57 protein-coding genes and 1 pseudogene are annotated in these 41,337 nt (G+C 40.2%); 42 read left to right on the top strand and 16 right to left on the bottom strand.

All coding sequences use genetic code 11. The features are described 5' to 3' along the window. Nucleotides 1-116: 116 nt before the first annotated feature. The 12 genes from ACT4_RS03295 to ACT4_RS03350 form a co-directional block, all read right to left on the bottom strand. A complete protein-coding gene (locus ACT4_RS03295) occupies nucleotides 117-383 on the bottom strand; it encodes a hypothetical protein (protein WP_007479819.1) in 267 nt (88 codons plus the stop codon). Nucleotides 384-385: 2 nt separating this feature from the next. After that, nucleotides 386-616 (bottom strand): hypothetical protein, encoded by a 231-nt coding sequence (locus tag ACT4_RS03300; RefSeq protein WP_007479821.1) that lies wholly within the window; start codon nucleotides 614-616, stop codon nucleotides 386-388. Beyond that, nucleotides 609-950: a hypothetical protein gene (locus ACT4_RS03305; RefSeq protein ID WP_007479823.1), complete on the bottom strand. Its 342-nt coding sequence runs from the start codon at nucleotides 948-950 to the stop codon at nucleotides 609-611. Before ACT4_RS03305 ends, ACT4_RS03300 begins: the two co-directional genes overlap by 8 nt. Nucleotides 951-952: 2 nt before the next feature. Further along, on the bottom strand, nucleotides 953-1,393 hold the full coding sequence (locus ACT4_RS03310; protein ID WP_007479825.1) for a hypothetical protein: 441 nt from the start codon (nucleotides 1,391-1,393) through the stop codon (nucleotides 953-955). Beyond that, nucleotides 1,386-1,661, bottom strand: coding sequence for a hypothetical protein (locus ACT4_RS03315; RefSeq protein ID WP_007479826.1), 276 nt, complete (start codon nucleotides 1,659-1,661; stop codon nucleotides 1,386-1,388). The genes ACT4_RS03310 and ACT4_RS03315 overlap by 8 nt, the downstream gene beginning before the upstream one ends. Beyond that, nucleotides 1,662-2,084, bottom strand: coding sequence for a helix-turn-helix domain-containing protein (locus tag ACT4_RS03320; RefSeq protein WP_007479827.1), 423 nt, complete (start codon nucleotides 2,082-2,084; stop codon nucleotides 1,662-1,664). A 139-nt stretch (nucleotides 2,085-2,223) separates the two neighbouring features. Then, nucleotides 2,224-3,345 carry a hypothetical protein gene (locus ACT4_RS03325; RefSeq protein ID WP_007479829.1) on the bottom strand — a complete coding sequence of 374 codons (1,122 nt, stop codon included), beginning with the start codon at nucleotides 3,343-3,345 and terminating at the stop codon, nucleotides 2,224-2,226. Nucleotides 3,346-3,349: 4 nt separating this feature from the next. Continuing rightward, on the bottom strand, nucleotides 3,350-4,024 hold the full coding sequence (locus ACT4_RS03330; protein ID WP_007479830.1) for a putative quorum-sensing-regulated virulence factor: 675 nt from the start codon (nucleotides 4,022-4,024) through the stop codon (nucleotides 3,350-3,352). Then, nucleotides 4,021-4,227: a hypothetical protein gene (locus tag ACT4_RS03335; protein WP_007479831.1), complete on the bottom strand. Its 207-nt coding sequence runs from the start codon at nucleotides 4,225-4,227 to the stop codon at nucleotides 4,021-4,023. The genes ACT4_RS03330 and ACT4_RS03335 overlap by 4 nt, the downstream gene beginning before the upstream one ends. 9 nt (nucleotides 4,228-4,236) lie before the next feature. Next, a complete protein-coding gene (locus tag ACT4_RS03340) occupies nucleotides 4,237-4,992 on the bottom strand; it encodes a hypothetical protein (protein ID WP_007479832.1) in 756 nt (251 codons plus the stop codon). Nucleotides 4,993-5,003: 11 nt separating this feature from the next. After that, entirely contained in the window at nucleotides 5,004-5,324 is a 321-nt protein-coding gene (locus ACT4_RS03345; protein ID WP_007479833.1) for a hypothetical protein, read from the bottom strand. Continuing rightward, nucleotides 5,324-5,785 (bottom strand): hypothetical protein, encoded by a 462-nt coding sequence (locus tag ACT4_RS03350; RefSeq protein ID WP_007479834.1) that lies wholly within the window; start codon nucleotides 5,783-5,785, stop codon nucleotides 5,324-5,326. Before ACT4_RS03350 ends, ACT4_RS03345 begins: the two co-directional genes overlap by 1 nt. 207 nt (nucleotides 5,786-5,992) lie before the next feature. On the opposite strand from ACT4_RS03350, the gene ACT4_RS17095 reads away from it, so the two are divergent. Further along, nucleotides 5,993-6,499 carry a hypothetical protein gene (locus tag ACT4_RS17095; protein ID WP_007479836.1) on the top strand — a complete coding sequence of 169 codons (507 nt, stop codon included), beginning with the start codon at nucleotides 5,993-5,995 and terminating at the stop codon, nucleotides 6,497-6,499. Here the strand turns inward: ACT4_RS17095 and ACT4_RS03360 are convergent, their stop codons facing one another. Both ACT4_RS03360 and ACT4_RS03365 read right to left on the bottom strand, forming a co-directional pair. Next, entirely contained in the window at nucleotides 6,500-6,757 is a 258-nt protein-coding gene (locus ACT4_RS03360; RefSeq protein ID WP_007479837.1) for a hypothetical protein, read from the bottom strand. It abuts the gene before it with no gap. Between the two features lie 53 nt (nucleotides 6,758-6,810). Beyond that, nucleotides 6,811-7,536 carry a helix-turn-helix domain-containing protein gene (locus ACT4_RS03365; protein WP_007479838.1) on the bottom strand — a complete coding sequence of 242 codons (726 nt, stop codon included), beginning with the start codon at nucleotides 7,534-7,536 and terminating at the stop codon, nucleotides 6,811-6,813. A gap of 100 nt (nucleotides 7,537-7,636) precedes the next feature. Between ACT4_RS03365 and ACT4_RS03370 the strand changes: the two genes are divergently transcribed. The 41 genes and pseudogenes from ACT4_RS03370 (at nucleotide 7,637) to ACT4_RS03575 (ending at nucleotide 39,529) form a co-directional block, all read left to right on the top strand. Continuing rightward, the gene (locus tag ACT4_RS03370) at nucleotides 7,637-7,822 is read left to right on the top strand and encodes a Cro/CI family transcriptional regulator (protein WP_007479839.1); all 186 of its coding nucleotides are present in this window, start codon (nucleotides 7,637-7,639) and stop codon (nucleotides 7,820-7,822) included. A gap of 15 nt (nucleotides 7,823-7,837) precedes the next feature. Continuing rightward, nucleotides 7,838-8,143 (top strand): hypothetical protein, encoded by a 306-nt coding sequence (locus ACT4_RS03375; protein ID WP_007479840.1) that lies wholly within the window; start codon nucleotides 7,838-7,840, stop codon nucleotides 8,141-8,143. Nucleotides 8,144-8,161: 18 nt separating this feature from the next. Further along, nucleotides 8,162-8,581: a hypothetical protein gene (locus tag ACT4_RS03380; protein ID WP_007479841.1), complete on the top strand. Its 420-nt coding sequence runs from the start codon at nucleotides 8,162-8,164 to the stop codon at nucleotides 8,579-8,581. Beyond that, nucleotides 8,578-8,874 carry a hypothetical protein gene (locus ACT4_RS03385; protein WP_004639736.1) on the top strand — a complete coding sequence of 99 codons (297 nt, stop codon included), beginning with the start codon at nucleotides 8,578-8,580 and terminating at the stop codon, nucleotides 8,872-8,874. Before ACT4_RS03380 ends, ACT4_RS03385 begins: the two co-directional genes overlap by 4 nt. Further along, nucleotides 8,871-9,227, top strand: a complete 357-nt coding sequence (locus ACT4_RS03390) for a hypothetical protein (protein WP_007479842.1) — start codon at nucleotides 8,871-8,873, stop codon at nucleotides 9,225-9,227. Before ACT4_RS03385 ends, ACT4_RS03390 begins: the two co-directional genes overlap by 4 nt. After that, a pseudogene (locus tag ACT4_RS17430) lies at nucleotides 9,228-10,087 on the top strand (YdaU family protein). It abuts the gene before it with no gap. Further along, nucleotides 10,084-10,854, top strand: coding sequence for an ATP-binding protein (locus ACT4_RS03405; RefSeq protein WP_007479845.1), 771 nt, complete (start codon nucleotides 10,084-10,086; stop codon nucleotides 10,852-10,854). Before ACT4_RS17430 ends, ACT4_RS03405 begins: the two are co-directional and overlap by 4 nt. Continuing rightward, on the top strand, nucleotides 10,847-11,242 hold the full coding sequence (locus ACT4_RS17435; RefSeq protein ID WP_007479846.1) for a hypothetical protein: 396 nt from the start codon (nucleotides 10,847-10,849) through the stop codon (nucleotides 11,240-11,242). The genes ACT4_RS03405 and ACT4_RS17435 overlap by 8 nt, the downstream gene beginning before the upstream one ends. Beyond that, nucleotides 11,242-11,451: a hypothetical protein gene (locus ACT4_RS03420; protein ID WP_007479847.1), complete on the top strand. Its 210-nt coding sequence runs from the start codon at nucleotides 11,242-11,244 to the stop codon at nucleotides 11,449-11,451. Before ACT4_RS17435 ends, ACT4_RS03420 begins: the two co-directional genes overlap by 1 nt. Continuing rightward, the gene (locus ACT4_RS03425; protein WP_007479848.1) at nucleotides 11,448-11,861 is read left to right on the top strand and encodes a DUF1064 domain-containing protein; all 414 of its coding nucleotides are present in this window, start codon (nucleotides 11,448-11,450) and stop codon (nucleotides 11,859-11,861) included. Before ACT4_RS03420 ends, ACT4_RS03425 begins: the two co-directional genes overlap by 4 nt. Nucleotides 11,862-11,864: 3 nt before the next feature. After that, entirely contained in the window at nucleotides 11,865-12,281 is a 417-nt protein-coding gene (locus ACT4_RS03430; protein WP_007479849.1) for an antiterminator Q family protein, read from the top strand. 277 nt (nucleotides 12,282-12,558) lie between these two features. Continuing rightward, nucleotides 12,559-13,347, top strand: a complete 789-nt coding sequence (locus ACT4_RS03435; RefSeq protein WP_007479850.1) for a Bro-N domain-containing protein — start codon at nucleotides 12,559-12,561, stop codon at nucleotides 13,345-13,347. Between the two features lie 404 nt (nucleotides 13,348-13,751). Next, the gene (locus ACT4_RS03440; protein WP_007479851.1) at nucleotides 13,752-13,925 is read left to right on the top strand and encodes a hypothetical protein; all 174 of its coding nucleotides are present in this window, start codon (nucleotides 13,752-13,754) and stop codon (nucleotides 13,923-13,925) included. Between the two features lie 2 nt (nucleotides 13,926-13,927). After that, nucleotides 13,928-14,575, top strand: a complete 648-nt coding sequence (locus tag ACT4_RS03445; protein WP_007479852.1) for a putative metallopeptidase — start codon at nucleotides 13,928-13,930, stop codon at nucleotides 14,573-14,575. A gap of 46 nt (nucleotides 14,576-14,621) precedes the next feature. Continuing rightward, on the top strand, nucleotides 14,622-15,089 hold the full coding sequence (locus tag ACT4_RS03450) for a DUF2280 domain-containing protein (protein ID WP_034604570.1): 468 nt from the start codon (nucleotides 14,622-14,624) through the stop codon (nucleotides 15,087-15,089). Continuing rightward, on the top strand, nucleotides 15,079-16,485 hold the full coding sequence (gene terL / locus ACT4_RS03455; RefSeq protein WP_007479854.1) for a phage terminase large subunit: 1,407 nt from the start codon (nucleotides 15,079-15,081) through the stop codon (nucleotides 16,483-16,485). Before ACT4_RS03450 ends, terL begins: the two co-directional genes overlap by 11 nt. 13 nt (nucleotides 16,486-16,498) lie before the next feature. Further along, on the top strand, nucleotides 16,499-17,953 hold the full coding sequence (locus tag ACT4_RS03460; protein WP_007479855.1) for a DUF935 family protein: 1,455 nt from the start codon (nucleotides 16,499-16,501) through the stop codon (nucleotides 17,951-17,953). Beyond that, on the top strand, nucleotides 17,954-19,228 hold the full coding sequence (locus ACT4_RS03465; protein ID WP_007479856.1) for a phage minor head protein: 1,275 nt from the start codon (nucleotides 17,954-17,956) through the stop codon (nucleotides 19,226-19,228). Between the two features lie 51 nt (nucleotides 19,229-19,279). Next, the gene (locus tag ACT4_RS03470) at nucleotides 19,280-20,185 is read left to right on the top strand and encodes a hypothetical protein (protein ID WP_007479857.1); all 906 of its coding nucleotides are present in this window, start codon (nucleotides 19,280-19,282) and stop codon (nucleotides 20,183-20,185) included. A 12-nt stretch (nucleotides 20,186-20,197) separates the two neighbouring features. After that, nucleotides 20,198-20,578 carry a head decoration protein gene (locus tag ACT4_RS03475; RefSeq protein ID WP_007479859.1) on the top strand — a complete coding sequence of 127 codons (381 nt, stop codon included), beginning with the start codon at nucleotides 20,198-20,200 and terminating at the stop codon, nucleotides 20,576-20,578. A 12-nt stretch (nucleotides 20,579-20,590) separates the two neighbouring features. Further along, entirely contained in the window at nucleotides 20,591-21,577 is a 987-nt protein-coding gene (locus ACT4_RS03480) for a major capsid protein (protein ID WP_007479861.1), read from the top strand. Between the two features lie 11 nt (nucleotides 21,578-21,588). Continuing rightward, nucleotides 21,589-22,026 (top strand): gp436 family protein, encoded by a 438-nt coding sequence (locus ACT4_RS03485; RefSeq protein ID WP_007479863.1) that lies wholly within the window; start codon nucleotides 21,589-21,591, stop codon nucleotides 22,024-22,026. Nucleotides 22,027-22,033: 7 nt separating this feature from the next. After that, the gene (locus ACT4_RS03490) at nucleotides 22,034-22,537 is read left to right on the top strand and encodes a phage virion morphogenesis protein (RefSeq protein WP_007479866.1); all 504 of its coding nucleotides are present in this window, start codon (nucleotides 22,034-22,036) and stop codon (nucleotides 22,535-22,537) included. After that, nucleotides 22,527-22,967: a hypothetical protein gene (locus ACT4_RS03495; RefSeq protein ID WP_007479868.1), complete on the top strand. Its 441-nt coding sequence runs from the start codon at nucleotides 22,527-22,529 to the stop codon at nucleotides 22,965-22,967. Before ACT4_RS03490 ends, ACT4_RS03495 begins: the two co-directional genes overlap by 11 nt. 7 nt (nucleotides 22,968-22,974) lie before the next feature. Beyond that, entirely contained in the window at nucleotides 22,975-23,139 is a 165-nt protein-coding gene (locus ACT4_RS17250) for a hypothetical protein (RefSeq protein ID WP_007479869.1), read from the top strand. Then, nucleotides 23,132-23,884, top strand: coding sequence for a hypothetical protein (locus tag ACT4_RS03500; RefSeq protein WP_007479870.1), 753 nt, complete (start codon nucleotides 23,132-23,134; stop codon nucleotides 23,882-23,884). Before ACT4_RS17250 ends, ACT4_RS03500 begins: the two co-directional genes overlap by 8 nt. Before the next feature lie 85 nt (nucleotides 23,885-23,969). Then, nucleotides 23,970-24,539, top strand: coding sequence for a hypothetical protein (locus ACT4_RS03505; protein WP_007479871.1), 570 nt, complete (start codon nucleotides 23,970-23,972; stop codon nucleotides 24,537-24,539). Between the two features lie 75 nt (nucleotides 24,540-24,614). After that, complete coding sequence (locus tag ACT4_RS03510) at nucleotides 24,615-25,925, top strand: DNA recombination protein RmuC (protein WP_007479873.1); 1,311 nt, start codon at nucleotides 24,615-24,617, stop codon at nucleotides 25,923-25,925. 10 nt (nucleotides 25,926-25,935) lie between these two features. Next, entirely contained in the window at nucleotides 25,936-26,466 is a 531-nt protein-coding gene (locus tag ACT4_RS03515; protein WP_007479875.1) for a hypothetical protein, read from the top strand. A 111-nt stretch (nucleotides 26,467-26,577) separates the two neighbouring features. After that, nucleotides 26,578-29,913, top strand: coding sequence for a tape measure protein (locus ACT4_RS03520; RefSeq protein WP_007479876.1), 3,336 nt, complete (start codon nucleotides 26,578-26,580; stop codon nucleotides 29,911-29,913). Continuing rightward, the gene (locus tag ACT4_RS03525) at nucleotides 29,913-30,332 is read left to right on the top strand and encodes a hypothetical protein (protein ID WP_007479877.1); all 420 of its coding nucleotides are present in this window, start codon (nucleotides 29,913-29,915) and stop codon (nucleotides 30,330-30,332) included. Before ACT4_RS03520 ends, ACT4_RS03525 begins: the two co-directional genes overlap by 1 nt. Further along, on the top strand, nucleotides 30,322-32,295 hold the full coding sequence (locus ACT4_RS03530) for a hypothetical protein (protein WP_007479878.1): 1,974 nt from the start codon (nucleotides 30,322-30,324) through the stop codon (nucleotides 32,293-32,295). Before ACT4_RS03525 ends, ACT4_RS03530 begins: the two co-directional genes overlap by 11 nt. A 2-nt stretch (nucleotides 32,296-32,297) precedes the next feature. Beyond that, on the top strand, nucleotides 32,298-33,911 hold the full coding sequence (locus ACT4_RS03535) for a hypothetical protein (protein WP_007479880.1): 1,614 nt from the start codon (nucleotides 32,298-32,300) through the stop codon (nucleotides 33,909-33,911). A gap of 51 nt (nucleotides 33,912-33,962) precedes the next feature. Beyond that, nucleotides 33,963-35,222, top strand: coding sequence for a hypothetical protein (locus ACT4_RS03540; protein ID WP_007479881.1), 1,260 nt, complete (start codon nucleotides 33,963-33,965; stop codon nucleotides 35,220-35,222). Then, on the top strand, nucleotides 35,219-35,506 hold the full coding sequence (locus ACT4_RS03545; protein ID WP_007479883.1) for a hypothetical protein: 288 nt from the start codon (nucleotides 35,219-35,221) through the stop codon (nucleotides 35,504-35,506). Before ACT4_RS03540 ends, ACT4_RS03545 begins: the two co-directional genes overlap by 4 nt. Continuing rightward, entirely contained in the window at nucleotides 35,503-35,889 is a 387-nt protein-coding gene (locus ACT4_RS03550; RefSeq protein WP_007479884.1) for a hypothetical protein, read from the top strand. The genes ACT4_RS03545 and ACT4_RS03550 overlap by 4 nt, the downstream gene beginning before the upstream one ends. A gap of 14 nt (nucleotides 35,890-35,903) precedes the next feature. Further along, a complete protein-coding gene (locus ACT4_RS03555; protein WP_007479887.1) occupies nucleotides 35,904-37,988 on the top strand; it encodes a hypothetical protein in 2,085 nt (694 codons plus the stop codon). Continuing rightward, the gene (locus ACT4_RS03560) at nucleotides 37,981-38,211 is read left to right on the top strand and encodes a hypothetical protein (RefSeq protein ID WP_007479889.1); all 231 of its coding nucleotides are present in this window, start codon (nucleotides 37,981-37,983) and stop codon (nucleotides 38,209-38,211) included. The genes ACT4_RS03555 and ACT4_RS03560 overlap by 8 nt, the downstream gene beginning before the upstream one ends. 55 nt (nucleotides 38,212-38,266) lie before the next feature. Further along, nucleotides 38,267-38,542, top strand: a complete 276-nt coding sequence (locus tag ACT4_RS03565) for a holin (RefSeq protein WP_007479891.1) — start codon at nucleotides 38,267-38,269, stop codon at nucleotides 38,540-38,542. Further along, complete coding sequence (locus ACT4_RS03570; RefSeq protein ID WP_007479893.1) at nucleotides 38,526-39,032, top strand: lysozyme; 507 nt, start codon at nucleotides 38,526-38,528, stop codon at nucleotides 39,030-39,032. Before ACT4_RS03565 ends, ACT4_RS03570 begins: the two co-directional genes overlap by 17 nt. After that, nucleotides 39,032-39,529 (top strand): hypothetical protein, encoded by a 498-nt coding sequence (locus tag ACT4_RS03575; RefSeq protein WP_007479894.1) that lies wholly within the window; start codon nucleotides 39,032-39,034, stop codon nucleotides 39,527-39,529. Before ACT4_RS03570 ends, ACT4_RS03575 begins: the two co-directional genes overlap by 1 nt. Before the next feature lie 189 nt (nucleotides 39,530-39,718). Here the strand turns inward: ACT4_RS03575 and ACT4_RS03580 are convergent, their stop codons facing one another. Continuing rightward, complete coding sequence (locus ACT4_RS03580; RefSeq protein ID WP_007479895.1) at nucleotides 39,719-39,943, bottom strand: hypothetical protein; 225 nt, start codon at nucleotides 39,941-39,943, stop codon at nucleotides 39,719-39,721. Next, entirely contained in the window at nucleotides 39,940-41,166 is a 1,227-nt protein-coding gene (locus tag ACT4_RS03585) for an integrase arm-type DNA-binding domain-containing protein (RefSeq protein ID WP_007479897.1), read from the bottom strand. The genes ACT4_RS03580 and ACT4_RS03585 overlap by 4 nt, the downstream gene beginning before the upstream one ends. Between the last annotated feature and the right edge of the window lie 171 nt (nucleotides 41,167-41,337).

Genomic DNA, 41,337 nt, shown 5'->3' on the forward strand with positions numbered 1-41,337 from the left:
TTTAGATTCAACCTATTGATTATATTGAATGTATGATTGAGTGTATTGTGGTGTTACTCACATTGTTACTCACTTTAATAAAAGTGGCTGTAATATATAAAGTAAAGCCGCTTTGATTAAGCGGCTAATGTATCAGATTTTGATTCCCTTGTGACTACCTCATTCACATATGAATTTAGGTAGTAACTAAATCGACCATCTTTGATGGGTGGAGCAATTTCACCTTGATGAATCCTGTCATAAAACTTTGTTTTCTTCCAATTCAATCTACGACAAAATTCCTCAATACAAACTCGCTCTTCATTGACTCTAGCGAGTTGCTGTTTCATCTGTTTTACTTCTAATAAAATCTCCTGAAGAAGTTCTTGTTCACTTGTTTGCATCTTCACCCCTCCGTATCCGCTTTTGGCTCTTCAACCCAAACACACTTTTCTATGTAGCCATTTGCCCATTCAGCCATGATTTCAGTTTCGAGAAATTGCTCTTTCTCAAATAGATTTAATTTATTCCATTCATCTTCGCTTATGTGGTCACTTAGAGGCTCTTCATTTTCCTGATCACCAATTAAACCAATAGATAGCCTCATTTTCACTTTAATCTTATTAAAATTACTCATTTCCACCCCTTGCTGCTTCATCAAAAATAGCAGGAACATTTTCAACCTTGCCCAGACTAATTGAATAACCCAGATACTTATTTAGCTTTTCAATTTTATTGATTTTTGCTGCATAGTTTTCTTTAAAACCAAATTGAGTCCAAGTGTTTAATTCATCTACCATGGCAAGGAGATCATTCAATTCAAGATGAATACGCTCTTTATTATTTAATGCCATATCAGGGTGCTTTTCAGTCATCCCGAATTGCGCTGTTTTGAGTGCAATCTGAGCAATTTCACTGGCTTCTTCTGCAAGTTTCATTAACAAGAACTGTTCATATGTCATTTTATTCATGATTAACTCCTTGCTGCTTCTAGCATTGCTTTACAATGTGCAGCTGCTTTTTCTGCTTCTTCTTCGGTTTTGAAAAATTCCCAAATGCCAACTTGGTCGTTTTCAGAATCCCAGACAATTGCAGCATAGAGGGTGTCACTTAAAGTGATTAAATATTCTTTATGCTCAATGGCTGTTACTTCTCCGATGTTCATATCGCATAAAGTGCTATCAATACCATCATGCTCAAACCACATGTACTCATCTGGATCTAGATACCAATCCTCAGTTTGACCCTTTGGCACCACCACGCAGCCTTCGAGATTTGTTTCTTCCTTAACTTTTGCTGCTAAAGTTTTTAAATTGCCTATGAAATCATGAATAGGATAGACACCAGCCTGTTCAAACATTTCGACTTCATAAATCAATTCATCAATTGCTCTTAACTCAATATCTTTAGTCATTTGCTTGCTCCAAAAACGTTGTGTCATGCCACCATTCTTTGTTTTCTTGAAGATACTTAGTGTGGTCTTCTTGATTTCCGTTCCATTCTTCCAAAGTGATTGCATCCGCAATGCATTGACCAACAGTCGGGAATTGTTGCAATGCTTCTTTCTTCAGCCGATAGACCAATTGCTTACCAATTTTTTGAGTAGGGACAGGATGCAAAAGCTCTGAATCAGGTTCTTCAGGAATATTTACAGCCCATAATTTTTGATTATCTTTGGCCATTTACGCCACCTTCTTCTGAATGAATCGCTTGTGTCGCTTTGAAAGGGTTCCACGATTGATTCCAATTAAATTTGAAGCTTTACAAATGTTGCCGTGACATCTTTCCAATGCTTTTTGAGCCACAACATTTTCTAAATGTTCTTTAAGCTGTTTTACACTCTCAGGGCCTGCTGAGATTGCATACTCAATATCTGATGCCCTTATAACTACGCCATCACTTTTCGCCTGTTTAGCTTTTTGCCACATACCCCAACTGGTATTTACCGCAACTAATGCACTAAGTAATTCTTCTTGGGTTAAAGTGCTGTTAAACCCAGTAGGCTCGAATTTAGAAAATTTGGGGTTGTATTCGTAAAACTTGAAATGACCACCTGAAGACAACCAAGCCGTTTTGAACTCTTCAATTTCAATATTTAAATCCATTACTTTCTCCAGGTTGCTTCTTTAAATTTTGCATTAGTTAAGAGATCTTCAAGTTCACCAATCCCGACGTTCTCAAAAATGTGAGTCATCTTGCTGCCGAATACGGTGAGTGTTCGCGTGAGGGTTGAATATTTAAATCTCATGGCAGATCCTCATCACTAATAGCTGCAACGGTTGCGCTTTTCTCAAGCTCTAATCGGCGTGTTTTCACATATCGCATCATTTCAGGCTGAATGATTGGATCTAAAGACGAAATGTCTATCTCAAGTGCGTCTAAGGTTGTTAGGTCTGGTGCATTTTGAATGCGAACCATTAAAGAGGGTTGTTCTGCAGTTTTATTTTGCTGAAGTACTTCAAGGCGTTTGTGCATGTACTTCAATAATGGTTGGCGTTGTTCAGCTGACCAAGAGTTTGTGTATTTAACAACAGCATTAACTTCCGTTGGTGTTAAAGACTCATCAACTCGTTTTTTAAGAGTGGCCAAATTTTCTTGATACTTATCTTCATCCTCCTCAACAGGTTTTCGATCTGAATTTTTTTGATTAGTTTCATTATCGATTTTTTGTGCATGTGAAACTGCAGCTGCAGCAACAGCATCAAATGAGATAGGGGGCTGAGATTCATCACAAGATTCAGTTGATAGCTCAGGTGATGTCTTTTTTTCAACATCATTTGAGGCAGGGCTTTGGGCTGAAACAGGACCAATAATGTCATCTAAAGAATTATCATCGTTAGTAGCGATATTAGATTGCTGTTTAACTTCGATAACATCATTCTGTTTTTTTGATGCTCGCTTTTTAGTTGCTTTAGTATCGGCTTCTAAATCCTGAGTAGTTTTAACTGGTGCTAACTTAATTGCATTACCGCCGAGCATCTTACAAAGTGCTTCATACTGCAATCGCGCATTGTCTAGATCGCGTTGAGCAAAACCACTATCAACCATAGTAGTGATAGCATCACCAACTCCCTGGTATGTGCATTGCAGAATAAAACCTGCAGGATTAACAACAAATACCTCAGTTCCAACCTCTAAATCATCAACAATCATTGGTTTGGTAAAAGTAATACCAGCCAATTCAATCTTTTCGACTTGAATGCAAAATTCATAATTGGGCAAAGCAAAAACTGTCGCTGGCATCTGATCCAAGGTACTGAAATCTTTATCAGCATGAAGAGTGCCATCACCAGCATAACGACATAGAACAGTTTTACCTTTTTGTAGAGCAGTGAAAGCTTCTTGAGCATTTAAAATATTCGTCATCTTCTTATCCTTTTAATGCTTTGCGTAGATATGGATCTAAGTCATCTTGTTTGAGTAACCAAACAACGTAATCTGACGGTATTTCTTTAATAGCTGTACCTTTGTATTTACCAAAGGTCAGATGCGTAGGAATACGGGCTTGTTCAGAAAACAAGTAAAGGGATTGCATGTCTTTCACACCAAGCACTTTGCAAATATTCTTTAGTAGAACTGCAGTAAGCAAAACATCCTGTTTGGCATTATGAGCATTTCGAATACTTTGGCGTGCCTTTTCAGATCCATTTGTGAACTTGTAGATCAATGCTGATAGGTTATGAGCATCATCTGGCCATACCATGCGAGATAGAGCTAGGGTGCAAATTGCTTTTGCATTTATAGATTTATCAGCAAGTTTGATAGCTTGAATATCGTAATCAACATTGTGGCCAATGATGTATTGCACACCTTCAGGCAATCTGAATGTTTCATAACTTGGCTTTCCAGCAATGTCTGATTCAAGAATGTGGTGCACAGCCATAGCGCCGTAGCTTATCGGCTCGGGGCAAGAAAAATACTCATCAAAACAAGCATCTTTATTTGCCTTTAATTCGCCATTTTCAAAGTAGACAGGAACATGGGCTATCTCGATTGGATAGCCGTTCATGTCATGAGTTTCAGTGTCTAAAATTATTGCGCTCATGCATGAAATCCTGCAGTTTCAAATCGCTCTTTGCGAGCTTGGTTTTGGTTTTTAAGCAACTTAACTTTTACAGACTCAATCATTAGATTGTTATCTTTAACAGCCAATTGAGCCTTATAACCATTTGGTGCCTCAATGCGACCTTTAATTGTTCCAACACCGTTACAGGTCGTGGCCTCATAGGACCAGATATAAGTTTTCATAATCAGATCCTAATGATGCATTTGGCTATTTTGTTGGGATGGGGTGTGCGCGGGAATATTGATGCTCCAACCCATGAGATCGGATTTAGCTCTGCAACTATTATTTATCCCAGTTCCATATTGTGTATCTTTGAATCTACTTATCGCTTTAACCAGTACATCTGGATCTTCCGTGTTATTAATAGCTTTTAAAGCATCCTGATAAAGCTGATGAATAGTGCGTTTAGGCTGACCGCTTTGTTGTGCATTATTTGGAGCATTGTTTTGAACAGTTTCATTAGAGTTTTGCTCAAGATAGGCAAAATCATAGTTATATAAATATTTGCTGCCATCGTAATTACCCAGATAAACATCAGCAGCTACGCCTACAGCTTTAAGGGCAACACCAAGTGCATCGGTCACAGCTTTTTTGTAGCCTTCATCTATGGCAACCAATTTACCTTTTTGCATTTCAACGATAGCTGAACCTCCATTACCGAAAAATTCTTCACCCCACACGCCATCAATTTTGGTTTTTACAGCTACCTCAGCAAATGCCATAACAGTTCCATCAGCTGCGACTTCTGACCACAGGCGAACATTTCTATAGGTCCAACCATGACCCACAGGACCAAATGCTTGAGTCATTGCCATTAACCGCCACTGAGGGTTGATGTCGGATTTACCTTTAAGATAGCCAAACTCAATTTTTTTCAAGAAATTAGTTGGTGTTTGTTTAACGCTATTCCAAATATGAAGATTTGGTAGTTTTTCTTTATTTGACATGTCAGATCCCCTCAATTCGACTTGGCGTTGTTATATGCAATACGCTGGTTTGCACTGTACGGTGTGCGTTGAAAACATTCCTTTGAGAACATTTCTGCACGTTCTTTTTTGCGTCTGAAATTAATTTCTTGTTGTAAGTTACGAAGTATCCAAGGCTTAGACTTTAATAAATCAGGATCTACTGGTGTGCCGCCGTTTTCATCTTCAATGCGAATATCAGTAAACTTCCAGTTTGTTGAAAAGGTCTGAGGTCCTAAGCGAACGTGATAACGACCTTGGTCATCGCGGGTAATAAACTCGCGGAATGGGGTAGTGAAGCGTTTCTTATTCATCAGATCGCCTCCGCTAATTTATTCTTTTCGATATATGCCGCTAGTTGCGCATTGATGTTGCGGTGATCGTCGTAGATCGTGAAGTCTTTATAATTGTTGCCATTGGCATCAGTGATTTGACCGATCTCAAGATTAATGATGTCTATAGCTGTGAACTCTGAACCAGGCACGCCGTAACTGTCTGGGTGCTTGTCGAAAACAAACTTTACGGGTACACGAAAGCCGTCAAGATTAATAACAGCTTCGCCTGTAATGTCAGAAGTGAGTTTTAGTGCCATAACGCCGTAGTAGCTTGGCTTTACGTTTGCTAATGTTGGCTGGCTTGAATGAGCTGCTTGGTAATCACAAGATGAAACAGCTGAAGCTATCCCAACGATTAAAAGACTTGCAGTTACCCATGTACCCAATACAACTTTTCCAAATTGAAAAGCTGAATTGCTTTGAATTGTGTTTTGTTCCATAATCAACCTCATGTTGTGGAAAGCCCTGATCGCCGTGGTAAGTGTTCGGGGCTTTTTGCTGTCTATGGAAAAATAGTAAGCTAACTTACCTTTGTGGTCAAGTGTTTTGGTAATTTAAATTACTTATGTTTAAATATAACTTACTTTTTATGTTTTAATAGACAAAAGAAAACCCACACTGGGGTGGGTTGGATGGAGTTTATTAAGATGAATAAAAAAGATTTTCGAGCAAAACTATATCAAACTTATATTGCTTCAGGCATGAGAGATCACTCACTCATACAAGAATATATTAAGGCTGCTGAATCATTCGTATTTCACAACAGCCAAATCACAGTGAGCAGACACGGTATTCTTGATGACAAGAGTGGTGCTAACAAGAACCCAACTATGGGTTCACGCGCACTAGGTAATAATGAACATCCATCAAACCATATAGTAGATTCAGGTCGAAATTGTATTGAGACCTCAGGAGATACAGCTACCAACCACCTAACTAAAATGATTGAAGATGATCGGGCTATTGCCAGGTCTTCGCTTAAACTTATTTATCAACATCAGTTTGCAACTGTGGATGAGTTAGTTCAGCACATGGCTCGGTTGGCTTATGGCGATGCATGTCTCAAAATAGATCCCTTGGAAAATCTCACCGAAGCTGGCAAGATTTTAAGAGAAAATGGGAATGACTCTAGTAGAAGCTTTTGCGAAGAATAGTTATTTCAGTTTTTTCACAAGCCCAGCCACAGCAACAACATTGTAGTCAACATTACCAATTGTTGACTCAATTTTTTTGATTCTCTTCTCTAATCCATCTAGTTTATTGCCAATATTATGATAGTCCATAACACCAACAGGAACTCCGCATGATGAGCATTGCACAAATATTAATTTAAAACTTGAATTTTTAATTCGATCTTGCTGGACCAATTCAAATGCTGAAGAGCCGCAACTACCACACTTCGATCTTGCCATAATTTTATCTCCACCCGATCTGTTGTCATGACTGTGTCGGGTTCACAGTTTTATTATGGTTTAACTAAAGCCGACTCTAAGTGACCAACAAAACTCAATTCGTTAAGCTGCTCTTTGGTAATAACTTCATCAGGGTATTTATTCTTATCAGGATTGTCACTTTGCAAGCGAACCGTCTCATTATCAATACTAATAAAAATTCGCTTCATGCGTAATAAACCACTATGAATAAACACATAGACATCGCCATTGATGATGCTTGATGTATCAACTGGGGATACATCTACGAATAAAGGGCTATCAGGCGCTACGGTTGGCCACATGCTGTATTCAGCAGAATAAATTACACGCAGGTTCTTAGGATTAGCCTTAATACCAAGCAGCTTCAAGATATTAGGATCTATATCAAGATAATCTGTAATTTCTTCCAAAAAGTTTGTGACTCCATTGCCACATGAAGCCTTAACATCCTTATGCACAGGTATCCTTACTGTATTTTTGTTGTCATAAGATGGATTGAATTTCAATGGTGAAATATAAACCTCATCTTTCAATTGAGTATTTTTTGATGAACTCTTATTGTCGCCAGTCAAAAGCCATTCAGGGCTGCTATGTAAGGCATTTGATAACAACATTAAGCTTTCATGCTTAGGGGTGTTTTCATCTTTTTCCCAGTAAATAACTGAAGTTTTAGACACTCCAACCTTGTCAGCTAATTGTTGCTGAGTGAGCTTTAGTTCTTTTCGTAACTGCTTAAGTCTTGTTCCAAGAGTTTCCATCAGCTAAACACCAATTTTACATGTAAGTTATCTTACCAATTGACAAGGTAAGTTTTATGCTATTAAATAAGGTAAGTTAAATTACTTTAGGGCGACTCAGATGACTAAATCTGAAGCTTTGACACTGCTTAATTGCACCGTTACTCAGCTAGCAGAGAAGTTAGGAATCTCACATAACGCAATCAGTCAATGGGATGAAAACAGGATTCCATTGGCTCGTGAATATCAAATTCTAGACTTAGCAAAAGGTAAGGTGCCTATAAAGCGTAATTCTCTAATTTCCTAACTGGAATAAATACACATGCAAATAGACAGAGTTATTAAACCAAAACTACTTATCAACATTAGCACTCGAGTAGACACATGCACACAAGAGTTGGTTGACAGTGTTGCTGAACAAAATGGATTAGACCGAGCGAAATGGATGAGAGAAGCCATAGATTTGAAACTACAAATTGATTTAGGCCAATCATCAGTTGAAGAGTTGAAAAAATCAAAGAATACAACGTATTCCAACGAATACAGGAATGTATTCAAAAATCTGTTTTCAGTATTCCAGATAAGCAAAAAGCCCGATGTGCGAGATCGAGCTTTTAGTGTTCATTAACCAAGGAGATCAAATCACATGACCAATATACCAAAACACCCATGCGCTAACAAGTGCAGTGAATTTAAAGCAGAGCAGTGCAAGCATTGTTTGATTTCTACAGATTTCGAACTATCAGCTAATGCTGATTATGTAGTGGGTGACACAGTGGTATTTAAAGATAGTGATATGCATGACTCTTTAATGGCTGTGTCTCAAGTTGATGAACATAGCGTGTTTTTGGATGGCGGGGAAAAGTTCGTTCTAAAGCATCTATTGAGACATGCGTCAACCACGGAACTTAAAGCTAAGCGCAGGTTATCAAAAGAAAACCGCACAACTTGTATGGGTGACGACTCATATCTCGAAAACAGCATTTCACCACTTTGCAAAAGCTATTCAAATGATGAGCAGATTCATTTGAGTAAAGCTTTGGATGCACAAAAGGAGGTTTCATGAACTCCAAATTTCAAAAACAACCAGAGTTTAAGCAAGATCAGCAGGTTCAATCATTTTATGAACCCGCATTGCGATTGCTTGATCTTATGTTTGAAAGAAAGAAGCAAAACTTAAGATCAAAAGGTTATGACGAAAATAATGCCGCAGTTACCAAAGTTGAATTTTTAGAAACTATGGCGCGTCAATTTCGAATAACACAATGGCTATCTCAGCAGATTGTCAGCAGCCTCATAAAAGCTGATCAGGTGCATTCATTTGGAGGTTACATAAAACCCAAGGCTGGTGAATCATGAGATATGCAGCAAAGAGAAAGCAGGAAATATCCGTTTCTAAATCACCTGTTGAAAATGTGATTCCGTTAGAGCAGCCAGTGAAAATCTACACAGCAATAGAACTAGCTGCAATGCCTTTGTCAAAAATGAACGCAGCAATAGAAGCTCAAGAAAGATTTTACATGCTTGAAGAAACTACTCATATGGGGGGGCAAGCCATAGCAGTTCGCCGTCTTATGGAGGATGGACACTTGTTAATTCAAGTGAAAGAAAAGTCACGTACACGGTACAAGATCAACAACGAGTTTATTCCACCAAGGATTATTCGTCAGTTGGAAAAGCGCGGGTTAGTGAAATTAAAGGCGGTGAAGTAAATGTATAAATACCTTCATCACATAAGTGATTTCATGGTCGATACGGCACACTTAACTCCATTGGAGGAGTGTTTCTATCGCCGTGCAATCGACTTTTATTATTTAAATGAAAAGCCATTACCCAAAGAAACCCAGTCGGTTTTTCGTCGGTTACGTGCAATAACCCAAGAAGAAAGAGAAGCTGTAATAAATGTGCTTAATGATTTCTTTGTTGAGCAAGATGATGGTTTTCACAATAAGCGATGTGATGCTGAAATTGCTGAATACCACCAAAATGCGAACAAAAATCGGGAAAACGGAAAAAAAGGCGGTCGACCTCGTAAAAATAAACCTAGTGGAAACCAAAATGAAAGCGTTTCGGATAATTCAGAAAACCCACTAGAAACCCAGTCGGTTAATTTGGGTTCTGAAAGTGAAACCCAAAAAACCTTAACCGTAAACCGATAACCGATAACCGTAAACCAAATATTAATACACACACACAAAGCGCGAGCGAAAATCAAAAACCACAGTCCGAAGAATCAAAACCATGGAAGCCCGATTCTGAGATTTTACTCAACGTGATTCGACAGAGCGTCGGTGCCCAAGCTGAGCAAGTCATCGCTATGCCTGATTACGATTTCCACCTGGGTAACTTCAACGCCCACTGGGAAAACAAGATCGACCTCACTGAAAACCAGCGAACGAGAAAGTTTGCTCAATGGTTGATTCTTGAGTTCAAAAAAATCAAACCATCTGGACAACAGAAACCATCAAGCAAAACAAATACCGCTGTAAGCAGAAATGTGAATGATGCATGGGGCGAACCACAGGATTACGCACCTGCAGTCGATGATATTGATTTGGAGGGTATGCTGTGAACGCACTAGCAAAAGAACTCACTAAAAAAATCACAGAAACCGATCGGTTTTGTGAAAAACACAAAGAGCGGATGATCAGTGTTGGTGGTCGAGATTTCTGCAAAACATGTGCTTTAAAATCAGTTGAGCAGGCGCAAATTGATCACCATCAAGCTGTGAATCAGATGGTTCGTGAAAAACACTTTGCAGGCGCAATGCTTCCAGATCGGCATCTTGAGAGTGGTTTTAAAAATTACATTGTTCAAAACCAAGGTCAGAAAAATGCTAAAGCACAGTGTCAGTCATTTGCTAAAGATTTCAACGTTGGTATTAAGCGCAATCTAATCATGGTTGGGCGAACTGGTACAGGTAAAACCCATTTGTCATGTGCGATAGCTCGCAATGTTTTGGATCAGCGCAGCTATGTTCGCTATGTGACTTCTGAAGATATGGCAAACGAGATAGCCAATGCTTGGACTAAAACCGATGACAGCGAATCAAGCGCCGTGTGGCGTTTCACTGATTATGATCTTTTAATCATTGATGAATATGGCTTGCATGATCAACACGAAAGCCGATTGCAACTTGTGCACAAAGTTCTTTATTCGCGTTATGACGCAAAAAAACCAACGGTCTTAATTTCAAATTTATCGCTTCATTCAACTGAAAATTCACAAGGCTTGAAAGACAACTTGGGCGACCGATTGTGGTCTCGTTTCCAACATGATGGATTAACTTTGGTTGAGTGTAACTGGGCAGATTCACGTATTGGTGGCAATCATGGCTAATCTTAAAAAAGGCGATCGAGTGAAAGTTGATTTCATAAACAATCCAGAAACAATTCACGCTGGTACTCACTTCACTGGTTACGGTGTTTTAGATCGAGTTGAGGATGGGCGAGTGTTTGGAAGATTGGAGGATGGGCAGACGTTTATGTGTCTTGAGGGTGATGTGGAGGTTATAGAGCATGATGTGGCGATAAATGAACTATCAAAATTTGGCTGCACCTGCTTTCAATTAAACGGCAAAGAGCATTCATTTGGAGATATTAATTATAAGTTTTGCCCTGAGTGCGTGGAGTATTTTGAGGGTATGGCTGCTGTTGATGAATGCTATATCGCATATGGAGGACCTGAATATGAAGATGAGTTTGCCGAAGATGAGGAGCAAAGTTAATGACTTTATGTGTTGGAGATCTTGTTTGTCCTGACCCAGATGCTTTTAAACAGGCTAGTTGGAATCCTCAAGGCGAATTAAGAGTTTCATTCGTTAAGAAAGGCAAAAGAACTGGAATGTTAGTTGTTCAAGCCAAAGATGAGCGAGGGTACAAGTACACAGGTTTTGAGAATAGCTTTGTGAAAGTCGCTGAGAATAAATCTAAATGACTTCAATGAGCATCGATCAATACCGCCGTGAAATTCTCAAGCAATGCGATAAGCCTAAGGCGACTAAACGCAATAAGTTTAATGCTCAGAAAGTTGAATTAGACGGCATGACATTCGACAGCAAGAAAGAACATAAGCGGTACATCGAGCTTAAAGCAATGCAACAACGTGGCGAGATCTTTGAATTAGAACATCACACTAAATTTGAACTTGCGCCAAAGATCAAACTGGAAGGAGAGAAAAGGGCAAAGCCAGCACTGCGATATTTTGCAGATTTCACTTACTACAACATTACTGGTGAGTACATCGTTGAAGATGTGAAGTCAGCAGCGACAAGAAAGTTAGCGAGCTATCGCAATAAAAAACATTTAATGAAAACGGTTTTTAATATTGATGTACGAGAGGTTTGATTGATGAATGCGACTGTAAAACAACAAAAGATTAATTGGTTGAACCGCTCTGCACACCAGTGGCTTGATCAATATGGCATTTGGGTGAGATCTGCGGATTTTAAGCATTCAGCCAATCCGATAGCGGTAGCGATGGATCAAGCGGATATAGCTCGAATCCGCAGCAGTAAGATTTCAACACCATGTGAAATTACCGATTTTGAAGCAGTTGAAGTGGGTAAGCTTTTGGCAAAAATGAATAACGACAGTCGGGAGTATCTAGCTGAGCGTGCATGGTTGTTGATTCTTAAATATGAGAATGATTGGTCTTACCAGACAATTGCTAATACCCACAAAGTGAGCAAGGCAACGGTGCGTAGAGAGATCGATTTAGGTCTTGCGTATTTGGATGGTGTTATTGAGTTAAAGGCAGAGGTTTGACAATGTTTTTAATTCACTGTAATTTAAATATGCACCCGCAAAATCGGGTGCTTGGATTGACCTCCAGTTATCAACATTCGGCTACAGCCGCATTAGCGGTTTTATTTTGCCTATAGTTTTCTGCACCCTGTAGAAAATGCCCGTTATGGCGGGTTAGGCGGGAGCACTTCGGTGCGCCAGTCCGAATGCTGGTAAGGTCAATCCTGTCTAATCTGCCACCCTAATTGCTTGACCTCAATTTTGGTGGTGAAAATTCCTCTCATTCGGAGTATTCACTATGAATGCAATTTCTAATTTTACTTTTCACAATGATTATAACGTTCGCATTATCGATATTAATGGCGAATTTTGGTTTGTCGCTACCGACGTTGCAAATGCTTTAGATTATCGTGATGCTGGTAACATGGTTCGTAATTTAGATGATGATGAAAGGGGTACTCACAATATGAGTACCCCCTCTGGAGACCAGAATTTATCTATCATCAATGAATCTGGACTCTATTCAGCAATACTTAAAAGCCGTAAGCCCGAAGCCAAGAAATTCAAGAAGTGGGTGACATCCGAGGTTCTCCCAGCCATCCGTAAGACAGGCAAATACGAAGCACCAAAACCAATCGAGAAACGCGACTATATTAACAATAGCGACATGCTAAATATTAAGCGTTTGATTTGGGCTTGTACGCATCATATCAGTCATGGCGAAGCATTTAAGTTTGGTATTTGGCACTCACTACGCAAAGTCACTGGTGTGCCAAGCCCCGCAAAATTTGAGGTTCAACATTTACCGATCTTAGCGCAAGAATTTCAGCGTATTCTTAATATTGTTGAGCCGTACTTTGAGGCAAGACGCGAATGTGAACTCGCCTTGATTAAACGTGTTATCCGTGAACGTGGAGACCACAAGGTGGTGCAGGCAATACTGGATGAGATGAAAGCATCCGCAACCGATTTCAATGAGACACTGCAAAAGCATTTGCCGATGGTGTTTGATCAGGACTGTTTGAATTTACTCAATCGCCGACCTAATGGTTATGATCATAGCGATTGCAGTGAGCGATTGATATAATTCACACTTGACTGTGTAACACACTTCGTTTAGATTTGTGATATGGTGGACGAAGTTATAGCGATTCACCGAGAAATTAAGCCTGCATTTATATGCGGGCTTTTTATTGTCTGTAAAAAGGCAATTATATCCTGCAAGTGTGCCAGCTTGCAGAACATGCCTTGAGTAAACGCCTAGATGTTGTAGGCATTCTGGCTAGGGCTTGGCAACCCGACCTTTAAAGAGAGTGAAAGCAAGTAAAGCAGACCGTGCATGTTAGGTTTGTGTGATTGTGAGTAGTGCGGGCCACAGCGTAGACCACTGTGGCAATCCAGATTTATTTTGCCGAACGGATTACGGCGCATGAAGCTCTGCCAACACACTAGTTATTGGCAGGGCTTTTTACTTTCTTGTTTGGAGGTCCTATGCATCAAAACATTGATATTGAAATACGGCAAACTGAACAAGAAATAAAACACCTGGGTAGTTGCACAACAAAAGGCCTTACAGATGAACAGATCGCTCAACAAGATGAGCGATTTTTTTTGGCCATTTCAAAATTAAAGTGGTTGAAAGGTCGCCGTGATATCCGAGTTTGACTATGAAAAATGAAATTGGTTTCGTGGTAAAGGCAAGGCCATATCCACCCGAACATATTTTTTTGATGGATACACCAGACTTTGTTCCTGCACCAGAATTATGGCAGTGGATAAAGTCTATCTTTCTTAATCCCGAACATAAGCTATTTAATCCTGATCATGTACATTTGGGAGCTTTCTACTATCCACAAATCGCCGTGATGTGGGCTAAAGGAGGATTTCAGAAACAAGGTCGGTTTGTAGTTGGTCAAACTGAAAAGATCATGATTAATGCAAGTGGATGGAAGAAAGAAAGGCAGGAAGAACAGTTTTATCAATGGTTCAATGATTTACCTGATTACTTGATCACGATTGATGCGACTTATGCCCAGCATGCAAACGATGTTGATTTCTGTGCATTGATTGAACATGAGCTTTATCACATCGCCCATAAGAAAGACGAATGGGGTATTCCATCCTATAACCGTGAAACGGGTAAGCCTAAGCTGACGATTCAAGGTCATGACGTAGAAGAGTTTACGGGCGTAGTTCGCCGTTATGGTGCTAATAAGGAAGTACAAGAAATGGTGAATGCTGCAAATCAACGGCCAACTGTGGCAAAGGCTGATATCTATCATGCTTGTGGGACTTGCTTTCTAAGAGTGGTTTAAATTTTTTTGCCATTCTACCTTGATGTACCTTGATGGAATGGTTGAAATGGCACGTATTACAAAAAAGGTGAAACTGTTCATCGTGAGGATGCTTGCTGAGTTTGAAACCCCGACAAGTACATCTAAAGCAGTTAAAGATATTTTTAATGTTGAAGTGAGCCCACAGCAGTGTGAGCTATATGATCCTACAAAAAGAATGGGTCAGGACTTAGGCCAAGAGCTTAGAGACAAATTCTTTGAATATCGCCGTATAGCTAATGAAGAGCTAGAAGCGATTCCAATTGCCAACAAGCGTTACCGTCTTCAGCTATTACAACAGCTTGTAGAGAAATACCCTGATAACCCTGTGTTGATTCCAAAATGGGCAGAACAAGCCGCAAAAGAGATGGGTGGGTTATTTACCAATCGTCAAGAGGTAACTGGTGCAAACGGCGGGCCTGTAGAAACAGTTAATTCAAATACAAATGTGAATAGCTATCTGGAGGCAAGGAAAATGGCTTTAGATGATTACTAAATCAGATTACAAGTTAGCAATCCAAATTGAAGCCCAAGAAGATCTCTATTTCTTCTCGCGCTACATGTTTAAAGAGCGTCGGAAATATAAATGGCTTCATAACTGGCATCATAGAGTTGTATGTGATGCTTTGATGAAAGTATTTCGTGGCGAAACCAAACGATTAATTATTAATATCCCGCCTCGCTACTCTAAAACAGAACTTGCTGTGATTAATTTTATGGCGTGGTGCTTTGGAAAAGTGCCTGATAGCGAATTCATCCACATTAGTTATTCGGCAACCCTAGCGGCTAACAATGCATTTCAAACACGTAATTTAGTGCAGGAAACGGCGTTTAAAAACGTATTCCCTGACTTTGTACTTCGAGATGATAGTAAAGCTAAGGATGACTGGCGCACCAAAGCAGGTGGTGTGTGTTATGCACAAGGTACAGGGGGTACAATTACAGGTTTTGGTGCAGGTAAGTTCCGAGACAGCTTTGGTGGGGCAATAATTATCGATGATCCACATAAAGCAAGTGAGGCGACTTCAAGCACAATCAGGAAGAATGTAATTGAGTGGTTCCAAAACACACTTGAATCTCGTACCAACTCTCCAGAAACCCCGATTATTGTCATTATGCAGAGATTACATGAAGAGGATCTGGCTGGTTGGCTATTAGATGGTGGTAATGGTGAGGAATGGGAGCATATCTGCTTATCAGCTATTCAGCCAGACGGCACAGCATTATGGCCAGAAAAGCACACTATTGAGCGTTTGCGTATCATGGAAGAAACATCGCCGTATGTTTTTTCAGGGCAGTATCTGCAACGACCATCACCGCCAGCAGGCGGTTTTTTTAAGCCTGATAAAATTGAGATTGTTGATGCTTTACCTACAGACATTGTTAAAGAATGCCGAGCATGGGATCTAGCAGCAACAGAGAATGAAGGTGATTACACAGCGGGGCCTAAACTGGCGAAAGCACCAGATAACACAATCTACATCACGGACATGGTGCGTGGTCGTTGGGGACCTGATGGTGTGGAAAATACTATTACCCAAACAGCGCAGATGGATGGCAAAGGCGTTTATATACGCTTGCCTCAAGACCCTGGTCAGGCAGGAAAGTCCCAAGCAAAAAACTTTGTCGCTAGGCTTTCTGGATTCAAGGTTAAAGCTGAGCCTGTATCGGGTGACAAGATTACCAGAGCGCAACCATTTGCAGCTCAAGTCAACGTTGGAAATGTGAAAATGCTTCGTGGCGAATGGAATAAGGCACTGATTGAAGAATTAAGAAACTTTCCAAATGCAAAACATGACGATCAGGTCGATGGTTGTAGTGATGCATTCAATGATCTAAACGAATCTCGTCAAGCTAAGAAACCTGCAACTGCAGGAAGTCGTACATTTTAATTAAGGTATCAAAATGGCAAAGTCAAAAAACAAGGACAAAGCGCCTAAAAAGGCTTTGTCTAATGGGTCTTTATATTCTCAAGAAGCGGTCAGCCAATTTTATAAGTTAAGCAAACAGCTTGATTTGGATGAGACTTTACGAAAAGCAGGGATTCAACGTCATCGCTTAGCCATTCTTCTTGATGATGATGAGATTGGGCAAGCGGTTGAAACACGTATTGATGCATTGCTTACAACTCCATTTCGCATTGAGCCAAGTGATACACCAGAAGCCATTTTATTAATGCAAGAGATTAAGAAATGGTTTGTTGAGATTGCAACGGGATCAATTAACGCTTTGCTATTCGGCTACTCAGTTTTAGAAGCGGTCTATGATCAGACTGATGACGGACAAATAGGTTTGAACTGGATCGGTGAAAAGCCGATGGAATGGTTCGAGCCTAAAAATGATGGGCGCTTGATCTATCGTCTAGATGAGTCTGGTAAAGAGTCGGAAGTCGATCAGATATTTAAATTCTTTTTGACACAGCGAAAAGCAACATATAAGCAGCCATACGGTAAAGCATTACTCACCGTTGTGTATTGGTTAGATTTCTTTCGTAAGAATGGCTTTAAGTTCTGGGCGAAGTTTTTAGAGCGTTTTGGCACGCCGATTTTAAAAGGTAAGTGCAAAAACTCTGAACCAGATGACATGAATCAAGCGCTACTCAATGCACATGCTCAGAGTGTAATTTCGATTGATGCAGAAGATGAAGTTGAGATATTGGCGGTATCTTCAAATGGGAATGCTGGTACATCATTTGAAACCTTTAACAATACGATTATTCGTCAGATTCAAAAGGTAATCTTAGGGCAAACCCTTACAAGTGGAACGGATGGTACAGGTAGCCGCGCATTGGGTGAAGTGCATGAGAATGTGCGTAAAGATAAACTGAATGCGGATATTCGATTAGTTACACCTACGTTTCAAGCCATTGTTAATGCGCTTTGTGCCTTAAATGGTTGGGGCGAGCATGAAATTATCTTGGGTGAGAACTCTAAGCAGCTCAATAAAGATCAGGCTGAGCGTGACGTAAAGCTTAAAGATGCGGGTGCAGTATTTACCAATCAATATTTTATCCGTGAGTATGGATTGCAAGAAGGTGATTTGGCAGAGCCTTTACCAAGTCAGACACCACAACCGCAATTTAAAGCAATTCCAAGCAAGCCTTTTAGTTTTGCTGCAAGTGTTAAGGGCCTTACACAAGAGCAGCAAGAGCTTGATGAGCTGGCGGATCAAAACTTTAAGTTGTTATCAGATAACGACCTGAAAGATTTGATTCTGAATAGTGAAAGCATTGAAGAACTGCAAACAAGTCTATTTGCTATCGCTAAGACTGCTGACAAATCACAGTTTAATGAAGTGCTAGATCGAGCTTTGTTCGCTGCTGATATTTTGGGATATATGCATTCAAAAGAGGGGCGTTAAATGGACAATATGACGCTCTTACAAGCTATTGCATTTGCTCGTTCAAGAGGTGTTTTACTGCCTGCCGACTACTATGCACTTGATTTAAATACGCGCCAATATGCTTCTACTGTGAGCCATTTGGCGGGTCTTGATCAGATTCAATCTGTATTGGATTCAGCTTATAAGGTTTTGGAGAGTGGCGGTACTTTTAGAGACTTTCAAAAACTGGTTGAGGAGAATGGCATTGAGTTGTCAGAGGTGCATTTAGACAATGTGTTTCGCACCAATATTCAAAATGCTTATGCTCATGGCAGGTGGTTACATCAGCAACAGAATAAAGATAAACGCCCTTATCTTGAATATTTTGCAATCAACGACAAAAGAACTCGTCCAAGTCATTTAGAGTTAGATGGCGTTATTCGACACATTGACGATCCGTTTTGGCAGAAATGGTATCCGCCAAATGGGTATAGATGCCGATGCACGATTAATGCAATCACTGAAAAGCAAGCTATCCGAAAAGGAATAACATCCAATGAGGATTTGCCAAATGTTGAGCCTGATACGGGTTGGGCTTTTCAGCCGTCTAACTATGATAAGCAGCCAAACGAGATACTTAAATCGAAAGAAGCAAGTAAAACGATTACGCCTGATGCTAAAACAGAAGTCATTGATCTTCGAAAAAAAACGTTGGTTGATACCGAAGTTGACCAGATTATCAAGACAAGCATTTCAGATTTAACAGATGAGAAGCAAGTAATTATTGATGAAATGGTCGATAAAGCAGTTCGATTAGACCCGAATATCAGACCGAGTGACTTGCGTATCACTTTGGATTTAGCTGATGAAAAAGAAAACGCTTTGACGACAATTCTGAAACAGGCGGAACTTCAAAAAGATCAGGATGGAACAGCGGGCAAAAGCATTTGGGACAAAGTTGTAGGTGCATTTAATCGGCTGTTCACATTAGCAAAGAATACGGCAAGCAAGCTCACTGGTAATTCAATTCGCGGCATTGATGATTTGAGTTTAACTGTGGGAAGTGTAATTGGTATTCAAACGCCAACATTGTTCAAACAAGCGCAAAAGGTTGGCAAACAGATCGCCATTCTTGATGCAAAGGGTGTGGCGCTAGACTTGAGTAAGATTAGTGGCATGAATGGCGCACTATTGGCTCCTGATTTGAATTTAGAAGTCGTTAGCAACACAGATGAGCAACTCGTACTGAAACGAACTAAAGAGCAAGCTACACGCTATTTCATAGCGAATCAGACAGTATTTAGTCTTTACTAAACCTTTCAACAGATACAACGGCCTTTAAGGTCGTTTTTTTATGGGTGAAATATGCCAAAAACTGAAGAAAAGCAAAACCAATATTGCTTTCAACTTGGGCAGCTAAATGTAGATGCTCAGGAAGATGGCAAGAAAAAGCGGACGTTCTCAGGTGTTGCATACAGCGGCGAAGTGATTACCGACCATTGGTACTGGAAACAAGTCATTTTTGATCTTGATTCAATGCAGATTAAGGGTCGTATCCCCGCACTACTTGAGCATTCGTCTTATCAACGTGCAGGCGCAATCGAAAGTCATTCAATCAGCTATGAATCAGGTCTAACTGTTAGCGGAATCTTACTTAGTAATGAGTTTGGCGCACAGGTAGCAAGTGATTCAGATGACGGCTTTCCGTGGCAAATGTCAGTACGCATTGAGCCGTCAAGCATTGACGAGATTCAGGCAGGCAACACAGTCACAGTAAACGGTAAGTTATTACATGGGCCAATCACCGTATTCCGTGGCGGTCGTATTAGAGAAGTTTCGTTTTGTGCATTAGGTGCAGATGAAAACACAATGGCAGTGGCAGCAAGTCACAATCCAAACAATCCACAAGAGGACACAGACGTGACCGAATTAGAACAACTTAAAGAGGCTAATCAACAGCTGACAACTGAGCGTGATAATGCTGTAAATGAACTTAAACAGTTCAAAGCCGAGAAGCGCAATGATGATATTTCAGCACTAGAAAAAGAATTGAAAACACAATTCAGTGTTGAAGATAAAGCGGCATATACAGCAATGGATGATGCAAGTTTTTCATTCACAGCTAAACAATTGCGCCAGTTTTCAGGGAAAAACAGTCCTGCAAGTAATGGCTCAAGCAATTTATTCACCCATCAAGCGAAATCTGATGGAAGTGAAAAACAAACTTTTAGTGCTGGTTCTCTTGTAGACCAAGCAAAACAACGCAAATAAGGGGAAGCAGAAATGGTTCAAACAGTAACAGATAGTCATTCAGCAGTAACTGATGTAATTGCTTGGGAAGTTGAAGGTAATCATCGTCCAAGTCGTAAAAACGTGACAATTGCAGCGAGTCAAAGCTTGGTAAATGGTCAAGTGATTGCATTTGATGGCAGTGGGAACGTAATCAAGTTTAGCGTTCAGGCGACTAATGCTGCAGCAGGTATTTACATTGGCGATCCAGTGGTCACTGGTTCAGGACAAACAGCGCAAGGAGTGGTTATTGCGCGTGATGCACGCTTTGCAGAAGGCAAGTTGGCTTATGCGTCTGGCGTAACCGCTGGTGAGAAAACTAATGCTGTGACAGCGTTGGCAGCTCTAAATATTTTGCCAGTTCGTTCAGCTTAATAGGGGATTAAAATGAATTTAGACCAATCAGTTTTTAGTACAGAAGAACTATCTTTAGCAATTACAAATTTACCGACTCGAATTGGTAATCCGTCAGACATTGAATTGTTCCGCCCGATTGCTGGCACGACAAACAGCTTTGCTGCTGAGTTCATGACAGAAAGCAATATTCTTGTACCAACAACAGCTTGGGGTGGTGTAGCACCTAAAAACAGTTCAGGTACTCGTATTGCAAAGTCTTGGACAATTCCACACATGCCGCTTGAAGATGTTGTTTTAGCATCGGATGTGATGGGTGTACGTGCGTTTGGTAGCACTGCTGCTGAAACAGTAAGCGGAAAAGTTCTTGACCGTTTACAAGCAATGAAAAACAAGATTGATACAACACTTGCTTTTCGCCGCTTAAAAGCCAAGCAAGGGATTATTGTTGATGCTGATGGCTCAACGATTATTAATTATTTCACCGACTTTGGCGTTACACAAACCGAGGTTGATTTTGATCTTGGTACAGCAACAACAAACGTTGCGGAAAAATGCCAAGATGTAATTGACAATATCGAAGATGCTTTAGGTCAAGAGATTTACACGTCAATCGAAGTTGAAGTGGATCGTGCTTTTTATGATGCTTTGGTGTCTCATAAGAACGTTCGTGAAGTGTTCTTAGGCTGGTCTGCTGCTGAACAAAAACTAGGTCGTTCGAATACGTCAGGTTTTGAATTTGGCGGATTGAAGTTCATTGTGAATCGTCAATCAGTTGGTGGTACGCCGATTTATGCAACCAAAACAGGTACAGCATATCCACGTGGCACTCAAGATGTGTTTGTCACTGCATTAGCGCCTGCTGACTTCAACGAAACAGTGAATACTTTAGCATTGCCGTACTATGCTAAACAGCGCACTAAAGACTTTGATCGCGGTTTTGATTTGCATGTTCAAGCAAACCAACTGCCAACGGTATTGAAGCCGAAAGCATTGGTGAAGGTGAAATCAACTACATAATGGTGGCTGTCATGTACGCAACACGCGATGACATGGTGAAGCGTTACAGCCTGACAGAAGTATCACAGTTAGAGCGTTATTTAACAGGGGGTGAGTCTGTTGATGCTGCAATAGCAGATGCAGGCTCAATTATTGACGGTTGGATTGGTGCTAAGTATGCCGTCCCTCTTGAATACCCACCTGACAATATAAAAATCTTTGTCTGTGATATTGCCCGTTATTTACTTTGGAAAAGCAAAGCATCTGAAGAAGTCCGTAGACGTTATGACGATGCGATGAGCTATCTAAAGGGCGTTTCAAAAGGCACAAACGTTTTACTTGTTAAAAATCCAACAACTCAAGAAGTTAAGCCTGCTGCTAAATCACCTACCACTATGCCAATTGGGACTACATATCGTGGCGGTGTTTTTAGCGATGATGTTTTAAACAAGATGCCAAGCATCAAGTGAGGCAAACATGGCGGATAAACAGGGATTTTACTTTCAAGGTGAAGAAAAGCTTCGGGATTGGCTGCGCAAAGTAGAGGCGAAAGCAGGGGATCATAAAGATCTCTATGACGAGTTGGGCGATATTCTACTTGAGGGTGTTCATGACCGCTTTAAGCGAGGTGTAGCACCAGATGGCAGACCTTGGCAAAAATCATGGCGGGCAATTGCTCAGAAGGGCCAAACATTAAGAGATACGGGGCGATTATTAAACTCAATCCGTACTCGACTTAATAAAAATGGCGTTTCAATTCTCACTGATGTTCTATATGCAAAGCTGATGCACTACGGTGGAACCATTAGAGCGAAGAATAAGCCTTATCTTGTTTTTAAAACTCCCACGGGCGGTTGGGTAAAGCGTAAATCAATCACGGTTCCTGCACGTCCAATTTTCGGTGTATCGGAAGATGATGCACAGAATATGCTGACTACGATGGAGAGCTATTTGGAGGATTTATTAAAAGATGCCAAGTAATTATTTTGCGCTTGAGTCAATCATTAAAGCGCATCTGCAAGACATTGAGTCTATTCAAGCTGTATACACGCCTTTTTCTGTTGATGACATGCTTGAGTCTACAGCGGTTGCACCATCAATTAGCGTTATTTATGTGGATGATCGAGTGGGTGAGTCGGCAGGCAATGGTTCAGCAAGTATTGTTTATCAGCAATGGCTTATCGTTTTGTGTGTTGAGGAAGCAGGTTCACAGCTTGAAGATACAACGCTGATCCGTAATGCAGCCAGTCCTATGATTCAAGAAATCTTAAAACGTATGCAAGGTTTTAACCCACAAACTGCAGGGTTTAAACAATTTAAGAGAGCAAATGCTGGTGTGCAGCACATGTCTGCAGCGGGCAAGTTATGGTTACCGTATTTGTTCGAGTGTCAATTAATTAATAGCTTTTGAGGTCCTTATGTCCAAGCGATATAAAGCATTAAAACCAGTTGGCCCGTGGTCAAAGGGCGACACAATCGGGGATTTGCCACAAGTGCAGATCGAAAAACTATTAAGCGATGGTTTGATTATTGAAGTCAAAACAGAACCAAAATTAACAAAAGAGGTAAAAGCCAATGGCTAAACAGTATATTTCGTTGCAAGGTAAATTGTACTTATCGCCGATTGTTGCAGGTGTTGCTGGGGCAGCTCGTCATGTGGGGAATGCGCCAGATTTCGAGATCGAGTTAGATGGCGATGTGATCGAACATCAAGAGTCTACAACGGGTCAACGCACTACTGATTTTATGATGACAAGAACTCGTAGCGTAAATTTTAAAGGTACTTTGGAAGAAGCAAGCAAGGAAAATATTGCTTATATTCTTAATGGTCAGGCAACCGCAATTGCAGGCGGAACAGTGACAGCCAAGAATCTTGGCACGGTTGCAGTAGGTCAAGAAGTTGATTTGGGTGGCTACAATGTGTCGAATGTAGTTATCAAAGATTCAACTGGAACGCCAGTTGTTGTTGATGCATCAAAATATAAAGTTGATGCACCTTTCGGTACAGTAACTCTAAGTGATGTAACTGGTTTAACCATGCCATTAACTGCTGACTTTACCGCAGGCACAGCTTCAGTTACCACAATCAATGACCAAGATAGCAAAGAGTACGAGCTTACGTTCCGTGGTATCAACACAGTAGACAATAGCAAAGTCGAAGTGAAGTTGTGGCGTACTAAAAAAGATGCTTCTGCTACATTCCCATTGATTCATGAAGCACTTGGTTCTTATGAAATCAGCGGCATGGCGTTATCTGATGCAGAGAAAGGCAGTGACTCAAGTCTTGGCTTGTTTGGTCGTTTTGTGCAGATTGCAGCACCAGTTTAAGCAATACTTACAGGCACAGGGGCGCATTAGCGTCCTTGCGAAGCTATAACCGCTTCTCATGTGCCTGTATTTCAGGATTTTTTCTATGAATGACTTTTTTCTTTTAAACAATGAATCATTACCGCATGTATTCATTGATCAGAATATTGAGATTAAGCAGATACAGATTAAGAATCTAAACCAGTTTGCTTACTTTGCTGATCCGATAAAGCAATTGGAAAGTTATTCAGTAGAAACAATCAAGCCAATTATTCTTACAAGCATTATTCAGATCATGGGCCTTTGTTCTTTAGTCACTTCACTTGATCCAGAGACTTTCTCAAAACATATCGGGGATCAGGATGCTATTGCTGATCTGATTTTAAAAATCATTCAGGTGAATGAGGCATATTTTAAGGAAGAAAAACCGAAAAACCGAAAAAACGGCAAAGAGAAAATCAAAAAAAACTCTTGGTTTGATTCGTTTCAGTATCTTATTTCAGATGGTCATAGGCAAGATGATATTTTAAATATGTCGTATGGTGCATTTATAGAATATTTAAAAGCAGCTCAACGCCGTGAGTCGCAACGATTGAAAACGATTGCTATAGCAACCCGTGCTGCCAGTGCCAAGAATAATGATTTTGATAAGTTTGTAAGTGGGTTGGATCATTAACTATGGTTTTTTATTGCCACATTCAATCTATGAATATATATTTTAATCAAATATTTATAATTATGGATTGATGTGATGTCTATATTGGAAATTGTTATAGCATGTGGGGTGATTTTAATTCTTGTTTTGCAATTAATTTTATTGCTTAGAAAGAATACTGGTGGAAACGCCTCAGAAATACTCACGCCAATCAATCAAGCGTTTGAGCGTATAGAAAGATTTACTGGGCATGAGCTAGGTCGAAATCGGGAAGAATCTAGCCAACAATCTCGACTAACGAGAGAGGAAATTGGTGGTGCAGTCAAAACTGAGTTGCAAGCCTATGCTCAAACCATGCAACAAAGTTTTAAATTTGTGTCGGATGAGCAGACAAAATATTTAAATTCGCTTGTAGACAGGGTTAATGCATTAAACCAAGCCCAAGCAACACAAGCCGAGCAACTCAGAGAAAAAATTGAGACCAAACTGTCTAATTTACAGAAAGATAACTCGGAACAATTGGAAAAAATGCGTGTCACTGTTGATGAAAAATTACAGGGTACGCTTGAAAAAAGGCTTTCAGAATCATTTCAATTAATTGGTGAGCGCCTTGATCAGGTGCATCGCGGACTTGGTGAAATGCAAGCTTTGGCAAGTGGTGTGGGCGACTTAAAGAAAGTTCTTACAAATGTCAAAACGCGTGGTACATGGGGCGAGGTTCAATTGGGGGTAATGCTTGAACAGGTTTTAACTGTTGATCAGTATGAAACCAATGTTTCCACCAAGGGAAATTCCGAACGAGTTGAGTATGCCGTAAAAATTCCAAGCAAGCATAGTGATGGCGAACATATATGGTTGCCAATTGATGCTAAATTTCCAATAGAGTTTTATACACGATTGGTTGATGCGCAAGAAAATGCAGATGCTGCTGGAGTGGATCAGGCGTTAAAAGACCTAGAAAAATCAATCAAGCAGTGTGCGAGCGATATATCTAAAAAGTATGTGAGTCCACCACTAACTACAGATTTTGCCATTTTGTATCTGCCTACTGAGGGGTTGTTTGCTGAAGTTACTAGGCGTTCTGCATTGGTTGATTTAGTTCAAAGAGATTACCGAATTGTGTTTGCTGGACCAACTACACTATGGTCAATACTGAATAGTTTGCAGATGGGTTTTAGAACATTAGCTATAGAAAAGCGCTCAGGTGAAGTGTGGAATACCTTGGCTGCTGTTAAAACAGAATGGTCTAAATATGGAGAGGCTTTGGATAAGGTTAAGAAAAAACTTGACGAAGCCTCAAGTAGTATTGAGGCTGTTCAGGTTAGAACTCGTGCAGTGGATAGAAAGTTAAAAAGCGTTCATGAGTTGCCAACTACACAGGCTGATGAGATTTTGAGTTTGGAATAATGGTGTGAAAATGAATAGGTTATATATTATTTTGATTATTATTGTTCTGATAATGATTGGGGTCGTTTGGAAATCTAATAGTGATAGAAAGGCTAGAGAAGAAGCATTAGCACTTCAAACGCAACAACATAATCAAAAAATGGCACAGCTAGAAGCAGAACATCAAGCTCAACTAAAACAAGAAGCCCAAGAGAAGTCGATTAAAGAGCAGCAACGTATTGAATATAATAACCAAGTAAAAAACGATGCTGAAAAGTTGGAAATAGAGGCAAAGAGTCTTGAGCAAAATAAAGCTATTGAGAGTATTAATTTTATTGAAGAAAAGGTTCGAAGAAATCTTTTTGATCCCGAAGCTGCAAAATTCCGAAATATTAAAGGCAATTGTGGAGAAATTAATGCTAAAAACAAAATGGGTGGATATACAGGTTATAGGCGTTTTATCTACAACTCAGAGACCGATACTGTATCGATAGAAGAGGATAGTGATGGTTTTTATAATTCGAAAGTAATGGATATTTTATGGGAAAAGAAATGTTCATAATGTAATTTTGAAGTTATTGAATTAAGCCCGACCAAGAGTCGGGTTTTTTATTGTCTAAATTACCCAAGCCGATCTAACAAGTCGGCTTTTTTACGCCTACAGGAAAAGAGAATGACTTCAAACAGTTTAGATTTCTTATTGAACTTACAAGCCAATACTTCAGGCTTTGACCAAGGTATCAACGGGGCAAAGTTTGCGGTAAATGCGCTTGTAGGTGCTATGGCTGCGCTTGGTGTTGGTTTAGGCGTAAAGGAGCTTGCAGAAGCAGCAGACAGCTATGCCATGCTATCAGCCAAGATTCAGCAATCAACTAAAGATAGCGGAAACTTTGAACAGGCTATTGCAGGCGTTCATCAAATCGCACTGCAAACAAACTCAACGCTTGATAACACTGGAACACTGTTTACTCGTTTAAATACAGTTGCAAAGGATATGGGGAAATCCCAGCAATTTGCACTTGATATGACCAGTACCGTCACTAAAGCGATTCAGTTGGGCGGAAGTAGCACGCAAGAAGCAGAAGCAGCAGTCACTCAGTTTATTCAAGCAATGCAAGGCGGTGTGCTTCGTGGTGAAGAATTTAACAGCATCATGGAGGGTGGTTACGGTTTAGCTGAAGCTTTAGCAAAAGGCTTGGGTAAAACCACTGGCGAACTTCGCGCCATGGCTGAGAATGGAGAGCTTTCAGCAGAACGTGTACTTGCAGCACTGGAAAAACAGAAAGCAGGCGTTGACGCTCAATATGCTGAACTGCCTTTAACTATTGGCAATGCACTCCAAAAAATTGCAACGTCTTGGCAGATTCTCATTGGTGAGATGGATCAGGCAAATGGTGCAAGTGCAACGGTGGCGCAATGGTTGTCTACACTAGCGGATAATTTAGATATTGTTGAAGTTCTTTTAAACGATATTGGTGACGGGTTTGTATGGTTTGGCGACCAACTTAAAAAGATTGATCCGCAAACTATCGAAGCGCTTAAAACTGCATTGCTTTCCGCTTATGATGCAGTTAAATCATTAGGGTTGTTGCTTGCTGGTGCTTTTGAGCGTGGGATTGATGTTATCAACACGATGCTGGGGCAAATATTTAATTTCTCTAGTGGTATTGATTCAGCAACAGATAAAACCAATGGTTTTACTAAAGCACTTCAAGCTGTAAATGTGGTTTTTGGATTTATTAGTGATGGATTCAAAGCTTTAAACATCGGTATCAATTTAATTGTTGGTGCTGCTTATGATGCTGCGGGTGCATTTAGTTATTGGAAATCAAAAATAACTTTTGGTGATACATCAGCTCAAGCTGTAAAAGATTTTGAAGTAATGAGTGCGAAAGCACAGGAATATTACAAAAAATCATCAGATGCAGCGATGGAGTTTAAGTCTGCTGGTGTTGAAGCGATTCGTCAGATTGGTTTAACCCAAGATCAGAAAAACATTGAACGCGTTGCCAATAACGAAAAAACGCTATCTGATTTAAAAGCTCAAGAATCTCAGCATGTAGCAGACTATAAAGCCATTAGTGATGAGCGTATCAAGCTACAACAACAGTTGGTTGATGCACGCAAATCAGGCGATCAATCTGCTATTGATGCAGCAGTTGCAGGGCTTGCTGAACTTGATAAGAAAGAAAAAGAGTATCAGGCTGAAAGCAAGAAAATCAGTGATGAAAAAATCAAGGCAGCACAGGATTGGGCTTCGGCACAAATCGAAGCAGCGACCAAAGGTGGTGTAGCTCTATCAAGTCAAACCAAAAAAACCATTGAAGCGCAAATTGCAGCTCAAGGTTTAGCAGTTGAGTTTGATAAAACTGGCAAAGCGATTGTCAAAGCGATTGAACAAGATGCAGGCGCTGCGGTTGTTAGTTTAGAGACACGACTAGGGCAAGGGCGTAAAGCTGCTGCTGTGTTTGGAATTGATCTTGATACTGCGCTAAACAAAGTATCTGATGGGTTTACAGCAAAGAAATCTTCGCTTGATGATTTTGCTAAAAATCTTGAGTCACTCGGTGCAACAGGTCAACAAGCCGCAGATTTGACATACAAAGCATGGCAAAAGTGGCTAAGTGAAGCCAAAAGCCCAGCCGAAGTGGATGCAGCGATTGCAAAACTAAAAGAGTTGGCTGCACAAGGTAAAATTACGGGCGAGCAGTTAAAGGTAGGTATTGATCTAGCAAAAGCATCAGCTAAAGACTTATCTCCTGAATTGGATGCTGCACGAGAAGCGGGCAAGGCTTTAGGCATTGATATTGATAAAACTGCAAATATCATGTCGCAAGGCTTTGGTCAGGGTAGCGCAAATCTTGATACTTTAAAGCAAAAGCTTGAAGAGGCAGGAATCACTGGTCAGGAAGCATCAAACACCCTTTATCAAGGTTGGCAAGCGTGGCTTGAAAAAGCTGACAGTCAAGCTGAGATTGATGCTGCAAAAGCCAAGTTAATTGAGTTTGAAAAGCAAGGTGTGTTTTCAACGAGACAAGTTGAAAATGGCATGTTGGCTTTGGATATTCAAACTGGAAAAGTCAAAGAGACAACAGACGAAGTAACAGAAGCGTTTAAGCGTCTCGGTATTCAGACAAAAGATCAACTTGCTTTACAAGCTAAGCAAGCATTAATGGATTTTGATACTGTTAGAAATAGCGGTCAAGCAACACAAGCTGACCTCCAGAAAGCATATCAAAAAACAATTGATCTTGCGTATGCGAGTGGTGATGCTTCTGTGATTGCAGCGGCAAATTCAAAAGCGGCATCACTAGGGCTACAAGTTCAAATTGACGCTACTGGCAAAGCATCTGTTAAATCAATGGACGAGCTATCCAATTCAGTTGAAAACGTTGGGCGTACTGCTCGTGGATCAGCTGCCGATGGCTTCCGTGAACTTGGTCGTGTTGCCCGCGAAGAAGCTAAATCTACTGCTGATGAGTGGATTGATGCTATGGCTAAAGTCGATGCTAAACGCAAAGCCCAAGCAGCTGAAACAGCCAAAGGTCTTAGCCAACTATTCGATGGTCAGAACTCAATGGCACAGGACTTCTATAATCAGTTGATTGCAGGCGGCATGGAAAAAGGTCGCGCTGAAGAACTCAAGAATGAAGCAATCACACGAATGAACAATCAATTGCGAACCGCTTTAAACGGTGGATCTGCAAGTGGTGCATATGATGCGAAGATCGGTCGTAATGAATCTCAAGCGTGGATGCAAGAAATTCTTGATGGCTTAGATAGTAAAGGCTCTATCGGAAGTTCATCACCGAAAATTTCTGCACCAAATATCGAAGCTCCGTCTATCCAGCAAATTAAGATGCCGAATATCGAGACAGGATCATCTAAGACTGTTACTTATCGGTTTGAATTTGGTGGACAAGATCTTGAGTTCCAAGGCGATCCATCTCAACAAGACATGGTGAATAGCTTCTTTAATCAACTTGAACAAGCTAAGAAGAGAATGTAATGAGACTCAAACGAAATGCAACAAATGAAACCGTCCCACTTGAGGACGGTTTTTTATGGTCTGACGAATTTGCTTGGAAGTCGATTGAACAAAATCAAGAGTACGCCGTAAACGGCACCTTGATCATTCAAGAAGGAAAGAAGAAGTCAGGTAGACCAATCACACTGTTATCTAAAACTGACAATCAGGGATGGATTAATCGCTCAGTTTTATCAGTCATTCAAGACTGGTCAGCTTTGCAAGATGAACAATTCACATTGGTTTTTGAATATCCGCATGACACACGCCAATTCAACGTGATTTTTAATCATGCACAAGGCGCAATTGAAGCTGATCCAGTGAAAGGCTTTCCAACAGTGTCAGATAGTGACTATTACCGAGCAACATTAAGATTTATTGAGGTGCCAAATGCCAATTGAGACCAATAACTTAGTTTTATATAAGTCTGAGCGCCTTACTGATACAACAGACGGGGGTGGTAAATATTCTGGCCAAGTGGTTGTTGATGGGGAGAGTAATAACCTTTTTCCTGACGTATCTGAGTTAGATCGAACAATGGGTCGTGTATCGATGCGTAAGATCTATGCTGGTGTAAATAGTATAGATACTGATGCGTTAATGGGTTCAACCGTTTTTGTTTCTAAGAATCCTGATGATCCGAATGTTTCAGCACTTTTATTTAGTACAGAGTCACATGTAGATACTCGTGATTCTGCTCAAAATCGTGTTGAAAATTATCTGGCAAAAGGTGGTCAGATTGCGGGAACGCCCTTAGATACCCTATGGCAAGGCATGAAGATCATCCAAGTTGCGATGTTTAAAAATGAAATTGAGGCAAATGTTGGTGACACGATTGTATTAATTTCGAATGAGGGCAAAAGTAACGAATATGAGCAATACGTAAGAATCACTAAAGTTGAGACACGTATTGCTAAAATGATCATTAATGGTAATGAGGTCGAATACAAGATCGCAACTTACTCAATTAATGATCCATTGAATCGAGATTTCATTGGATTGTCAGCTGCACAGTGGTATGGCGGATCTAAATCTACAACGATTATTCGAGATACGTTGGTTGCAGATACGGGTAAGTACTATGCAAGTACTGATTTAGTTGAAGATGCAAATGTTGGTCAGTTCACTGTTCAAGCAGCAAGCATCTTTAGCCAACTGGTTCCAGCAGCTCAAATTGAAACTCCTTTAGTTGACTTGAATGCTTCAAGTGAAAGTATTGCGCTGGTATCAGGCAACGCAAATACAATTACAGTCGCTTATTCAGCTACGATTGGAACATCACAAAACTTGTACATTGGTTCGAGTGTTATTCCTTCAAGTGTTGGGTTCACTTTGTTTGGTAATTCGATTGCAGATCAGGGTGGACTGCTTAAAAAGTCGGATGGTACTCAAGTCGGAACAATTGACTATCAGCGTGGATTGATTCAATGGACTTCATCTGCAGGATCAGGTTCTACAAGTTTAAGTATTACATTTAGACCTGCAGCTGCACCAACGCAACCAATGCATACCTATGCAGTTCCTGTCACTCAGAATAATCAGTCTTTGAATTGGACAGGTGTTTTGATACCAATTCCTGCACCAGGTTCTTTGTCAGTGTCTTATATGTCTCAAGGTAAGTTTTATACGCTTAAAGATAACGGCAGTGGGCAATTAAAAGGATCAAGTGATTCTTATGGAGCAGGCACAATTAACTATGTGACAGGATCTTGGCTTGTTACATTAGGTGCATTACCTGATGTTGATACGCCGATCTTATTACTTTGGGGTACGCCAATATCAACTTTTGAGCGTGCTGATTTAGCAGTTTTACCTGCTGCAATTGAGTTTGATCTCAATCAATTAGGGATTGCTGCAAGTTCAGTAACAGTGAATTGGTTGCTTGAGGGAGTTGCTAAATCCGCAACTTCAAATGCACAAGGGCAATTCACTGGTGATGCTACTGGTACCGTTAATTATGCAACAGGTGTTGGGCGAATAATTCCGAATAAATTGCCGCAAAAAGCAACAGTTTTCACGATCAACTACAGCTTCGGTGATCCAAAATCACAGACAGTTTCTGATGTAACCCCTAATGGATCTCAACAATTAAGTTTTAATATTGGGACAGGTGCTGCAATTGAACCAAATAGTGTTGAATTGAAAATACCTGTGTATGAGTACCCAACTTCTTCACCTGATAACTTTCAATTAGTGACTTTATTTGATGTCCCAATAAATGCAACTACTGGGAATTTGATTGATCGCTTGGGAAATGTGCAGGGGACAATCACTTATGCAAGTGGTGCCTGTGTAGTGACACCTGTGCTTGAGCAAATTGTTTACAGCCAGTCTTATCAATCTGTAAGGTATGTTTCGGGGTGATTATGAGCTTTTATCCGCAAATTTCTAATGTTTCTCTATCAACAAAACAGCTTAAAGCTTTCATAAATACCGATATCGAAGTCAAGTATCGAGACACGAGTGGCGTAAATACAGGTGTGAAACAAGTCACTGCAGATTCAATAAAGTTAGATCTGACTAATGGTTTTAATGAGCAGATTTTAACGGGATCCGTTCGTTTTAAGCTTGGTAATGATACATACATTGACCGTACTAGTACGCTATATAGAAATATTGATCCAGCAAATGGTAGCGGTACCGCATCAGGTTCCATTCAATACGGAACGGGTATAGTTGAGTTAAGCAGCTGGACACCAAACGTTGATAATCAAATCACTTTGCAGTCATTAACAACGGCGACTGATTTGCAGCCAGTGAATCATATTAGCTTTAGAACCCCAGTCATTCCGATTCGACCAGGTTCTTTAACAGTTGTTGCATCACTTTTGAATGGCGGTCAATTAACTTTGACTGCAAACGAGCAGGGGCAAATTGAAACAAGTCAGGCGCACGGCAAGGTCAACTATGACACAGGCTTTGTAGACGTGTATTTCTATACAAAAACTGAAATCACATCTGCAAATCGCGCTCAAATTGAAGCTGAACCTTGGTATTTGCCAGAGCTTGAATACGCTGAAGCAAGTTTGGTTTATATCGATGCACCGAATTGGATTGCAGCAGATTCGATACGCTATAACGCCGTGGCTTATACCTATATTCCACTTGATAAGGACATTCTCGGTTTAAGTGCCACTCGTTTACCAATTGACGGACGTGTTCCAATTTTTCGTGTTGGTGATATCGGTGTTGTGGCTGCTTCTAAAAGTCAGGTTCTACCGTCTCATGTAGCAGGTCAAACCTACGATCTTAATGATCAGCGCATATCCTGGTGTGAACTGGAAGATAGCGTAGGTACTAAAGTGCCTTTCGATATGTACGTGGTTGATTATGATTATGGAAAAGTGACGTTAAGCGGCGACTTTGCTTTAAACACTCTTGTTGCACCTATTTCGGCAGCTTATCGCTATCAAGACATGGGTCTCATTAATGATGTGCAGATTAATGGTCAAATCACGCTTACAAAACCAATTACGCACAACTATACAGCCGTAGATTCTATTGTCGGTTCAGCGTTGGTGGTTGGTGATATGTTTAGTCGCTACACAGCCAAATTTGTACAAGGCACGTGGAATAACGTATGGGATGATAGTGCAAGTGGTGGTTCTATTTCTGCAAACTACAACGATGCTTTATATCCGATTGAGGTTTCAAATCAAGGTTCAATTCAAGAACGCTGGGCATTAGTATTTACTGATGCAACCAACTTTAGAATCATTGGTGAAGTGTCTGGGCAAATCGGAACGGGTAATATTAATGCTGATTGCGCCCCAATTAATCCGATTACAGCAGCGCCATACTTTACAGTTAAAATGAATGGATGGGGTACAGGTTGGGCATCTGGCAACGTTCTACGATTTAACACCATCGCTTCAATGTATCCACTTTGGTGTATTCGAACAGTGAAGCAATCTGAACCTACAACATTAAGCGATAACTTCCAGATCATGTATCGCGGCGATATTGATCGAGATATTTAAGTAATTAACCCAATGGGCTGCATGTGCAGCCTTTTTTATCGAGTATAAGAAATGGTCGCAAGTACAGATACAAAGTTTTATGTGCATACAAATAATAATGCACCTCAATTACAAAATGCTTATGGCTGCATGATTGATGTGCTTGATGCATGTTTAGTCAATGGTTTTGGTTCTCAGACAGTGGCTACGCTTACAGCTAGTGGTACGACAGTAACGGCAACCTATGGATCTGCACATAACTATTTGCAGTATCAAGTGATTAAATTAGCGAATGCCAATCAAGCGGAATTTAATGGTGAGCATCGAATTTTAACTGTACCTGATGCTAATACGATCACCTTTGAACTCGCTGCAGTACCAAGTGTGACAACTGCGACAGGAACTATAACGAGTTCGTTACCATCACTAGGTTGGCTGAAACCATTTAGCGATACTGGCAAAGCTGCATACAGATCAGCAAATACATTGTTAGCTAGTCGCCCATATTTACGTGTTGTTGATGCACTTGATCCAGCTTATAACGCTGCTTATGCTAAATATGCCAAGGTGGGCATTGTTGAGGATATGACTGATATTGATGCGATGCTTGGAGTTCAATCGCCATTTGATACATCGAATCCAAATAAGAACTGGGTGGCTTCCGGAAGTGGGACCAGTGTCATTAATGGCTGGGCAAAGTGGTATTACGCGCGTTCCAATGATTGGCAAGTTGATACAAACGCAGACACATTATCGATTGTTGCTGGAATAAGAAACTGGATTTTAGTTGGTAATCAAGATTGTTTTTATATTTTCATTAATCCTACTACTAATCGAAACTACAAATTTCCTTATGGTTTTGGAACTTTTAAAAATTACCTATCGAGTGATATGTACCCAAACTATTTAGCAGCAACTTTAGATTACAGTAGTGCCAACGCTGTAACGAATAAAGCAGCACTAACATGTCTTGCTTCAACAGTTTCACAAACTCTATTACTACAGCGTAATTCTGTTAATGATGCCACACCACAAATAACGGCAAATTTAATCAGTCTTTTTAATAAACAGACAGTTTGCTATAGCGGATCTGTTGATTATTTAGCTAGCTATAGTCTTGCTGGAGGTCGGATTTTTGCTCCTGTCATTGTGCTTGAGAATGGAAACCTACCGCGTGGTCAGCTTTCATTAATCAATTGGCTGATGCAAGCCAAATATGACGGTGTAGATAATATTTTTTCTGATGGGGGTAGAGGTTATTTTTTAATCTCTGTTACATGCGCCCAGGGAAATAACGGTGCCGTTATTTTGGATTTAGGAGGGCTAATATGAGGGTTGCTATCAATTGTCATTATGAAAAATGCACCGCATCTGTTTATAGAGAAATGAATGCACTTTGCATTAAGGGTATTTTGGAAAAACAAGGTATTCCTACACAAGGATTTGTATCACTTCATGAACGAATATCTGGTGTGCTAGTAGATAGAGCTCAAGCAGACATTAAAGGGAGCTATAGATTTAATAATATTTCTAATAAATTTAAATACTTTGTCTATGCACACGACATAAATAATCAGTTCAATGCAGTTATTCAAGATAATGTGGTGCCAAAATGAGTAAAACTTCAATCAATGCTCGGCTTGCCATGATTCAAGCCTTTGCAAATTTTATGGATAACGGTAGTCAAAGTGCTACCGTTATTTTTTATGAGGGTGTGCAGCCTGTAGATACATCAGTTGCAGCAGATTCAAATAATGCTTTGGTGACGTTGGTATTTCCTGAACCCTGCATTAAAGAAACCACGCCAACTTATGTTGAATTACACCCAACTGATACAGGCTCGGTGATTAAGACTGGCACAGCTACATGGGCACGGATTTACAACGGTGCTGGTGAAGTGGCTGCCGATCTGACAGTGGGTACTGATATATCTCTAGCTAATACTAATTTGGCTTTGGGTGGTACATTGTCAGTCACTTCAATAAAACTTAGACCGTAAATAGAGGTGTGCATGTGGATTTTAAAAATAAGCTTGGCACCGTTGATGCACACAACCTAAACCTAAACTTTAAGGCTGATAATACCGACAGCCACAACATCATTCTGAATTTTGAGCATCTGGCCGATGGCTCGACCAATCTCAATTTTGGGGATGATGTATCTGCTGTTATCGACACTGTTTTAGATACCAGTTTCGGCTTTGAAGTCACTGCAATTTATGCTGACAGTGTTGCAAATAGTGCAGTCATCGACACGGTGCTGGATACCGAGTTTATCTTTGAAGTTGATGCTGTATTTAGTGAAAATACGGATGTTGTCGGGCAAATTGATACTGTCTTAGATACGAGCTTTATTTTTGAAATTGAAGCAGTATTTAGTGAAAACCTTTGTACGATTGATACTGTTTTAGATACCGCATTTCAATTTCAAATTGATGCTGTATTTGATATTAATTTTGTTCTTGGACTTAATCATTTAAGTGTTTTTAGTTATCAAAAGGCTTTACCAGCATTACTTGAACAACATCTGAGATACAGCAAATCAAGATTTAAGGCGCAGAACAGCTCCTTTATTTTTGACCGTGGTTTGACAATATCAAATGCAGTTACTGATCAATTTGAGAAAGCACAGGTTTTGCATCGTGCGGTTAAAACTGTATTTGAGCAAGCAACAGATTTAAGTCAAGACTATCGTATCGTTTGGCAAGAGAACGATAAGCGTTTTATTGCTCGAACGTTGGTATTTGAAGAGTCTGAAAAGTTGCTGATCAATCGAAAAACTGATTGGCAGGAAATGATTCGAAAACGCAAGCAGATTACGTTTAGTCATGAAGTGGCTCATGTATTTGAAAAGCGGTTTACGTTTGAGTGGGATAAGGGTTTAGAGTTCATCACAACCGATTCAATAAACTGGGATGTTGCAAAACCTGTTTATTATCGAAAGTCTGAAATCGAGCCTTTTCCACCTGTGCCAATTCCTGAGTATATCGGCTCAACAGATTTAAATTTCGTATGTTTATGTCATGACGTTGACTCGCACAACGTAATTTTAAATTTTGGTGCAGATGACTGTATCCCAAGCATCCCGAATAAAAACTGGTGGCATATTGTGAATGAAATTGAAGTATCACGCCTTGATAACTGGCAAAAAATCCATGTGCTCAATGGCAGCTATAGAACAGACCGTAGTAGTTGGTGCTGGAGCTATAACCTAACGATTCCTGCATTTGAATTATCAAAGCTTGATCCGATTGCAGGCCAACCAGTGATTCTTAAAATCGTGGTCAATGGCTATCAGCATCTTATGCTTTTAGAAAATCGTACTCGATCACGCCAGTTTGCGAGTGAAACTTACACTTTGACAGGGCGCAGTGTATCCGCCTTACTTGATGCGCCAAGCTCGCCACCACGAGCATTTTTGCAAGAAAATGAGCGTACATCGGTGCAGTTGGTACAAGCTGAAATTGATCGTTCTGCATATCCAGATTTAACGCTGAACTGGCAACTGATTGATGCACTTGGTTGGATTGTGCCGACTGAATCTTTTAGTTATGGCGGACTGACACCAATCAAGGCGATTCAAGAGATTGCGGCGGCAGGTGGCGGCTTTATCTATAGTGAAGCTGATAGCCAAGCGATTACAATTAAGCCGCTTTATAAAAAGACATACTGGGACCCAATTGCAATTAGCGAATATGACATTCTGCTGCCAGAATCTATCGTCACTGGGCAATCAACTGATTATGAAGTTTACCCAGATTATAACGGCATCACCTTAACCAACGATAGAACAGGGCAAACAGGACAAGTCAAGCGAACAGGTACTAGCGGCGATGTGCTATATGAATCAGTGAATAGTCGACTATTTACTAGCGATCAAGTCATGGGAAGTTATGGTAAATCCAAACTTGCAAAAGCTGGACTTGTTGAAAGTCACACTTTCTCAATGCCGCTTACAAGTGAAATAGGGCAGTGTAAACCTGCTGATATTCTTGCTTTTAATGCTGAATTTTGGGGCGTTGTTGATAGTCTTAGTGTGTCATTCACATACAGCAAAGTGACGCAATCTGTGACTGTGGAGCGTGTGAATCATGAGTAATGCACTATCAAGGTTTTTGGATTTACTTCCTAAAACACCTGAATTTATCGCCACTGTGCAAAGTGCTGACCATCCTAACTATAAGGTATTGGTCGTTGATGGGACAGGGCTAGTACTGTGCACCAGTTCAACACGCTTCAATGTAGGTGATCGAGTTTATATCAGTGGAAATGAAATAAAACGAAGTGCGCCAACAGGCGTTGTATATCAAATCGAAGTGTAACTTTAAAACAAATGAAGCCGCCGAAAGGCGGTTTTTTATTATCTGGAGAAATGGAATGTCTGAAACACAGTCTGCACTTGAAGCAAGCGCAGCAACATTAACATCAAAAGTAACAGCAACGAGTGGAGTGGGGTCATTTCTTGGCTTTGCAGCAAAAATTGATGTTATTGCGTGGGGCGGTTTAATCATTGCAGCCGTTGGTTTGATTATTCAGCTTTACTTTGCGGTACAAAAAAATCGGCGAGAAAAAATAGAGCATGAAATGAAGAAAGCAGAACACAAGTTACGTGTTCAAAACCTGAAAGGTGAGTGCGATGTCGAACAAAACTAAGATTTCAGTAGTCTTTCTTGCAGCTTCGGCTGCTTTTTTTACGTCTTTAATTGGATATGAAGGCTATTCTTCAAAGCCTTATAAAGACACTGGAGGTGTGGCCACAATTGGCATCGGCTCAACTCAATACGAGAATGGCACTAAAGTCAAAATGACAGACAAGCCAATTAATCAAAAAAGAGCAGTGCAAATCGCACAAGCGCATATCGCCAAAGATGAACAGGTTTTTCGTCAGTCGTTGCAGGGCGTGAAGTTATCACAGACTGAATATGACGTGTATCTCGACTTCACCTACAACTTCGGTCAAGCAAACTGGCGCTCATCTTCAATGTTACGCAATTTGAAAGCGGGGCAGTACGTGCAAGCATGTAAGTCACTTTTGAAGTGGAAGTATGTAGCCAAGCGTGACTGTAGTATTCGATCCAATAATTGTTATGGTGTTTGGGTTCGTCAGTTAAGTCGTTATGACAAATGTATGGAGGCTCAATAATGTTGCAAGTATTTTTAGCTAAATTTTATGAAGCCATCATTTGTATTCTGATGGCTTTATTTTTGATTGTTTCAATTGGTTTAGGTGTTCAAACGTGGCGTTTATCAAGCATACAAAGTAACTATGAATTACTTGATGCAAAGTATCAAACTGATCTAGCAAAGTCTGAAGCACTAACCGAAAAAGCGAAAGCTGATGCTATTAAAACTGAAAAAGAGTGGTCTGAAAAACTATTAACTGCTGAGATTAATCACAATGAACAAGTCAAAAAAATACTTTCTGATAGTAATGATGCTAAGTCCGCTATTGATCGCTTGTCAAAGCAAATCAATACAGCCTCAAGTCGTATGTCCACAGCTACCAAAGAAACCATTATTGAGTATGCCAATGCCAGCGGTGACGTACTCGAAAAGTGCGTCAATGAATATCGAACAATGGCGCAACGAGCTGATGAGCACGCAGCTGATGCAAAACGATTAAGTGATTCATGGCCATAGGTGGTTTATGAGAAAAAATCATCATTGTGAGCCAAGTACAATAAGTCGAATTATCCGCAAAATATGTAAAGCACTCGAATGAGGGTTTTTATTAAAAGCTGTAAAATAATGGCTCTATAGAACTGAATAGCCATCAAAACAAACGTCTCAATTAGTGTTTGCTTGCAGTGTGTTCAACATTAGCAAGCATCACTCCCTCTTTATCTCCACACCTTTCAACTTCCTTCCTCGCGTCACCAAAAACCTGTCAACCTCTCTTTTTTCCAAAAACTTTATCGCATTGTCTTTGTCATCTAAAAATACATACTGCTGAGTTACCATTGCATCAATATCTGAATAGTCTTGATATTCTTCGTGTATATTTGTTTGAATATGCAGATAGAGATTGCCTTTCTTTATGTAAAAATATCTCATTGTTTCCCCCAAATATCAACAATATCAGCCCAGTCTTGCAGCATTGTTCTTCGTTCATCTAAGTAACTTGCATGATTATATGTACCACGGACCACGTTTTTATCGACATGTGCAAGTTGTATCTCTACATGATCGGAAGGGTAGCCAAGTCCGTGAAGCATAGTTGAAGCTGTTGCTCGAAAGTCATGTGCGGTTAGGCTTTCAAATCCCATGTTCGCAAGCGCACGGTTCACAGTTGTATTATTCATTTTCTTGGTAACATCAAAAACGCTGGAAAAAACAAGGTCGCTGTTTTTTGTTTGCTCCAACTGATCAAGCAAAATTTGCTTTAGTTGCTTTGAAATAGGGACTAAATGTTCCCGATCTTTTTTAATATTCCGTTGGCCTTTATTTCTTTGTTCAGTAGTTGCTGGTGGAATGCGAATAAGGTCTGTATCAAAGTTTACCCATTCCCAACGTAGGCGAATCACCTCAACCGTTCGGAGCATTGAATAAATGAGCGTTTTAATCGCATTCTTCGTAGTTGTTGCGCCATTGTATGAAGATAATCTTGAATTAAATACTGCTTTTTCATCATCAGTCATAGGTCTTGCCGTAATCTTAGGCGGACGCTCTACAGTGTTTCGTAGTGCAGATACAGGATTATATTCACAACGAGATGTTGCAATAGCATAGTCAATTACCTGACTTACCAACTGTCTATTAAAAATTGCTGTGCTTTCACCAGTACCATAATTTCCCTGTTTAGAAACACGTTTCATTGTCTTTTCTTGCATCTGAAGAACATCAAAAGCTGTGATTTTTTTAATGTCCTTCTTCCCAAGAGCGGGGAATATGTCTTTTTCAAATGCTTTTTCTACAGACCGTTTGTAGCTTACAGATTTTTTATCTTTTCGTTTGTCATACCATTCAGTTGCAACACTCTGCAAAGTACAAGCTTGGTTTAAAAGGGCCTTAGACTTTTCTTCTTGGCGATTTTGTGATGGATCTATATTTTGGTCTAATAGTAGTTTTTGTTCCAAGGTCTTTTGTCGAGCTTGTGCCAAGGTAACGATAGGGTACTCACCAAGACTGATCATCTTTGCAGTACCCAAGTAACGATATCTAAAACGCCAAAGCTTAGATCCATTCGTGCGAATTTCGAGGCATAGACCACCTTGATCAGCAACACGATAAGCCTTATCTTGTGGTTTAAGTTGTTTTATTTTGGTGTCGTTGAGCATCAGAAATCTGTGAGTAACTTAATAAGAAAAATGAATACTCACAATCTTACTCACAAAAGTTGTGGATGTCACCGAACGCTAGCGAACGTGAACGGACTTTAAATATTTTGGAAAGTAACTACTGTTAATTGACTCGAACACTAACGAACGTCAGCGAATATCAGTGCTTCC

The organism is Acinetobacter sp. NBRC 100985, assembly GCF_000241225.1.
In the GTDB taxonomy this organism is placed as follows: Bacteria; Pseudomonadota; Gammaproteobacteria; order Pseudomonadales; family Moraxellaceae; genus Acinetobacter; species Acinetobacter venetianus.

What these genes read in the sequence shown, in the direction of transcription:
- ACT4_RS03295 (WP_007479819.1), bottom strand. Translation starts at nt 383, where the DNA reads ATGCAAACAAGTGAACAAGAACTTCTTCAGGAGATTTTATTAGAAGTA.
- ACT4_RS03300 (WP_007479821.1), bottom strand. Translation starts at nt 616, where the DNA reads ATGAGTAATTTTAATAAGATTAAAGTGAAAATGAGGCTATCTATTGGT.
- ACT4_RS03305 (WP_007479823.1), bottom strand. Translation starts at nt 950, where the DNA reads ATGAATAAAATGACATATGAACAGTTCTTGTTAATGAAACTTGCAGAA.
- ACT4_RS03310 (WP_007479825.1), bottom strand. Translation starts at nt 1,393, where the DNA reads ATGACTAAAGATATTGAGTTAAGAGCAATTGATGAATTGATTTATGAA.
- ACT4_RS03315 (WP_007479826.1), bottom strand. Translation starts at nt 1,661, where the DNA reads ATGGCCAAAGATAATCAAAAATTATGGGCTGTAAATATTCCTGAAGAA.
- ACT4_RS03320 (WP_007479827.1), bottom strand. Translation starts at nt 2,084, where the DNA reads ATGGATTTAAATATTGAAATTGAAGAGTTCAAAACGGCTTGGTTGTCT.
- ACT4_RS03325 (WP_007479829.1), bottom strand. Translation starts at nt 3,345, where the DNA reads ATGACGAATATTTTAAATGCTCAAGAAGCTTTCACTGCTCTACAAAAA.
- ACT4_RS03330 (WP_007479830.1), bottom strand. Translation starts at nt 4,024, where the DNA reads ATGAGCGCAATAATTTTAGACACTGAAACTCATGACATGAACGGCTAT.
- ACT4_RS03335 (WP_007479831.1), bottom strand. Translation starts at nt 4,227, where the DNA reads ATGAAAACTTATATCTGGTCCTATGAGGCCACGACCTGTAACGGTGTT.
- ACT4_RS03340 (WP_007479832.1), bottom strand. Translation starts at nt 4,992, where the DNA reads ATGTCAAATAAAGAAAAACTACCAAATCTTCATATTTGGAATAGCGTT.
- ACT4_RS03345 (WP_007479833.1), bottom strand. Translation starts at nt 5,324, where the DNA reads ATGAATAAGAAACGCTTCACTACCCCATTCCGCGAGTTTATTACCCGC.
- ACT4_RS03350 (WP_007479834.1), bottom strand. Translation starts at nt 5,785, where the DNA reads ATGGAACAAAACACAATTCAAAGCAATTCAGCTTTTCAATTTGGAAAA.
- ACT4_RS17095 (WP_007479836.1), top strand. Translation starts at nt 5,993, where the DNA reads ATGAATAAAAAAGATTTTCGAGCAAAACTATATCAAACTTATATTGCT.
- ACT4_RS03360 (WP_007479837.1), bottom strand. Translation starts at nt 6,757, where the DNA reads ATGGCAAGATCGAAGTGTGGTAGTTGCGGCTCTTCAGCATTTGAATTG.
- ACT4_RS03365 (WP_007479838.1), bottom strand. Translation starts at nt 7,536, where the DNA reads ATGGAAACTCTTGGAACAAGACTTAAGCAGTTACGAAAAGAACTAAAG.
- ACT4_RS03370 (WP_007479839.1), top strand. Translation starts at nt 7,637, where the DNA reads ATGACTAAATCTGAAGCTTTGACACTGCTTAATTGCACCGTTACTCAG.
- ACT4_RS03375 (WP_007479840.1), top strand. Translation starts at nt 7,838, where the DNA reads ATGCAAATAGACAGAGTTATTAAACCAAAACTACTTATCAACATTAGC.
- ACT4_RS03380 (WP_007479841.1), top strand. Translation starts at nt 8,162, where the DNA reads ATGACCAATATACCAAAACACCCATGCGCTAACAAGTGCAGTGAATTT.
- ACT4_RS03385 (WP_004639736.1), top strand. Translation starts at nt 8,578, where the DNA reads ATGAACTCCAAATTTCAAAAACAACCAGAGTTTAAGCAAGATCAGCAG.
- ACT4_RS03390 (WP_007479842.1), top strand. Translation starts at nt 8,871, where the DNA reads ATGAGATATGCAGCAAAGAGAAAGCAGGAAATATCCGTTTCTAAATCA.
- ACT4_RS17435 (WP_007479846.1), top strand. Translation starts at nt 10,847, where the DNA reads ATGGCTAATCTTAAAAAAGGCGATCGAGTGAAAGTTGATTTCATAAAC.
- ACT4_RS03420 (WP_007479847.1), top strand. Translation starts at nt 11,242, where the DNA reads ATGACTTTATGTGTTGGAGATCTTGTTTGTCCTGACCCAGATGCTTTT.
- ACT4_RS03425 (WP_007479848.1), top strand. Translation starts at nt 11,448, where the DNA reads ATGACTTCAATGAGCATCGATCAATACCGCCGTGAAATTCTCAAGCAA.
- ACT4_RS03430 (WP_007479849.1), top strand. Translation starts at nt 11,865, where the DNA reads ATGAATGCGACTGTAAAACAACAAAAGATTAATTGGTTGAACCGCTCT.
- ACT4_RS03435 (WP_007479850.1), top strand. Translation starts at nt 12,559, where the DNA reads ATGAATGCAATTTCTAATTTTACTTTTCACAATGATTATAACGTTCGC.
- ACT4_RS03440 (WP_007479851.1), top strand. Translation starts at nt 13,752, where the DNA reads ATGCATCAAAACATTGATATTGAAATACGGCAAACTGAACAAGAAATA.
- ACT4_RS03445 (WP_007479852.1), top strand. Translation starts at nt 13,928, where the DNA reads ATGAAAAATGAAATTGGTTTCGTGGTAAAGGCAAGGCCATATCCACCC.
- ACT4_RS03450 (WP_034604570.1), top strand. Translation starts at nt 14,622, where the DNA reads ATGGCACGTATTACAAAAAAGGTGAAACTGTTCATCGTGAGGATGCTT.
- terL (WP_007479854.1), top strand. Translation starts at nt 15,079, where the DNA reads ATGATTACTAAATCAGATTACAAGTTAGCAATCCAAATTGAAGCCCAA.
- ACT4_RS03460 (WP_007479855.1), top strand. Translation starts at nt 16,499, where the DNA reads ATGGCAAAGTCAAAAAACAAGGACAAAGCGCCTAAAAAGGCTTTGTCT.
- ACT4_RS03465 (WP_007479856.1), top strand. Translation starts at nt 17,954, where the DNA reads ATGGACAATATGACGCTCTTACAAGCTATTGCATTTGCTCGTTCAAGA.
- ACT4_RS03470 (WP_007479857.1), top strand. Translation starts at nt 19,280, where the DNA reads ATGCCAAAAACTGAAGAAAAGCAAAACCAATATTGCTTTCAACTTGGG.
- ACT4_RS03475 (WP_007479859.1), top strand. Translation starts at nt 20,198, where the DNA reads ATGGTTCAAACAGTAACAGATAGTCATTCAGCAGTAACTGATGTAATT.
- ACT4_RS03480 (WP_007479861.1), top strand. Translation starts at nt 20,591, where the DNA reads ATGAATTTAGACCAATCAGTTTTTAGTACAGAAGAACTATCTTTAGCA.
- ACT4_RS03485 (WP_007479863.1), top strand. Translation starts at nt 21,589, where the DNA reads ATGTACGCAACACGCGATGACATGGTGAAGCGTTACAGCCTGACAGAA.
- ACT4_RS03490 (WP_007479866.1), top strand. Translation starts at nt 22,034, where the DNA reads ATGGCGGATAAACAGGGATTTTACTTTCAAGGTGAAGAAAAGCTTCGG.
- ACT4_RS03495 (WP_007479868.1), top strand. Translation starts at nt 22,527, where the DNA reads ATGCCAAGTAATTATTTTGCGCTTGAGTCAATCATTAAAGCGCATCTG.
- ACT4_RS17250 (WP_007479869.1), top strand. Translation starts at nt 22,975, where the DNA reads ATGTCCAAGCGATATAAAGCATTAAAACCAGTTGGCCCGTGGTCAAAG.
- ACT4_RS03500 (WP_007479870.1), top strand. Translation starts at nt 23,132, where the DNA reads ATGGCTAAACAGTATATTTCGTTGCAAGGTAAATTGTACTTATCGCCG.
- ACT4_RS03505 (WP_007479871.1), top strand. Translation starts at nt 23,970, where the DNA reads ATGAATGACTTTTTTCTTTTAAACAATGAATCATTACCGCATGTATTC.
- ACT4_RS03510 (WP_007479873.1), top strand. Translation starts at nt 24,615, where the DNA reads ATGTCTATATTGGAAATTGTTATAGCATGTGGGGTGATTTTAATTCTT.
- ACT4_RS03515 (WP_007479875.1), top strand. Translation starts at nt 25,936, where the DNA reads ATGAATAGGTTATATATTATTTTGATTATTATTGTTCTGATAATGATT.
- ACT4_RS03520 (WP_007479876.1), top strand. Translation starts at nt 26,578, where the DNA reads ATGACTTCAAACAGTTTAGATTTCTTATTGAACTTACAAGCCAATACT.
- ACT4_RS03525 (WP_007479877.1), top strand. Translation starts at nt 29,913, where the DNA reads ATGAGACTCAAACGAAATGCAACAAATGAAACCGTCCCACTTGAGGAC.
- ACT4_RS03530 (WP_007479878.1), top strand. Translation starts at nt 30,322, where the DNA reads ATGCCAATTGAGACCAATAACTTAGTTTTATATAAGTCTGAGCGCCTT.
- ACT4_RS03535 (WP_007479880.1), top strand. Translation starts at nt 32,298, where the DNA reads ATGAGCTTTTATCCGCAAATTTCTAATGTTTCTCTATCAACAAAACAG.
- ACT4_RS03540 (WP_007479881.1), top strand. Translation starts at nt 33,963, where the DNA reads ATGGTCGCAAGTACAGATACAAAGTTTTATGTGCATACAAATAATAAT.
- ACT4_RS03545 (WP_007479883.1), top strand. Translation starts at nt 35,219, where the DNA reads ATGAGGGTTGCTATCAATTGTCATTATGAAAAATGCACCGCATCTGTT.
- ACT4_RS03550 (WP_007479884.1), top strand. Translation starts at nt 35,503, where the DNA reads ATGAGTAAAACTTCAATCAATGCTCGGCTTGCCATGATTCAAGCCTTT.
- ACT4_RS03560 (WP_007479889.1), top strand. Translation starts at nt 37,981, where the DNA reads ATGAGTAATGCACTATCAAGGTTTTTGGATTTACTTCCTAAAACACCT.
- ACT4_RS03565 (WP_007479891.1), top strand. Translation starts at nt 38,267, where the DNA reads ATGTCTGAAACACAGTCTGCACTTGAAGCAAGCGCAGCAACATTAACA.
- ACT4_RS03570 (WP_007479893.1), top strand. Translation starts at nt 38,526, where the DNA reads ATGTCGAACAAAACTAAGATTTCAGTAGTCTTTCTTGCAGCTTCGGCT.
- ACT4_RS03575 (WP_007479894.1), top strand. Translation starts at nt 39,032, where the DNA reads ATGTTGCAAGTATTTTTAGCTAAATTTTATGAAGCCATCATTTGTATT.
- ACT4_RS03580 (WP_007479895.1), bottom strand. Translation starts at nt 39,943, where the DNA reads ATGAGATATTTTTACATAAAGAAAGGCAATCTCTATCTGCATATTCAA.
- ACT4_RS03585 (WP_007479897.1), bottom strand. Translation starts at nt 41,166, where the DNA reads ATGCTCAACGACACCAAAATAAAACAACTTAAACCACAAGATAAGGCT.